The organism is Paraburkholderia madseniana, assembly GCF_009690905.1.
GTDB lineage: Bacteria > Pseudomonadota > Gammaproteobacteria > Burkholderiales > Burkholderiaceae > Paraburkholderia > Paraburkholderia madseniana.
Genome location: NZ_VOSW01000031.1, coordinates 1 through 56,602, shown reverse-complemented (window position 1 = coordinate 56,602; position 56,602 = coordinate 1). Strand labels below are relative to the sequence as shown.

56 protein-coding genes, 1 pseudogene and 1 riboswitch (1 of these 58 cut by a window edge) are annotated in these 56,602 nt (G+C 63.4%); of the genes and pseudogenes, 14 read left to right on the top strand and 43 right to left on the bottom strand.

What is annotated here, in order from left to right; all coding sequences use genetic code 11:
- The 24 genes from FSO04_RS17935 to FSO04_RS17820 form a co-directional block, all read right to left on the bottom strand.
- Positions 1-318, bottom strand: the 5' portion of a protein-coding gene (locus FSO04_RS17935; protein ID WP_054036629.1) for a phosphoribosyl-ATP diphosphatase. 75 nt of this gene lie to the left of the window's left edge; only the first 318 of its 393 coding nucleotides appear in the window; the start codon lies at positions 316-318; its stop codon lies off the left edge, out of view.
- Positions 315-725, bottom strand: a complete 411-nt coding sequence (hisI, locus tag FSO04_RS17930) for a phosphoribosyl-AMP cyclohydrolase (protein WP_171926364.1) — start codon at positions 723-725, stop codon at positions 315-317. The genes FSO04_RS17935 and hisI overlap by 4 nt, the downstream gene beginning before the upstream one ends.
- Before the next feature lies 1 nt (position 726).
- Entirely contained in the window at positions 727-1,500 is a 774-nt protein-coding gene (gene hisF, locus FSO04_RS17925) for an imidazole glycerol phosphate synthase subunit HisF (protein WP_154560992.1), read from the bottom strand.
- Between the two features lie 229 nt (positions 1,501-1,729).
- Positions 1,730-2,482, bottom strand: a complete 753-nt coding sequence (gene hisA, locus FSO04_RS17920; RefSeq protein ID WP_054036624.1) for a 1-(5-phosphoribosyl)-5-[(5-phosphoribosylamino)methylideneamino]imidazole-4-carboxamide isomerase — start codon at positions 2,480-2,482, stop codon at positions 1,730-1,732.
- Between the two features lie 223 nt (positions 2,483-2,705).
- On the bottom strand, positions 2,706-3,347 hold the full coding sequence (hisH, locus tag FSO04_RS17915) for an imidazole glycerol phosphate synthase subunit HisH (protein WP_154560990.1): 642 nt from the start codon (positions 3,345-3,347) through the stop codon (positions 2,706-2,708).
- A complete protein-coding gene (locus FSO04_RS17910; protein ID WP_154560988.1) occupies positions 3,344-3,964 on the bottom strand; it encodes a MarC family protein in 621 nt (206 codons plus the stop codon). Before FSO04_RS17910 ends, hisH begins: the two co-directional genes overlap by 4 nt.
- Positions 3,965-4,023: 59 nt before the next feature.
- The gene (hisB, locus tag FSO04_RS17905) at positions 4,024-4,611 is read right to left on the bottom strand and encodes an imidazoleglycerol-phosphate dehydratase HisB (protein ID WP_054036619.1); all 588 of its coding nucleotides are present in this window, start codon (positions 4,609-4,611) and stop codon (positions 4,024-4,026) included.
- A gap of 114 nt (positions 4,612-4,725) precedes the next feature.
- Complete coding sequence (hisC, locus tag FSO04_RS17900; protein ID WP_154560986.1) at positions 4,726-5,796, bottom strand: histidinol-phosphate transaminase; 1,071 nt, start codon at positions 5,794-5,796, stop codon at positions 4,726-4,728.
- A gap of 181 nt (positions 5,797-5,977) precedes the next feature.
- Positions 5,978-7,300: a histidinol dehydrogenase gene (gene hisD / locus FSO04_RS17895; RefSeq protein WP_154560984.1), complete on the bottom strand. Its 1,323-nt coding sequence runs from the start codon at positions 7,298-7,300 to the stop codon at positions 5,978-5,980.
- 60 nt (positions 7,301-7,360) lie between these two features.
- A complete protein-coding gene (gene hisG / locus FSO04_RS17890; RefSeq protein WP_093643445.1) occupies positions 7,361-8,056 on the bottom strand; it encodes an ATP phosphoribosyltransferase in 696 nt (231 codons plus the stop codon).
- Positions 8,053-9,408 carry a UDP-N-acetylglucosamine 1-carboxyvinyltransferase gene (murA, locus tag FSO04_RS17885; RefSeq protein WP_372342735.1) on the bottom strand — a complete coding sequence of 452 codons (1,356 nt, stop codon included), beginning with the start codon at positions 9,406-9,408 and terminating at the stop codon, positions 8,053-8,055. The genes hisG and murA overlap by 4 nt, the downstream gene beginning before the upstream one ends.
- An 18-nt stretch (positions 9,409-9,426) precedes the next feature.
- Positions 9,427-9,666, bottom strand: coding sequence for a BolA family protein (locus FSO04_RS17880; RefSeq protein WP_054036615.1), 240 nt, complete (start codon positions 9,664-9,666; stop codon positions 9,427-9,429).
- Between the two features lie 15 nt (positions 9,667-9,681).
- Positions 9,682-10,437, bottom strand: coding sequence for an ABC transporter permease (locus FSO04_RS17875; RefSeq protein WP_093643443.1), 756 nt, complete (start codon positions 10,435-10,437; stop codon positions 9,682-9,684).
- Complete coding sequence (locus FSO04_RS17870) at positions 10,434-11,366, bottom strand: ABC transporter ATP-binding protein (protein WP_154560982.1); 933 nt, start codon at positions 11,364-11,366, stop codon at positions 10,434-10,436. The genes FSO04_RS17875 and FSO04_RS17870 overlap by 4 nt, the downstream gene beginning before the upstream one ends.
- A 214-nt stretch (positions 11,367-11,580) precedes the next feature.
- On the bottom strand, positions 11,581-11,886 hold the full coding sequence (locus FSO04_RS17865) for an STAS domain-containing protein (RefSeq protein ID WP_097390546.1): 306 nt from the start codon (positions 11,884-11,886) through the stop codon (positions 11,581-11,583).
- Complete coding sequence (locus tag FSO04_RS17860; protein ID WP_154560980.1) at positions 11,883-12,515, bottom strand: MlaC/ttg2D family ABC transporter substrate-binding protein; 633 nt, start codon at positions 12,513-12,515, stop codon at positions 11,883-11,885. The genes FSO04_RS17865 and FSO04_RS17860 overlap by 4 nt, the downstream gene beginning before the upstream one ends.
- A 118-nt stretch (positions 12,516-12,633) precedes the next feature.
- Complete coding sequence (locus FSO04_RS17855) at positions 12,634-13,671, bottom strand: MlaA family lipoprotein (RefSeq protein ID WP_154560978.1); 1,038 nt, start codon at positions 13,669-13,671, stop codon at positions 12,634-12,636.
- 11 nt (positions 13,672-13,682) lie between these two features.
- Positions 13,683-14,246 (bottom strand): outer membrane lipid asymmetry maintenance protein MlaD, encoded by a 564-nt coding sequence (mlaD, locus tag FSO04_RS17850; protein WP_154560976.1) that lies wholly within the window; start codon positions 14,244-14,246, stop codon positions 13,683-13,685.
- Between the two features lie 91 nt (positions 14,247-14,337).
- Positions 14,338-15,105, bottom strand: a complete 768-nt coding sequence (gene mlaE / locus FSO04_RS17845; RefSeq protein WP_054036607.1) for a lipid asymmetry maintenance ABC transporter permease subunit MlaE — start codon at positions 15,103-15,105, stop codon at positions 14,338-14,340.
- Positions 15,102-15,923 (bottom strand): ABC transporter ATP-binding protein, encoded by an 822-nt coding sequence (locus tag FSO04_RS17840; RefSeq protein WP_168435726.1) that lies wholly within the window; start codon positions 15,921-15,923, stop codon positions 15,102-15,104. The genes mlaE and FSO04_RS17840 overlap by 4 nt, the downstream gene beginning before the upstream one ends.
- Before the next feature lie 94 nt (positions 15,924-16,017).
- The gene (gene thiE, locus FSO04_RS17835) at positions 16,018-17,121 is read right to left on the bottom strand and encodes a thiamine phosphate synthase (protein ID WP_154560974.1); all 1,104 of its coding nucleotides are present in this window, start codon (positions 17,119-17,121) and stop codon (positions 16,018-16,020) included.
- Positions 17,118-17,933 (bottom strand): thiazole synthase, encoded by an 816-nt coding sequence (locus FSO04_RS17830; protein ID WP_054036603.1) that lies wholly within the window; start codon positions 17,931-17,933, stop codon positions 17,118-17,120. The genes thiE and FSO04_RS17830 overlap by 4 nt, the downstream gene beginning before the upstream one ends.
- 39 nt (positions 17,934-17,972) lie before the next feature.
- Positions 17,973-18,170 carry a sulfur carrier protein ThiS gene (gene thiS / locus FSO04_RS17825; RefSeq protein ID WP_028199627.1) on the bottom strand — a complete coding sequence of 66 codons (198 nt, stop codon included), beginning with the start codon at positions 18,168-18,170 and terminating at the stop codon, positions 17,973-17,975.
- An 84-nt stretch (positions 18,171-18,254) separates the two neighbouring features.
- Positions 18,255-19,385, bottom strand: coding sequence for an FAD-dependent oxidoreductase (locus FSO04_RS17820; RefSeq protein ID WP_154560972.1), 1,131 nt, complete (start codon positions 19,383-19,385; stop codon positions 18,255-18,257).
- A 229-nt stretch (positions 19,386-19,614) separates the two neighbouring features.
- Positions 19,615-19,738: riboswitch (TPP riboswitch) on the bottom strand.
- A gap of 361 nt (positions 19,739-20,099) precedes the next feature.
- Between FSO04_RS17820 and FSO04_RS17815 the strand changes: the two genes are divergently transcribed.
- From FSO04_RS17815 to FSO04_RS17795, 5 genes are all read left to right on the top strand, one after another.
- Positions 20,100-21,851 (top strand): ABC transporter ATP-binding protein/permease, encoded by a 1,752-nt coding sequence (locus tag FSO04_RS17815; protein ID WP_154560970.1) that lies wholly within the window; start codon positions 20,100-20,102, stop codon positions 21,849-21,851.
- 59 nt (positions 21,852-21,910) lie between these two features.
- Entirely contained in the window at positions 21,911-22,684 is a 774-nt protein-coding gene (locus FSO04_RS17810; protein WP_154561058.1) for an SDR family NAD(P)-dependent oxidoreductase, read from the top strand.
- 166 nt (positions 22,685-22,850) lie between these two features.
- A complete protein-coding gene (locus tag FSO04_RS17805) occupies positions 22,851-23,312 on the top strand; it encodes a hypothetical protein (RefSeq protein WP_154560968.1) in 462 nt (153 codons plus the stop codon).
- Positions 23,313-23,402: 90 nt separating this feature from the next.
- Positions 23,403-24,044 (top strand): hypothetical protein, encoded by a 642-nt coding sequence (locus FSO04_RS17800; protein WP_154560966.1) that lies wholly within the window; start codon positions 23,403-23,405, stop codon positions 24,042-24,044.
- A gap of 92 nt (positions 24,045-24,136) precedes the next feature.
- A complete protein-coding gene (locus tag FSO04_RS17795) occupies positions 24,137-24,877 on the top strand; it encodes a response regulator (RefSeq protein WP_154560964.1) in 741 nt (246 codons plus the stop codon).
- 88 nt (positions 24,878-24,965) lie between these two features.
- On the opposite strand, the gene FSO04_RS17790 is transcribed toward FSO04_RS17795, so the two are convergent.
- From FSO04_RS17790 to FSO04_RS17775, 4 genes are all read right to left on the bottom strand, one after another.
- Entirely contained in the window at positions 24,966-25,637 is a 672-nt protein-coding gene (locus FSO04_RS17790) for a flagellar basal body L-ring protein FlgH (protein WP_154560962.1), read from the bottom strand.
- A gap of 127 nt (positions 25,638-25,764) precedes the next feature.
- Positions 25,765-26,478 carry a hypothetical protein gene (locus FSO04_RS17785; protein ID WP_154560960.1) on the bottom strand — a complete coding sequence of 238 codons (714 nt, stop codon included), beginning with the start codon at positions 26,476-26,478 and terminating at the stop codon, positions 25,765-25,767.
- A gap of 3 nt (positions 26,479-26,481) precedes the next feature.
- Positions 26,482-26,649, bottom strand: a complete 168-nt coding sequence (locus FSO04_RS17780) for a DUF6726 family protein (protein ID WP_323135781.1) — start codon at positions 26,647-26,649, stop codon at positions 26,482-26,484.
- A 45-nt stretch (positions 26,650-26,694) separates the two neighbouring features.
- Positions 26,695-26,877, bottom strand: coding sequence for a hypothetical protein (locus FSO04_RS17775; protein ID WP_154560956.1), 183 nt, complete (start codon positions 26,875-26,877; stop codon positions 26,695-26,697).
- A gap of 440 nt (positions 26,878-27,317) precedes the next feature.
- Between FSO04_RS17775 and FSO04_RS17770 the strand changes: the two genes are divergently transcribed.
- Positions 27,318-28,058, top strand: coding sequence for a response regulator (locus FSO04_RS17770; RefSeq protein ID WP_115781190.1), 741 nt, complete (start codon positions 27,318-27,320; stop codon positions 28,056-28,058).
- Complete coding sequence (locus FSO04_RS17765) at positions 28,055-29,326, top strand: ATP-binding protein (RefSeq protein ID WP_154560954.1); 1,272 nt, start codon at positions 28,055-28,057, stop codon at positions 29,324-29,326. The genes FSO04_RS17770 and FSO04_RS17765 overlap by 4 nt, the downstream gene beginning before the upstream one ends.
- A 206-nt stretch (positions 29,327-29,532) precedes the next feature.
- Here FSO04_RS17765 and FSO04_RS17760 read toward each other — a convergent pair whose 3' ends face one another.
- Positions 29,533-30,459 carry a tyrosine-protein phosphatase gene (locus FSO04_RS17760; RefSeq protein ID WP_154560952.1) on the bottom strand — a complete coding sequence of 309 codons (927 nt, stop codon included), beginning with the start codon at positions 30,457-30,459 and terminating at the stop codon, positions 29,533-29,535.
- Between the two features lie 243 nt (positions 30,460-30,702).
- Here FSO04_RS17760 and FSO04_RS17755 point away from each other — a divergent pair, with 243 nt between their 5' ends.
- Complete coding sequence (locus FSO04_RS17755) at positions 30,703-31,962, top strand: MFS transporter (RefSeq protein WP_154560950.1); 1,260 nt, start codon at positions 30,703-30,705, stop codon at positions 31,960-31,962.
- 18 nt (positions 31,963-31,980) lie between these two features.
- Positions 31,981-33,246 (top strand): D-amino acid dehydrogenase, encoded by a 1,266-nt coding sequence (locus FSO04_RS17750; protein ID WP_154560948.1) that lies wholly within the window; start codon positions 31,981-31,983, stop codon positions 33,244-33,246.
- A 123-nt stretch (positions 33,247-33,369) separates the two neighbouring features.
- Here FSO04_RS17750 and FSO04_RS17745 read toward each other — a convergent pair whose 3' ends face one another.
- From FSO04_RS17745 to FSO04_RS17735, 3 genes are all read right to left on the bottom strand, one after another.
- Positions 33,370-34,839 carry a glutamate synthase subunit beta gene (locus FSO04_RS17745; RefSeq protein ID WP_154560946.1) on the bottom strand — a complete coding sequence of 490 codons (1,470 nt, stop codon included), beginning with the start codon at positions 34,837-34,839 and terminating at the stop codon, positions 33,370-33,372.
- Positions 34,840-34,964: 125 nt separating this feature from the next.
- On the bottom strand, positions 34,965-39,668 hold the full coding sequence (locus tag FSO04_RS17740; RefSeq protein ID WP_154560944.1) for a glutamate synthase-related protein: 4,704 nt from the start codon (positions 39,666-39,668) through the stop codon (positions 34,965-34,967).
- A 297-nt stretch (positions 39,669-39,965) separates the two neighbouring features.
- Positions 39,966-40,673: a transposase gene (locus FSO04_RS17735; protein ID WP_054036587.1), complete on the bottom strand. Its 708-nt coding sequence runs from the start codon at positions 40,671-40,673 to the stop codon at positions 39,966-39,968.
- A 187-nt stretch (positions 40,674-40,860) separates the two neighbouring features.
- On the opposite strand from FSO04_RS17735, the gene FSO04_RS17730 reads away from it, so the two are divergent.
- Positions 40,861-41,583, top strand: a complete 723-nt coding sequence (locus FSO04_RS17730; RefSeq protein WP_154560942.1) for an OmpW/AlkL family protein — start codon at positions 40,861-40,863, stop codon at positions 41,581-41,583.
- 304 nt (positions 41,584-41,887) lie between these two features.
- On the top strand, positions 41,888-42,268 hold the full coding sequence (locus FSO04_RS17725; protein ID WP_154560940.1) for an ElaB/YgaM/YqjD family protein: 381 nt from the start codon (positions 41,888-41,890) through the stop codon (positions 42,266-42,268).
- 55 nt (positions 42,269-42,323) lie between these two features.
- Here FSO04_RS17725 and FSO04_RS17720 read toward each other — a convergent pair whose 3' ends face one another.
- From FSO04_RS17720 to pilM, 7 genes and pseudogenes are all read right to left on the bottom strand, one after another.
- A complete protein-coding gene (locus tag FSO04_RS17720) occupies positions 42,324-43,526 on the bottom strand; it encodes a deoxyguanosinetriphosphate triphosphohydrolase (protein WP_168435725.1) in 1,203 nt (400 codons plus the stop codon).
- Positions 43,527-43,603: 77 nt separating this feature from the next.
- Positions 43,604-44,689, bottom strand: a complete 1,086-nt coding sequence (gene aroB, locus FSO04_RS17715) for a 3-dehydroquinate synthase (RefSeq protein WP_154560938.1) — start codon at positions 44,687-44,689, stop codon at positions 43,604-43,606.
- Positions 44,689-45,240, bottom strand: coding sequence for a shikimate kinase (locus FSO04_RS17710; protein ID WP_154560936.1), 552 nt, complete (start codon positions 45,238-45,240; stop codon positions 44,689-44,691). Before FSO04_RS17710 ends, aroB begins: the two co-directional genes overlap by 1 nt.
- A 107-nt stretch (positions 45,241-45,347) precedes the next feature.
- On the bottom strand, positions 45,348-47,048 hold the full coding sequence (locus FSO04_RS17705) for a type IV pilus secretin PilQ (protein WP_154561056.1): 1,701 nt from the start codon (positions 47,046-47,048) through the stop codon (positions 45,348-45,350).
- A 92-nt stretch (positions 47,049-47,140) separates the two neighbouring features.
- Complete coding sequence (locus FSO04_RS17700) at positions 47,141-48,064, bottom strand: hypothetical protein (protein ID WP_154560934.1); 924 nt, start codon at positions 48,062-48,064, stop codon at positions 47,141-47,143.
- Positions 48,061-48,789, bottom strand: a complete 729-nt coding sequence (locus FSO04_RS17695; protein ID WP_414693436.1) for a fimbrial assembly protein — start codon at positions 48,787-48,789, stop codon at positions 48,061-48,063. The genes FSO04_RS17700 and FSO04_RS17695 overlap by 4 nt, the downstream gene beginning before the upstream one ends.
- Positions 48,786-49,746: pseudogene (pilM, locus tag FSO04_RS17690) on the bottom strand (type IV pilus biogenesis protein PilM). Before pilM ends, FSO04_RS17695 begins: the two are co-directional and overlap by 4 nt.
- A 253-nt stretch (positions 49,747-49,999) precedes the next feature.
- Between pilM and FSO04_RS17685 the strand changes: the two are divergent.
- Positions 50,000-52,399, top strand: coding sequence for a penicillin-binding protein 1A (locus FSO04_RS17685; RefSeq protein ID WP_154560932.1), 2,400 nt, complete (start codon positions 50,000-50,002; stop codon positions 52,397-52,399).
- A gap of 79 nt (positions 52,400-52,478) precedes the next feature.
- Here the strand turns inward: FSO04_RS17685 and cyaY are convergent, their stop codons facing one another.
- Positions 52,479-52,796: an iron donor protein CyaY gene (gene cyaY, locus FSO04_RS17680; RefSeq protein ID WP_054036574.1), complete on the bottom strand. Its 318-nt coding sequence runs from the start codon at positions 52,794-52,796 to the stop codon at positions 52,479-52,481.
- A 35-nt stretch (positions 52,797-52,831) separates the two neighbouring features.
- Here cyaY and lptM point away from each other — a divergent pair, with 35 nt between their 5' ends.
- Entirely contained in the window at positions 52,832-53,167 is a 336-nt protein-coding gene (lptM, locus tag FSO04_RS17675) for an LPS translocon maturation chaperone LptM (protein ID WP_154560930.1), read from the top strand.
- A 9-nt stretch (positions 53,168-53,176) separates the two neighbouring features.
- Positions 53,177-54,439 (top strand): diaminopimelate decarboxylase, encoded by a 1,263-nt coding sequence (gene lysA, locus FSO04_RS17670; protein ID WP_154560928.1) that lies wholly within the window; start codon positions 53,177-53,179, stop codon positions 54,437-54,439.
- 82 nt (positions 54,440-54,521) lie between these two features.
- On the opposite strand, the gene msrQ is transcribed toward lysA, so the two are convergent.
- From msrQ to ccsA, 3 genes are all read right to left on the bottom strand, one after another.
- Entirely contained in the window at positions 54,522-55,220 is a 699-nt protein-coding gene (gene msrQ / locus FSO04_RS17665) for a protein-methionine-sulfoxide reductase heme-binding subunit MsrQ (protein WP_154560926.1), read from the bottom strand.
- A 14-nt stretch (positions 55,221-55,234) separates the two neighbouring features.
- On the bottom strand, positions 55,235-56,230 hold the full coding sequence (msrP, locus tag FSO04_RS17660; RefSeq protein WP_154560924.1) for a protein-methionine-sulfoxide reductase catalytic subunit MsrP: 996 nt from the start codon (positions 56,228-56,230) through the stop codon (positions 55,235-55,237).
- A 199-nt stretch (positions 56,231-56,429) separates the two neighbouring features.
- Positions 56,430-56,602: cytochrome c biogenesis protein CcsA (gene ccsA / locus FSO04_RS17655; protein WP_166618199.1), on the bottom strand; the 173-nt coding region annotated here is incomplete at its 5' end.

Sequence of the window (56,602 nt, the reverse complement as noted above, 5' to 3'; positions counted from 1 at the left end):
CTCAAGTTCGGCAAGTACGTCAGCCGGGCTCAGGTCGAAATGCGACAGCATCACGAGGCAGTGAAACCAGAGGTCCGCCACTTCGCCGACCAGCGCTTTCGGCGCGCCGCCGTGACGGGTGTCTTTGGCGGCCAGCACGACTTCGGTGGCCTCTTCGCCGATCTTCTTGAGAATCGCGTCATCGCCTTTGTGGAAGAGGCGCGACACGTACGAGACGTCCGGATCGCCGCCCTTGCGGCTGTCGATGATGGCCGCGAGGCGCAGCAGCGTGTCCTTGGTAGACGAAGCCGATTCGGTGGATTGCGTGGATTGCGTCATTTGTAGATGTGTTCGGGATCTTTCAACACGGGATCGACGGCGACCCAGTCGCCATCTTCAACCGTGCCTTCGAATTTCTGGAAAAAGCACGAGTGGCGGCCGGTGTGGCACGCAATGCCCGACACCTGCTCGACCTTCAGCAGCACGACGTCTTCGTCGCAATCGAGCCGCACTTCATGCACATGCTGCACGTGGCCGGACTCTTCACCCTTGAACCACAAGCGCTGGCGCGAGCGCGAAAAATACACCGCGCGGCCGGTTTCGACGGTTTTCGCCAAAGCTTCGCGGTTCATCCACGCGAACATCAGCACGTCGTTGGTCGATGCTTCCTGCGCGATCACCGGCACGAGGCCGTTCGCGTCCCACCTGACCTTGTCGAGCCACTCTACTGCTGAGGGATTCACCACGTCACAACCTCACCGAAATGCCTTGATCGGCCATGAAGCGCTTGGCCTCGCCCACGGTGTGTTCGCCGTAGTGGAAGATGCTGGCGGCCAGCACTGCGTCCGCGTGGCCGCTCTTGATGCCGTCGGCCAGATGCTGCAGCGAGCCGACGCCGCCCGAGGCGATCACCGGAATCGACACCGCGTCGGACACCGCCCGCGTGAGCGCGAGATCGAAGCCGCTCTTGGTGCCATCGCGGTCCATGCTGGTCAGCAGGATTTCGCCCGCGCCCAGTTCGGCCATCTTGCGCGCCCATTCAACGGCTTCGAGGCCGGTGGCCTTGCGCCCACCGTGCGTGAAGACTTCCCAGCGCGGCGGCTCGCCGTCCGCGGAGACGCGCTTCGCGTCGATGGCGACGACGATGCATTGCGAGCCGTATTTGTCCGTCGCGTCGCGCACGAGTTGCGGATTCGCGACCGCCGACGAGTTCATGCTGATCTTGTCCGCGCCCGCGTTCAACAGCCGCCGCACGTCTTCGACAGCGCGCACGCCGCCGCCAACCGTCAGCGGAATGAACACCTGGGAGGCGACCGCTTCGATGATCGGCAGAATCAGATCGCGCTGGTCGGAGGTGGCGGTGATGTCGAGGAAGGTCAGTTCGTCGGCGCCCTGTTCGTCGTAACGGCGCGCGATTTCGACCGGGTCGCCCGCATCGCGCAGTTCGACGAAGTTGACGCCCTTGACCACGCGGCCAGCCGTGACGTCGAGACAGGGGATGATGCGTTTAGCTAGAGCCATAATCGTGCAATTCTGCCAATACCGCTGATGAGGCCGCTCGCCTGAATCCTCACGAGCGGCACTGTGCCGGCGCTGCTCGCCGCGTCGGGCCGCAAGCCGGAAATGTGCCGAAGACACCGGCAAGCGGCTTGACGCGCTTTCGGGACGCGCCGTTGCGTCCGCTTTTAAAGTCCGAAAGTCCGCTGCTGCGTCGATTCTGGGCTGACCGCGACGCTTCGAACCCAGAGCCTTAAGCGTCGTCCGATTCGCGCAGCCGGTCCGCGAGGGTTTGCGCAGCCGCGAAGTCCAGATCGCCCGAGTAAATCGCCCGGCCGCAGATCACGCCTTCGATGCCTTCGTCCTCGACTTCGCACAGCGACTCGATGTCCGCGAGGTTCGACAAACCGCCGCTCGCGATCACCGGAATCTTCACCGCGCGGGCGAGACGCACCGTGGCTTCGATGTTGATGCCCTGGAGCATGCCGTCGCGGCCGATGTCGGTGTAGATGATCGACTCGCAGCCGTAATCCTCGAACTTGCGCGCCAGATCGGCCACTTCATGGCCGGTCAGCTTGCTCCAGCCGTCTGTCGCGACCTTGCCGTCTTTCGCATCCAGACCGACGATGATGTGGCCGCCGAAAGCCGTGCACGCATCCTGCAGGAAGCCGGGATTCTTCACCGCAGCCGTGCCGATGATGACGTACGACAAACCGTCGTCCAGATAGCGCTCGATCGTGTTCAGATCGCGGATGCCGCCGCCCAGCTGGACGGGAATCTCGCCACCCACTTCCTCGATGATCGCGCGAATCGCGTCTTCGTTTTTCGGCTTGCCGGCGAACGCGCCATTCAGGTCGACGAGGTGCAGACGGCGGGCGCCGCGATCGACCCAATGCCGGGCCATCGCCGCCGGTTCCTCGGAAAATATCGTCGCCTGGTCCATATCGCCCTGTTTGAGGCGTACACAGTGACCATCTTTCAGGTCGATGGCGGGAATCAGCAGCATAGCAATCGGGTGTTGTCTGGGAGGTGGTTGAAGGTCGGCGGCAGCGGCTGACAAGCCAGCCCGCCATAACGCCGTTTCGCTAGTTTAGTACAACTCTTTCGACGCCCTTGCGGAGCGCCGTATTGGAACGCACGGAGCGGAATCGTCTTGCTGCGGTTGTGGCGCACCGCCAACACCCCGCTTATGGCGGAACGGCGTTGGGCAACAGGATGAAGAAAGGCGCTCACGGGTTCCAGTGCACGAAGTTGCGATACACGCGCAGCCCCGCTTCGGCGCTCTTTTCCGGGTGGAATTGGGTCGCGAAGATGTTATCCCGCGCCACCGCCGAGGTAAAGGGCACACCGTACACCGTTTCGCCCGAGGTATGGGCGGCGTTGTCCGGCACGACGTAGTAGCTGTGCACGAAGTAGAAGAACGCGTTATCGGCGACGCCGTCCCACAACGGATGCGGCTGCGCCTGGCGCACGCGGTTCCAGCCCATTTGCGGGACCTTGAAGCGCGAGCCGTCGTCCTGCACCTGACCTTCCAGGTCGAAGCGCAGCACCTTGCCGGGCAACAGACCCAGACCGGGCGTATTGCCCTCGGCGCTCCAGTCGAACAGCATCTGCTCGCCGACGCACACGCCCATCAGCGGCTTGCTGCGCGAGGCCTCGATGACCGCCTCCTGCAGGCCGGATTCGGCCAGACTGCGCATGCAGTCAGGCATGGCGCCCTGGCCGGGCAGCACCACGCGGTCGGCCGAGCGGATCGCTTCCGGCTGATCGACGATCGCCACGTCCGCCTCCGGCGCGGCTTTGCGTAGCGCCTGGGCAACCGAGCGCAGGTTGCCCATTCCGTAATCCACAATCGCTATCGAAGTTTTCATTTCAAGTTAGGCAGCAATGCCTTCAATCCATCGACGATGAATTCCACCGCCAGCGCCGATAACATCAAACCCATGAGCCGCGTACCGATGTTGATACCCGTGCGACCGACCCAACGGGCAATCGGTTCGGCGAGGCGCAACGAAAAAAAGCAGATCGCCGCCAGCACCGCACCGATCGCGACCAGGCTCAGCCGGTCGTACCAGTGCGCCGAGCCGGCCGCATAAATGATCGTGGTGCTGATCGCGCCCGGACCGGTCAACAGCGGGATCGCCAGCGGTACAACCGCGATGTTGTTCTTCTGCTCGGCCTCATCGCGCTCTTCCTCCGTCGAACGGCTGTTGCCGATCTGCGCGTTCAGCATGTTGATGGCCATCAGCAGCATGATGATCCCGCCGCCCACTTCGAGCGACCCGACCGAAATGCCGAAGAAGCTGATGATCTGCTGCCCGAGCAGCGTGGTCACCGCAATCACGCAGAACACCGAAATTGCCGCGATGCGGATGGTTCTGCGCCGCTCGACGTCGCTCTGAAGCGCCGTCAGGCTCATAAAGAACGGGATGGCGCCGACCGGGTTGATCAACGCCAGCAGCGAAATAAACGACTTCAGAATATCCATCGCACACCGGGTGCGGGCAAGCGCAGCCGGTCCTGGTCACGAGGCTGGTAAATGAGCGCTTAAAGGCTGCCCTTGGTCGACGGAATCTGTCCCGCCGCGCGTTCGTCCATCTCGACGGCCATACGCAATGCACGCCCGAAGGCCTTGAACACCGTTTCCATCTGATGATGGGCGTTCAGGCCACGCAGGTTGTCGATGTGCAGCGTGACGCCGGCGTGATTGACGAAGCCGCGGAAAAATTCGATGGAGAGATCGACGTCGAAGGTGCCGATGCGCGCGCGCGTAAACGGCACATGGAATTCGAGACCCGGGCGTCCGGAAAAATCGATCACGACGCGCGACAGCGCTTCGTCGAGCGGCACGTAAGAATGACCGTAGCGACGGATGCCCTTGCGGTCGCCAATTGCCTTCGCGACGGCCTGGCCGAGCGTGATGCCGACGTCTTCAACCGTGTGGTGGTCGTCGATTTCGAGGTCGCCATGCGCTTCGATGTCGAGATCGAACAACCCGTGGCGTGCGATCTGGTCGAGCATGTGATCAAGAAACGGCACACCGGTGGCCAGCTTCTGCTGACCGGTGCCGTCCAGATTGATCTTCACACGGATCTGCGTTTCGCTTGTGTTGCGAACGACTTCCGCAAGGCGCATGGTAATTCCTCGAATCTAGCTAGAAAGCGATAGTAGTGTGGGATGGGAACACGGCGGACCGCGCGCACTTTTCGCAGTAGGGGAAAGCGCTCACGCGGCCATTCAGCTCGCCGTTCAATGCAGCACGAGTTTCAGTCCAGCGATCAATTGGGCGTTTTCTTCCGGTGAACCCACGGTCAAACGCACGCAATTGACCAGCAATGGATGCATTTTACTCACGTTTTTGATCAAAACCCGTGCTGCCAGCAGCGTTTCGAACATAACGGATGCGTCAGGCACCCGCACCAGCAGGAAGTTGCCGGCGCTCGGAAACACTTCGGCGCCCGGTAATTGGGCGACGGCTTGCGCGAGTTTCGTCCGTTCTTCACGCAGTTGCTCGGCTTGGGCGTCGAGCACGTCGACGTGGTCGAGCAGGAAATCGGCGGCGGCCTGCGTCAGCACGTTGGTGTTGTAGGGCGGCCGCACCTTGTCGAATTCGGTGAGCCAGGCGGGCTTGCCGACCAGATAACCCAGGCGGATGCCGGCCAGACCGAGCTTGGACACCGTACGCATCACGACGACGTTGTCGAAGGCATCGGCGCGCGGCAGCCAGCTTTGCTGCGCGAACGGCTGATAAGCCTCGTCGATCACCACCAGGCTTTTGTTCGCCGCGGCGATGATGCGCTCCATATCCGCGCCGTCGTACAGCGTGCCGGTCGGGTTGTTCGGGTAGGCCAGATAGATGACCGCCGGTTCATGCTCGGCGATCGCCGCCAGCATCGCTTCGGTGTCGAGCGTGAAATCGTGCTTCAGCGGCACGCCGATGAATTCCAGATTCGCCAGCTTCGCGGACATCTGATACATGACGAAACCCGGCATCGGCGCGAGCACCTTGGCGCCCGGCTTCGCGCACGCCACCGACACCATGCTGATGATTTCATCCGAGCCGTTGCCGAGCAGCACGTCGCAACCCGCGGGCACACCCATCACGCGCTTGATCTTTTCGATCAGCGCTTCCGGGCGCGGCGCCGGGTAACGGTTCAGCGCAACGCCGGCCAGATGCTCGCCGAGATGGGCGGCGAGCACCGGAGGCAGCGAAAACGGATTTTCCATCGCATCGAGCTTGATATAGCCCGTGGCGTCCGGAACCGGATAGCTCGTCATCGCGAGCACGTCGCGGCGGATGATGTCTTGAGGTGTCGTCATAAGTCAGTGGACCGGGCCGCGCGGGAGACGCCGGCGGGTATCGGCGGCTTGCGGACTGCCCCAGGTTGGTCTGTATTGTCGTTATTTAACGGGAAACCGCGCGAAATCCGTCGGCAGGGTTCGCGGACATCGGTTCGATGCCCGCCTGCTCCGTACTCCGGCTCGTCGCGGTCAGCCGCGCTTAGCCGTTCTGCCGCATCCGGTATTCGGCGCTGCGGGCATGCGCCTGCAGGCCTTCGCCGTAAGCGAGTTCGGCGGCGATCTCGCCAAGCGTCTGCGCGCCTTCCGCACTGACCTCGATCACGCTCGAACGCTTGAAGAAATCGTAGACGCCCAGCGGTGACGAGAACCGTGCGGTACGCGACGTAGGCAGCACGTGATTCGGCCCCGCGCAGTAGTCGCCGAGGCTTTCACTGGTGTAGCGGCCGAGGAAGATCGCGCCGGCATGGCGGATCAGTTGGCCCCATTGATGCGGTTCCAGCGCGGAGATTTCGAGGTGTTCCGGCGCGATGTCATTGGCGATCGCGCAGGCTTCGGCCATATCGCGCACCTTGATCAACGCACCGCGGCCTTCGAGCGAAGCGCGGATCACGTCCTGGCGCGGCATGCTCGGCAGCAGTTCGTTGATCGCATCGCGTACGCGGGCGATGAATGCATCGTCCGGACACAGCAGGATGGATTGCGCGAGTTCGTCGTGCTCGGCTTGCGAGAACAGGTCCATCGCGATCCAGCGCGGGTCCGTCGTGCCGTCGCACAGCACGAGAATTTCCGACGGCCCGGCGATCATGTCAATGCCGACCGTGCCGAACACCCGGCGCTTGGCCGACGCGACATACGCGTTGCCGGGGCCGCAGATCTTGTCGACCGCGGGCACCGTTTCCGTGCCGTATGCCAGTGCGCCCACCGCCTGCGCGCCGCCGATCGTGAACACACGATCCACGCCGCCCAGCAAGGCGGCCGCCAGCACCAGCGGATTCTTCACGCCGTCCGGCGTGGGCACAACCATGACGATTTCGCGCACACCGGCCACGCGCGCCGGAATCGCGTTCATCAGCACCGACGACGGATACGCCGCCTTGCCGCCCGGCACGTAAATACCCGCGCGATCCAGCGGCGTGACCTTCTGCCCGAGCACGGTGCCGTCGGCTTCCGTGTACTGCCAGCTATGGCTGCCGCACTCGATCTTCTGCTTCTCGTGGTAACCGCGCACGCGCGCCGCCGCCGCTTCGAGCGCTGCGCGACGCTTCGGCTCGAGGCCTTCGAGCGCCGCCTCCAGTTCGGACATCGGCAACTCGAGCGCCGCGACGCTCTTCGCCTCGACGCGGTCGAAGCGGCTCGTGTACTCGAGCACCGCGGCGTCGCCGCGTGCCTTCACGTCGTTCAGAATCTGCGCGACCGAGCGCTCGATTGCTTCGTCTTCGCTCGCCTCGAACGCGAGTACCGCATGCAGCGACTTCTGGAAGTCGGGAGCGCTGGAATCGAGTTTGCGAATCTTGATAGACATACGGGTATCCGTTTCGGTAAGGCGCGCTAAAGCGTGGTCAAACGAGCGTAGTCAAACTTTTCAGGCCGCAGCGCCGGCCTTCGACGCGCGTTCGAACGCGTCGAGGATCGGCCGCAGCGCCGCGCGCTTGAGCTTCAGCGCTGCCTGGTTCACAACGAGGCGCGACGAAATCTGCATGATCTCTTCCACCTCGACAAGATTGTTGGCGCGCAAGGTATTGCCGGAACTCACCAGGTCGACGATCGCATCGGCGAGGCCGACCAGCGGCGCCAGCTCCATCGAACCGTACAGCTTGATCAGATCGACGTGCACGCCCTTGGCGGCAAAATGCTCACGTGCGGTTTCCACATATTTGGTCGCCACGCGCAGACGTGCGCCCTGGCGCACCGCGTTCGCGTAGTCGAAACCGGCCGCCACTGCGACCGACATCCGGCAACGCGCGATATCCAGATCGACCGGCTGATACAGTCCGCTGCCGCCGTGCTCGAGCAGCACGTCCTTGCCGGCCACGCCGAAGTCGGCTGCGCCGTATTCGACGTAGGTCGGCACGTCCGTGGCGCGCACGATGATCACGCGCACATTCGCATCCGTAGTGGGCAGAATCAGCTTGCGTGAGGTTTCCGGATCTTCGGCGACTTCAATGCCGGCTGCGGCGAGCAGCGGCAGCGTCTCTTCGAAGATACGCCCTTTCGACAAAGCCAGCGTGAGCGGTGCGCTCACAGCCGGCGACGACGACGTTTGCGGCATCGAACTCATGCCTGGCTCCCCGAGATACGGCGCACCTTGGCGCCGATGGCGTTGAGCTTGGTTTCCATCCGGTCGTAACCGCGATCCAGGTGATAGATACGGTCGATCAGCGTTTCGCCTTCGGCACGCAGCGCGGCGATCACGAGGCTCGCCGACGCACGCAGGTCGGTCGCCATCACCTTCGCGCCGGACAGCTTCTCGACGCCGGTCACGAGCGCGGTGTTGCCGTCGATCGTGATGTTCGCGCCGAGGCGGTTCAACTCCTGCACGTGCATGTAGCGGTTCTCGAAGATCGTCTCGACGACTTGCGAGGTGCCGTCCGCGAGCGTGTTGAGCGCCATGAACTGCGCCTGCATGTCGGTCGGGAACGCCGGATATTCGGACGTGCGGAAGCTCACCGCGCTCGGACGCTTGTCCATGCGCACACGCATCCAGTCGTCGCCCTCTTCGATCGCGACGCCGGCTTCGCGCAGCTTCTCGGTGACCGCTTCCAGAATCAGCGGACGCACCTTACGCAATGTGACATCGCCACCGGCAGCCGCGACCGCGCACAGGAACGTGCCGGCTTCGATACGATCCGGAATCACCGTGTGCTTTGCGCCATGCAGCTTGTCGACGCCCTGGATCACCAGACGGTCGGTGCCGATACCTTCGATCTTTGCGCCCATCTCGACCAGCAGATGCGCGAGGTCACCCACTTCCGGCTCACGCGCGGCGTTCTCGATGACCGTTTCGCCCTCGGCCAGCACCGCTGCCATCAGCAGGTTTTCGGTGCCCGTCACGGTGATCATGTCGGTCACGATGCGCGCGCCCTTCAGACGCTTCGCACGCGCTTCGATGAAGCCGTGCTCGATCGTGATCTCGGCGCCCATGGCCTGCAGACCCTTGATGTGCTGATCCACCGGACGCGCGCCGATTGCGCAGCCGCCCGGCAGCGACACGCGAGCGTGACCGAAGCGCGCGACCAGCGGGCCGAGCACGAGGATCGACGCACGCATGGTCTTCACCATTTCGTACGGCGCGACGAGGTTATCGACCTTCGACGCATCCAGCGACACGCAGCCCTCGCCGCTCTCGATCTGCACGCCCATCTGGCCGAGCAGCTTGAGCATCGTGCGCACGTCCTGCAAGTCGGGCACGTTCTCCAGATGCACCGGCTCCGCGCTCAGCAGACTCGCGCACAGAATCGGCAACGCCGCGTTCTTGGCACCTGAGACGACGACTTCACCCGACAGCGGGTAGCCACCTTCAATGACGAGTTTATCCATGCCTGTCAGTTCCTGATTGACCCGGACTTCAGCCGGGCCCGCTTTGACTGTGTTCGACGCGCCGCTACCGGCGTCGCGCCCTTCTTGAGTAATTCGCACTAAATTTCCAGATTACGCGTTCTGCCATTCGGCGGGCGTCAGCGTCTTCATGCTGAGCGCGTGGATTTCTTCGCGCATGCGGTCGCCGAGCGCCGCATACACGAGTTGATGGCGCTGGATCAGACGCTTGCCTTCGAAGCTCTCGGCAACGATGGTCGCAAAGAAATGCTGACCGTCGCCTTCGACTTCGAGATGCTGGCAAGCGAGCCCAGCCGCGATGTATTGCTTGACCTGTTCGGGAGTCGGCAACATGAGGGATGCTCCTGATCAGTGGCGCAGTTTGTAGCCGGAGGCGAGCATGCGCATCGCCACCACGGCCAGCACCACAAAGAAACCGGCAACGATCGCAAGGCTCACGAGCGGATTGATATCCGACATCCCGAAGAAACCGTAGCGAAAGCCGTCGATCATGTAGAAAAAGGGATTGAGCCGCGACACTTCGCGCCACACCGGTGGCAGCGTATGCGTCGAGTAGAACACGCCCGAGAGGAACGTGAGCGGCATAATCAGAAAGTTTTGAAATGCAGCAAGCTGATCGAACTTTTCAGCCCAGATGCCGGCGATCAAACCGAGTGTGCCCAGAATCGCCGCGCCGAAAATCGCGAACGCGATGATGTAAAGCGGCGCGCTAAAGCTGACCGGCACGAACCAGATCGTCACGATGAACACGCCGAAGCCGACCGCCAATCCGCGCGCCACGGCGGCGAGCACATACGCGCCGAACATCTCGTAGTGCGACAACGGCGGCAGCAATACGAACACCAGGTTGCCCGTGATTTTCGACTGGATCAGCGAGGACGAGCTATTCGCAAATGCGTTCTGCAGCACGCTCATCATCACGAGACCGGGAATCAGAAAGCTCGTGTACTCGACGCCCGGATAGACCTGAACGTGACCGCGCAACGCGTGGCCGAAAATCGTCAGATACAGCAGCGCGGTGATGACCGGCGCCAGCACGGTCTGGAACGACACCTTCCAGAAACGCAGGATTTCCTTGTAAAACAGCGTGCGAAAGCCGCTCATGCCAGCCCCTCGATCACTTCCGGACCGTTCATCACCTGAACGAACACATCTTCGAGGTCGGCTTTGCGGACCTCGATTTCTTCGAATGCGCAGCCCGCTGCGCGACACTGCGCGAGAATCCGCTCGACGTCGTCATAGCTCGCGAGCCGCAGCAGATGCTGCCGGCCATTGCCGTTACCCGCGCCGCTTTCCACTTCGAGCGGACGCAACTCGGCCGGCAACACACCTTGCGTAAAACGCAGGAACAGCTGCATGCCCGCAAAGCGCTGCAGCAGCGTGCTGGTGCGCTCGAGCGCGACGACCTCGCCGCGCCGCAACATCGCGATGCGGTCGCACAGCGATTCGGCTTCTTCCAGATAGTGCGTGGTCAGCACGATCGTGTGACCTTCGCGATTCAGGCGCGAGATGAATTTCCACAAGGTTTGACGCAACTCGACGTCGACGCCCGCGGTCGGCTCATCCAGCACGATCACCGGCGGCCGGTGCACCAGCGCCTGCGCCACGAGTACGCGGCGCTTCATGCCGCCCGACAGCGCGCGCATATTGGCGTCAGCTTTCTCGGTGAGGTCGAGATTGGCCATGATCTCGTCGATCCACGCGTCGTTGTTGCGCAGCCCGTAGTAGCCGGACTGGATGCGCAAGGTTTCGCGCACCGTGAAGAAGGGATCGAACACGAGCTCCTGCGGCACCACGCCGAGCGCGCGGCGCGCGTCGCGAAAATCGCTGACTACGTCATGGCCGCGCACCGCAATGCTGCCTTCATCGGCGCGCGCGAGACCCGCGAGTATGCTGATGAGCGTTGTCTTGCCCGCGCCGTTCGGACCGAGCAGTCCGAAGAACTCGCCTTCTTCCACCGTGAGGCTGACGCCCTTGAGCGCCTGCAAATCCTTGTAGCGCTTCTTGACGTTACGAATTTCTATGGCTGACATGACTGTGGGCCGCGTGCGTCGCGGCGCCTAAAGGAGCCCCGAGGGGGCGCAAAAGTGCTGGAAGGGACGAAATTGGGGCCGGTTATATGCCCCGAAAAACGTTTGATTATAGGGCAAAAATCGGCAGCCCCGGCTCGGCCGGGGCGATTGGAAGTGACGCTAGGGGAGCGTCAATGTCGCGCGCGCTGCAAGCAGCATGGGACCGGAGTAACCGCTAAAGCGCTAACTCCGGTCGACATAACAGGGTATCGACGCCGTAGGCTTGTGCGAGGCTGGCGAGACCAGCCGGCAGATTGACGATCTCGAACGCGATGCCGCGCGCCTGGGCGGCACGCTCCCACGCGAGCAGGACGGCAAGCGCGGACGAGTCGAATTGCGCGAGCGGCGCGCAATCCACGCCGGTCGCGCCCGCTGCGATGCGCTGCAAACCCGCCTCGAGCGCGGCTTTCGCGCTCTCGTGGGTCAGCGTCGCGCCGCTTTCGAAGCGGCTTGCGACGACGGCGTTCAGCACTTCGCTCACGACTGCTTGCCCGCGGCCAGTTGCTGATTGCGCTGCGTGAGGAACTGGATCAGTCCGTCCACGCCCTTCTGCTGGATCTGTTCGCTGAACTGTTGCTGATACGCCTGGATCAGCCACGCGCCGAGCACGTTGATGTCATACACACGCCAGCCGTTCGGCGTCTTGTACAGACGATAGTCGAGTTCGATCGGCGAGCCGTTGTTCATCACCACCGAGCGCACCACCGTGTCGGTGTCGTCCGGGTTCATGCGGAACGGCTTGTACTGAATCTGCTGGTCGCGCACTTGTGCCAACGCGCCCGAATACGTGCGGATCAGCAGCATCTTGAACTGCTCGACGACGGCGTTTTGCTGCTCCGGCGTCGCGGTGCGCCAGTTGCGGCCCATCGCCAGTTGCGTGGTGCGGCGGAAATCGGTGTACGGCAGGATCTTTTCGTTGACGAGCTGAGTGATGTGGGTGATGTCGCCTTGCTGGATCGACTTGTCGGCGTGGATCGCATCGATCACCTGCTGGGTGACGGTCTTGACCAGGCCGTCCGGCGAATTGGAGTCCACCGTTTGCGCCGAGGCACCGGCACTGGCGAACGAAAACAGCGCTGCGAACAACGGAATCAGGAATAGTTTTTTCATATCGAACCTTGCTTGCCTTAAAAATAGTGCAACCGTTGGAGCCGACATTAACACGCGAGTTCAGCAGCAATCCATGCGCAAACTGCGAGAGTCGTATCGAGGTGTTACGGCCGCACGATCAACGCAATTTGAATGACGGGAAGTTGAAACGCGTCGGCGGAACCAGTTGGCCGGCCGGAATCTGCGTCGTTTCCGGACCGCCGTTCAGGTCGAGCGGCGGTGTTTCGGAGCCGCCGGAGGCGGCTTCAGGCGCAGCCGCCGTGCCGGTTGCGCCCGTGGTTGCGCCAGCCGCCGAAGCAGCTTGCGGCGGCGTTGCGGCGGCCGCACCGGACGCAGCCGATGCTTTCGCGGCAGCACCCTGCGTGCCTGCTGGCGCCGCAGCCGCACCGCTATCGACGTCGTCGTACTTCGGCAGCGGCGCTTCGTCGCCGTAGTTCGGCAGCGACTGCGACTGCTTGCCGTCCGACAACAAATACTGGCGGCGCTGCAGATACGCGTTACGCACGAACGAGTACTTATCCAGCGCGGCGCCTTCCAGTACATCGCTCGCGTTCAGCAGGTTCGCACGCGTATTGATCACGTTCACGCCGTACAGCGCCCACGTCAGGCCTGGCGGATTGATGTAGCTGAGCGGATTCACATAGTAGTTGCCGATCGAGCCGACCGCGTCGCGCACCGTGCTCGGACCGAACAGCGGCAGAACGAGGTAAGGACCCGGCGGCACGCCGTAGTGCCCGAGCGTCAGGCCGAGGTCGTTGTCATGCTTGGGCAGTTTAGCGAGCGTCGCCACGTCGAACAGACCGCCAACGCCGAACACCGTGTTGATCACGATCCGCATGATGTCTTCGACGCCATCGGTGATCTTCAACTGCAGCAGATTGTTCGCCGCGATGTAGACGTCGCCGATATTCGAGAAGAAGTTGGTGACGCTGTCGCGCACCGGCTGCGGCGTGATGAAGACGTAGCCCTTCGCGACCGGCTTCAGCGCGTACTGATCGAGCTTGTCGTTGACGGTGAAGATGGTGCGGTTCAAGCCCTCGAGCGGATCGCCCTTGGTCGGCGTCTGCACGGTCGAGCAGCCGGCGAGCGTAGCGGCCGCGAGCGCGAAGGTCGCTATCTGGACGGTGCGCACGCCTCGTTTGCGTAGGGTCTGCATTTTTATTCTCCTTATTGACCGGCCGCGCCAGAGGCGGGCAGAGTCGGCGCCGCCGACGCGGGTGCCGTGGCAGGGGCGGCCGCAGGTGTGGCCGAACCCGCGCCCGGCTTGGATGCGCCCGAGTCCGCGGCCTTGCTATACAGGAATTGTCCGATCAAGTTTTCCAGCACGATTGCCGATTGTGTCATCGAGATCGTGTCACCCGCTTTAAGCATCTCACTATCGCCACCGGGTTCGAGCCCGATGTATTGCTCGCCGAGCAGACCCGAGGTCAGGATCTTCGCCGACGTGTCTTTCGGAAACGGGTATTGCTTGTCGATATCGATCGTGACAACCGCCTGATACGCATTGCTGTCAAAGCCGATCGAGGCAACCCGGCCGACCGTCACGCCCGCGCTCTTCACCGGTGCGCGCGCCTTCAGTCCGCCGATATTGTCGAACTTGAGCTTGACCGGGTACGTTGCCTGAAACGACAACGAGCTCATGTTGCCGGCCTTCAGCGCGAGAAACAGCAACGCCACGAAACCCAACACCACGAACAGGCCGACCCAGAAGTCGAGAGCAGTCTTTTTCATCGTCATCCCAAAGTGAATCCGCCACGCTGCTCCCGCTCCCGTGACGCGCAAACCGAGGCGCGCCCGCCGAACGGAAACGTGCAGCGCAGTTTTAGCTGAACATCAGTGCGGTCAACAGAAAATCGAGGCCGAGCACCGCAAGCGACGCGTACACGACCGTCTTGGTCGTGGCGCGCGACACGCCTTCCGGCGTCGGCTTGGCTTCGTAGCCCTGAAACAGCGCCACAAAGGTCACCGCGAGGCCGAACACCACGCTCTTGATGACCCCGGCGCCCACGTCGCGCCAGACATCGACGCCGCCTTGCATCTGCGACCAGAACGCGCCGGCATCGACGCCGATCAGCAGCACACCCACCACATAACCGCCGAACACGCCGACCGCGCTGAAAATCGCGGCCAGAATCGGCATGGAAATAATGCCCGCCCACAAGCGCGGCGCGACGACGACCTTGACCGGGTCCACCGCCATCATTTCCATCGCGGTCAATTGCTCGCCCGCCTTCATCAAGCCGATTTCGGCCGTGAGCGACGTGCCGGCGCGGCCCGCGAACAGCAGCGCCGTGACCACCGGCCCGAGTTCGCGCACCAGCGAAAGCGCGACCAGCAGGCCCAACGCCTGTTCGGAACCGTAGCGGTTCAGCGTGTAATAACCCTGCAAGCCGAGCACGAAGCCGACGAACAGCCCCGACACGGCGATGATCACCAGCGAATAATTACCCACGAAGTGGATCTGCTTCGTGACAAGGCGCGGCCGGCGCAGCAATGGGAAAAACTCGAGCAGCAGCCGGAAGAAGAACCGCGTGGCGTAGCCGGCCGTGCCCAGCCCGTCGAGTACCGAGCGACCAAGCGCGCTGATCATGACTGACCTCCGCCAATGCCGAAGTCCGCCGCGAGTGGCGTCTTGCTGGGATAGTGGAATTTGAACGGGCCGTCCGGCGCGCCGTCGATGAACTGGCGCACCGTAGGATCGGTCGACGCGCGCAGCTCAGCCGGCGTGCCTTCGGCATGCACCCCGCCGTTGGCAAGGAAATAGACGTAATCGGCGATCGCGAACGATTCCGGCACGTCGTGCGTGACGAGGATCGACGTCGCGCCAAGTGCCTGATTCAACGCGCGAATCAGGTTCGCGGTGATGCCGAGCGAGATCGGATCGAGGCCGGCGAACGGCTCGTCGTACATCATCAGCTCGGGGTCGAGCGCAATCGCCCGGGCGAGCGCCACACGCCGCGCCATACCGCCCGAAATCTCCGAAGGCGCCAGGTCGCGCGCGCCGCGCAACCCGACCGCGTTGAGCTTCATCAACACGAGGTCGCGGATCAGTTCTTCGGGGAGGTCGGTGTGCTCGCGCAAGGCGAAGGCGACGTTTTCGAACACCGACATATCGGTGAACAACGCGCCAAACTGGAACAGCATGCCCATCTTGCGGCGCAGCGCGTAGAGGCCGTCGCGCGTCTGCTGGCCGATGTCCTGGCCATGAAACAGGATCTGGCCGCGCTGCGCGCGCACCAGACCGCCGATCAGACGCAGCACCGTTGTTTTGCCGCAACCCGAGCCGCCCATAACCGCAACGACCTGGCCGCGCTTGAAGCGCAGATTCAGGTTCGACAGGACGAGCCGGTCGCCATAACCGAAGTCGACGTCGCGCAGCTCGAGTAAGGTCTCAGGGGAGGAAGACACGAAACTGACAGTCCTTTTACACGGAAGGCCGAATTATAGGGCCATCATGGAAATGCTGCCGTGAGGTGCCCTGTCCCTTTACTGAACTTGACGATTATTGCGTAAACGCATGTTGCAGCGCAGAAACAGCGACAGCCGGGTCGGCGGCCTCGGTCACGGCGCGCACCACGGCCGCGCAACCCACGCCCGTCGCCAGCACGTCCGGCAGCACCTGCAGATCGATTCCGCCGATCGCCACCAGAGGCACGACGCCGTCGAGCAGGCGTACATACCGCACCAGACGCTTGAGGCCCTGCGGCGCGGTCGGCATGACCTTGGTGGTGGTCGGAAACACCGCGCCCAATGCAATGTAGCTTGGCCGGAAATGCAGTGCTTTCAGAATCTCGTAGAAACCGTGCGTCGACAGACCGAGGCGGATGCCAGCGGTGGCAAGTGCCGACAGATCGGCCGTATGCACGTCTTCCTGGCCGAGGTGGACGCCGTAGGCGCCCGCTTCCAGCGCGGCTTGCCAGTGATCGTTGATGAAAACCTGGGCATCGTGCTCACGGCCCGCGGCGACACAGCGGGCGATTTCGCGCTTCAGTTCGTCGGCAGGTTCGGCCGATTTGCGGCGCAACTGGACCGTTTTCACGCCAAAACCCACCACCCGTTCGACCCACTCCGCGGTCGGCAGCACCGGGTACAGCCCGAGCCTGTCGGGGCAACGCGCGAACGCTTGCGCCGGCGCGGCCGGCAGACCGGCGAGGCGTGGGAAGTGCGCGATATCGGCCGGAAATGCGTCCTCCGCTTTGGTTTCGTCGCCGTCGCGCCACGCCAGCGCCAAAACCAGCGCGTCGTGCGGATCAAAGCCGCAATCCAGAAACGCCGCCAGCGCGGGAATCCAGTCTTCCGCCAGATGGCCTTCCAGACTGTATTTCTCGCCGCCCAGATGCAACGTCGCCGCGTTCTCGGCGGCGACGATCACGCCTGCGCCCTGCACCTGCCAGCGCGCCACCTGCTCGCCATGCTGCTGCGCGTCGGCGACGATGATCAGGTCTCCGCCGTTCGGCTCGTCCGGCGCGGTCAGGCAGATGCGCCACGGCGCATGGGTCGGCGGCCACTCGCCCAAGCGGGCGCGGATCCGCTCGGCAGCTTCGGTGAGTTCGTCAGCGGGCGGCCAGAAGAGGTCGCGGCCAGTCAAAGGCAAAGTTTGCGTCATGCGGCGCTCCCGTCTTGATGCCAGAACGGCATGCCGACCACCGGCGTGCTCGCGTGCGCGCTTTCGCGTTCGGCCATCGGCCCCGCCAGAAAAGCCTGGCGGCCCGCTTCGACGCCCAGCGCGAAGGCGCGCGCCATTGCGTCGGGGTGCGTCGCCTGGGAAACGGCGGTGTTCAGCAGCACGCCGTCGAAGCCCCACTCCATCACTTGCGCCGCGTGCGACGGCACGCCGAGGCCGGCATCGACGATCAGCGGCACGTCGGGCAAGCGCTCGCGCAAGACGCGCAGGCCGTACGGATTGATCACGCCCTTGCCGGTGCCGATCGGCGCGCCCCACGGCATCAGCGCCTCGCAGCCCGCATCGAGCAGGCGGCGGCCGATCACGAGATCTTCGGTGCAATACGGCAGCACCTTGAAGCCGTCCTTGATCAGCTGCGTGGCCGCTTCGATCAGGCCGACCGGGTCGGGCTGCAGCGTGTAGTCGTCGCCGATCAGTTCGAGCTTGATCCACTCGGTTTCGAAGATTTCACGCGCCATATGCGCGGTCGTCACCGCCTCGCCGACGGTCAGGCAGCCGGCGGTATTGGGCAGCAGCGGGACGCCATGGCGTTTGAGCAGGTCGAAGAAACCGGCTTCGGCGCCGCCTTCGTTCATCTGCCGGCGCAGCGCGACGGTCACCATGCCGGGCTGCGCCGCGTCGATCGAATCGGACAGCGATTGCAGCGATGGATAGCGCGAGGTGCCGAGCAGCACACGGCTCGCGAAAGTCTGGCCGTAGAGCGTGAGCGCGTCGGCGGTTTGGGGGGCAGTCATTTGCATAATCCTGGTCTCCGGCAAGGCGTGGCGCGGGGCTTAACCGCCGGCCACGGGTTGCACGACATCGAGCTTGTCGCCCGGCTGCAGCGCGCGCGCCGCATGCTGGGTACGTGCGACGAAATCGCCGTTCAGCGCGACCGCGAATGGTGGACGCGCGCCGAACGCGGCAAGCGCATCGGCGACAGTCGCGCCTTCGGGCAACGACAACGGCTTTTGATTGATATGAATGTCCATGGTGTTCGAATACGGTTCAATCGAGTGGGGCAGCGGCGCGCGCTTGTTTATCCCGCGGCTATTTCGCCAGCAGGCGCGCAACGCTCATGCCGGCTCCCGCGTGGAGTCCAGTTGAAACAGCTCGCTCCAGCGCGCGGCACTTTGCCAGTCGGCGAAAGCATCGGCGTCGCCAATGCGGCCGTCGAGCAGCGCCGCGGCGAAGCGCACGGCTTCGTCGGCGACTTCGGGCACGATCATGTAGCCGTGCCGGTACAGGCCGTTCACGCGCAATGTCTGCGCGCCATCCCACAGCAAGGCCGGACGGTGGTCCGGCAAAGTCGGGCGGCACTGCGAATTCAGTTCGAGGATGCGTGCCTCGCCGAAGCCGGGATGCACGGAAAACGCAGCGCTCAGCAACTCGAGCGCCGAGCGCACGCTGACCGGCGACATGTCCTCGCCTTCCACTTCGGTGGCGCCAATCACGTAGAGATCGTCCTGCTTCGGCGCGATATACAGCGGGTAGCGCGGATGCAGCAGGCGCACCGGCCGCGTCAGCTTGATACCGGGCGCATGCACGCGTACAACTTCGCCGCGAATGCCGCGCAGCGTGGGCAGCACAGACTTCGCGCCCAACCCACGGCAGTCGATCGTAATGCGTGCGGACGGCAGCGCATGATCGTCGACCGGCGTGTTCCAGTGCGTTTCGACACCGCGCTGGGCGAGGCCCGCGGCGAGCGCGGTCAGCACCTGACGGTTATCCAGTTGGCCTTCGCGCGGCAGCAACCAGCCCTGGTTGAAGCGGCCCGCCAATGCGGGCTCGGCGGCGCCGACCTGAGCGCCCGCCAGCGTCACGAAGCCACCGTCGAGCAATTCAGCAGGCGCGTTCGAGCGCACCCGGCGTTCGAACAGTGGCGCTTCGGTGCGGTCGGCGTGATGCCATACGACGAGCGTGCCATTGCGCTGGAAGAACACTGGTTCGGGCAATTCGGCCAGCACTCGCGGCCAGGAATCGAGCGAACTCGCGCCGAGACGGGTGATCAGCAGTTCAGCACTGGCGGCTTCGGCCAGCGGCGCCAGCATGGCGGCGGCGACCCAGGCCGCCGCTTGCGTACCTGCAGCATCGCCGCGCTCATAGAGCGCCACGCGATGCCCTTCACCGGCGAGACGCCACGCGACGAGGCGCCCGCACAGCCCACCGCCGAGCACGGCGAAATCGGGTTGAGCAGAACGATTCATCGCGCGCACTCCGAGTCACAGCGGCAAGCAACGCTAAAGCAGCACGGCGCGCGAACACAACCGACGAAAGCGTGGCGAAGAGCAAAACACATGTCTGAAGAATAGGCGGTCATCGAGTCCTTTCCGTACGGCAAAGAAACGCACGTACCCAGGACGAAACCGGCGGGTGAGGCCGGCCGGGCAATAAGCACGTCCAATGACGGACGCCGCCCGGCGGGGAATGGAAGACTGGCTGCTTCCGGAAACTTCCCGCGCCGGTATTACCCGGATCGGGTGCAAAGGGTCTCTCTCAGCCTCGCCGCCGCTGCATGAAAATCACGCAGCCTGTGGGCAAAGCACCCCTGTTTCGTCGAAGGTCATTAGACCATAAAAGGCGCAGCGCCCGCAAACCAACGGCCTCTGCGGGCACACGCCGTTGATCCGTCACTATCTTTCGATTCATCAATACGGCCGACTGCAACGCTCTGGCACAATGCCAGGACCGGATGCCGCTGGCGCGCGGGTGACATGCTTCGCCGCCCGAGCGCCAGCGGCATCGAGGCGGGACCTCTGAGCGGAAATTAATTTTCACTTAAGGGCTTCGCGCCAGAATCGGGCGCTTACCCGGACGTGCGTTCGTCGAGCACGACGCCCGGGGCACGCACCGCAAACCCGCCGTGGGGCCGGCCCGACTGGGGCCCGCCCGGCACGGGCCAGCACTTCACCAGGATGCTCATGACACCGAATACCGCTTCCAGCCCCGCGCTGCCGCCGGACGATAAAGTCTCCGCATGGAGCCTGATCAAACCTTACTGGGTTTCCGAAGAACGAAAAACGGCGTGGGGGCTGCTCATCGCGATCATCGTTATGAATCTGCTCGTCGTGTGGATCAACGTGCGCCTGAACCGCTGGAGCGCCGACTTCTACAACGCGCTGCAGACCAAGAACGTCCACGACTTCCCGCATCTGCTGATGGTGTTCTCGGGGCTTGCGTTCGGCTTCATCATTCTGGCCGTGTACGGCCGCTATCTGCGCCAGATGCTCGGCTTCCGCTGGCGCCAGTGGCTGACCACGCGCTATCTCAACGAGTGGCTGCACGACAGCGCCTTCTACCGTATCGAACGCGACCGGCTCGCTGACAACCCCGACCAGCGGATCAGCGACGACCTGCAATCGTTCGCCACCACCACGCTCTCGCTGACGCTCGACCTGCTGTCCACGGTCGTCACGCTGGTGTCGTTCATCACGATCCTGTGGTCGCTGGCCGGTGCGCTGACCGTCTCGCTCGGCGGCATGCCGATACAGATTCCGGGCTACATGGTGTGGGCCGCGGCGCTGTACGCGGTGGTCGGCTCGCTGATCATCCAGAAGGTCGGCCATCCGCTCGTGTCGATCAATTACCAGGCGCAGAAAGTCGAGGCGGATTTCCGTTTCGGCCTGATCCGTCTGCGTGAAAACGCCGAGCAGATCGCCTTCTACGATGGTATGGAGACCGAGAAGAAGAACACCCAATCGCTGTTTGGCCGCATCCGCGACAACTGGTGGCAGGTGATGAAGTACACCAAGCGGCTCACCTTCGTGCTGAGCTTCTACGGCCAGATCGCGATCATCTTTCCGCTGGTGGTGGCAGCACCCCGTTACTTCGCGGGCGCTTTCACGTTCGGCGTGCTGATGCAGATTTCGAGCGCATTCGGTACCGTCAGCGATTCGTTTTCGTGGTTCATCAACAGTTACGGCACCCTGGTCGAATGGCGCGCTACCGTGAACCGGTTGCGTGAATTCAGCCGCGTCGTGCATGCGCCGCGTTTGAAGGAATCAGTGTCGCCCGCCACCGCGCATGGCGGCATCAACCTGCATTTTGTCGACGAAGACAAGCTCTCCACAGACGGCCTTCAGCTTGCGCTGCCGAACGGCAACCCGCTGTCGCGCATCCGCGATATCGCAATCACGCCGGGCTCGCGCTGGCTGGTTCGTGGTCCGTCCGGCTCGGGCAAGAGCACGCTGATGCGCGCGCTCGCAGGATTGTGGCCGTTCGGCGACGGCTCGATCGACGCACCAGTCAACGCGCGCATGATGTTCATCCCGCAGGTCAGCTACATGCCGATCGGCACACTGAAAGCCGCGCTCACCTATCCATCCTCTGCTGACACCTACACCGACGAAGAATGCCGCGAAGCGCTCGTCACCTGCCACCTGTCGGAATACGCCGACCGCCTGCAGGAATCGGGACACTGGACACGCGTTCTCTCGCCGGGCGAACAACAACGTCTCGCCGGCGCCCGTGTGCTGCTGCATAAGCCGGACTATCTGTTCCTCGACGAAGCAACCAGCGCGCTCGATTCGGAAAACGAAGCACGCCTCTATCACCTGTTCACCGAGCGACTGCCGCAGGCGGCGATCGTCAGTGTCGCGCATCGCGAATCGCTGGCGGCGTTCCATGGCGAAACGCTCGACGTCGAGCGCTCGGGCGAACCGATCGCCGCGTGAACAGCGTGAACAACGCGAGCGACATGAGCGGCACCGGTGACGCGAGCAGCACGACCGGCATGAGCGGTGCCGAACTCGATCGGCTCGTCCTGATCACCGGCGCGGGCTCCGGCATCGGCGCCGCACTGGCCCGGCGCATCGCCGCGCCGCGCACCGCGTTGATGCTGCACGCCCGCGGCGCCGACGACGAAGCGCGCCAGCGTCTTACACAAGTCGCCGCCGATTGCAGCGCGAACGGCGCGCGCTGCGCGACGGTGTTCGGCGATCTGGCCGAACGCGGCGCCGCGGAACACGTAATTCATCAAACGCTCGCGAACTTCGGCGCGCTTGATCAGTTGGTAGCGAACGCCGGCCACGCGCAACGGCAAACGCTCAACGCACTCGACGCTGACGTGTTCAGCGCCGCCTTCGCCGCCATGCCGGCCGCGTTCGCCGCGCTCGTCAAGCGTGCGACGCCCGCCCTGGAAACCTCGAAGCGAGGACGCGTGGTCGCGCTCAGTTCGTTCGTCGCGCATCGCTATCGCGTGGATGCGCCGTTCGCCGCAACGGCTGCGGCGAAAGCGGCGATCGAGTCACTGGCCAAAACCGCAGCCGCCGAACTTGCGCCGCATGGCGTGACGGTCAATTGCGTGGCGCCCGGCTATACCCGTAAAGATCGCGGCCCAAGTGCCGATAATGCATCGGTGTGGACTCGCGCCGCCGAAGCGACACCGCTCGGTCACGTCGCCGAGCCCGCGGATATCGCCGCGCTGATCGCCTTCCTGCTCTCCGACGAAGCGCGTCACATCACCGGCCAGGTGATCCATATCGACGGCGGCCTGACGCTCGGCTAGGCAGCACGCCGCAACATCCGGAAACACGCGAGAACAGTTCGAAAGCATTTGCGAAGCGGGCAAGCTGTTCCGCGCTTTGAAAATCCCCTGCAGCAGCGACGATAGTCGTGCGGGCTGTACCATGCGCCGCCCGCCACGCCCCTCACTGCTACTGGACTCTCCGCACATGTCATTCGATCACCGCTTCCATCCTTTGACCCAGCGCGCAGCGCTTGCGCTTGGCGCAGCCCTGCTGCTCACGAGCGCCGCGTACGCTGCGCAAGCCACCCAGCCCAATGAGCCGGCGGATGTTTGCCCCGCGCTCAAACACATCGTCGACGCACCCGATTTCAAGCAGTTGCACGCGCAACCTGCCGCGCAACTGCCGGGCGTATCGGCCGTGGACGACTGCCGCGCCAACACGCACGCCTACGATTGCCACTGGCGCGCACACTGGCAAGCCGACGGTGTCGTCAACGATCCGCTCGAAGAATTCGGCGCCGATATCGCTGCCTGCTTTCCCAACGTCGTGCACGACGTCAACACGCCGACGCGTCAGCATTTCATCGTGACCACCGAAGATCGGCGCGTGAACGTGACGGCCAGCGTGCAAGGGCAAAACGAACTGCGCCTGCGCGTCACGCGCTGAGCGTCGGCCGTTTTTGCCACGTTCCGCTGCTTTTCCGCTGAGACCCGTTGTCATTCGCCGCACTTCCTCACCGCCATCAGGCACCGCATCATGACCTCTATGCCGAGCTTGCGCGCTTACGCTTTCACGCGGGCCCCAATGGCCGCGTGGGTCATGTTGCGGCGGCCTTGTGCGTGGCTCGCCGCCTCGGCGACCCTCGCATTCGGTCTGAACGGCTGCGCGTGGACGCTGATCTCGGCGGCCGACGCCACCGGCTCCGTGATTCAGGCCGGCTACGCGATCGCGGCGAACTACTCGTCGCCGACCTTCGTCAACGGCCGGCCGGCGAACGTGCATAACGTCTGCATCGAAGTGAATCAGACTGTGACGGTCGGCGATTTCGTGCCGGCGCTGCAGCTTGCGCTCGACCGGCGCGGTATTCGTTCGGACGTCTACAATCCGGGCACCTCACCCGCCGGATGCGAAGCGCGCCTCGTCTACAACGCCGCGATCGACTACGGCCGCCGTTCGTTCAGCGACGAAACGATCCAGTATCTGTCGATCATCGATCTGACGCTGATCCAGCACGGGCGCATTCTCGTCACCGCGCGTTACCAGACCGGCGGCCTCAACACCGACCGCTTCTCTACCGCCTCGACCAAGCTCAATGGTCTGATCGACAAGATGGTGGTCGATCAGACCGATCTGGCCCGGCAGCCGATGCAGACCATCCAGACGTCGCTGGCAAACTAGGCGCACGGCCTGCTTGCTTTCTCTTACGCGAGAAAGGATTCGAAAGCGTTTCGCGCTTTGCGCCGCGCGCGTGGATCACTAAGATGACCTGGATGAACCAATCCATTCTGGTCGTCGACGACGACCCCGTCGTACGCGAGCTCGTCAGCGAATATCTGCTGGGGCGTGGCTTCAAGGTGTCCACGCTCGAACACGGCATGGCGCTGCAGCGCAGCTTGCAGGACGAGCGTCCCGCGCTGGTCGTGCTCGACATCATGATGCCGGAGCTCGACGGCATTAGCGCGTTGCGCGCATTGCGCGTCGCCGGCGACGATATTCCTGTGATCCTGCTGACCGCGCGCGCCGATCCGATCGACCGCGTGATCGGCCTCGAACTCGGCGCCGACGATTATCTCGGCAAGCCATTCGAACCGAGCGAGCTGGTCGCGCGGATTCGCACGGTCCTGCGCCGCCGCGGCACGATTGCACCGAGCGCGCCGGAGCAACGCGCGCCCTATCGTTTCGGTCGTTTCGAGGTGAATTTTCCGGCGCGCGAATTGCGCCGCGACGGTGAGCGGATTGCGCTGCGTTCGAGCGAATTCGCGATGCTCAAGGTGTTCGTCACGCACGCGATGAGCGTACTCACGCGCGCGCAGTTGCTGGAGAAACTGCACGGCAATAGCGAGGTGCATCGCAACCGCAGCCTTGACGTCTCGATCTGGCGTTTGCGGCGGCTGATCGAAGTGGATCCGTCCGAGCCTCGCTATGTGCAGACCGTCTGGGGACGCGGCTACGTGTTCGTGCCGGACGGTGAAATCGGCGCAGCGGAACGTAACGCGCCACCGCTTGCGTGATGTTTGCCTGGCGAGACCTCGGCGCCAGGCCTCGGACTTAGGTAAACCTACGCGGCGTGTCTCGCATCTCGCGCACACCGCGTCGACGCTAGAACGTCAGCACGCTCAGAAACATTCTCTGCAGCCAGCCCATCGTGGTGGAGTCGGACACCATCCCCACGCCGGCCTGCTCGATGCGCGCATTCGCGACCTTGCTCGACGCCACATAGTTGCCTGCTTCGATATCCTTCGGATTGACGATGCCCGACAGGCGCAAGCGGTCGCGGTTGCCGCTCATCGCGATCACCTTCTCGCCCGACACCACCAGATTACCGGTCGACATCGTCCCGATCACGGTCACGGCCAACGTGCCGGTCATGCCGCTGACGTCGGTGAGACTGCCCTGCCCCTTGTAGTCAGTACTGGCCGAGCCGATGTTGAACAGCCTCGCGAGCCGCGCGGCTGCGTTGGTCGACTGATCGGCTGCAGTCGCGGTGATGCTGCTCGAACGGCTCGCGGCAGCGGTCGCGCTGTTGTTGCCGCTGTACGATTCCGACAAGCGGATCGTCAGCACATCGCCGATATGCTGCGCACGCGGTGTTTCGTAGAGCAGCAAGGGCGCGCCGGCCTGATAGATCGCGCCCTGCGTATTGACGTTCAGCGGCGCCGACGCGAGCGGCGGCGACATCGGCGTTTCGACGATTGACGGCTGTTGGCCGCTCCCGCAAGCCGCGAGGCAGGCCGCCACGCCTAGCGCGACAGTGAGACGTAGCGCAGTCATGCATGCTCCTTGGCCGGGTCGGCCGGGTAAAAAACGGACTTTGCAGTCGTGGTGCCGATGCTTTGTTCAACGATGCAATCTGAGCCACGCATGCGCCCACAACCAGCGCGACAGGTGAGGCGGCACATCACCCCGCCTCGGCGCCGCTCGCCTGCCATTGCCGCACGACCGATTTCACCCATGCGTCCGAGCCTTTCAGCAGATAGGTGAGCGTGCCGTTGCGAGTGCCCGGCAGAAAACACAACGTGATCGAACTCACCGCGTTTTCCCACACGTAGACCGGCATCGCGCCCGACGACGACACGCTTTGCGTCACCAGACGCGGCGTGCCATAGCGGTCCGCGAGCGCGTCGCGCAGGTCTTCGGCGGTGATCTCGTCGATCACGAAGGAAATCTCGTACAGACGCAGCGCGCTCTGGCCGTCGACACGCGCAAAGCGCAGCACATGCTCCAATGCCGGCGCACCGTCGACGACGGCTTGCGACACCGCCCAGCCATCGTCCGCACGATGCGCCCAGCGGCAGGCGACCGTCAGACTCTCGCGCGATTTCAACCGCATGCCGAGCGCGCCCGCCTGCACGTCCGTCTCGCAGACGGGCACGCTGCCAATCGGCGTAGCACGCACGGTCGAACCCGCGCGGAACTCGTCGAGCGTGATGCCGAGCGCAATGCCGCGAAACGCGAACGGCGTGTCCTGCGAGCGCCGGCGTGCGTCAGCGGAAGCAGCCTTCGACGCGGCGCTGGCCGCATTCGCTTCGCGCGCGACGGGCTGCGCCTCAGCGAGCATCGAGAGCGCGCCGCCCAGCAGCGCCAGCGCGCAGGCAATCCGTTTGAGTCTCATGATTCAGTCGATGGCAGATGAACACATGTCGAACGGGGTAGCCGCGGCATGGCCGACGACCGGAACGATTTTCAGCGTGGCCGCTGTCAGCCGGCACGGCAGCGCGGCGACGGCGCAGCCGCCAAGTGGCAGCAGCGCCGCGCCGAGCGTCAACCACGCAGCGACACGGATGAAACAGTCAGGAATGCTCGGGGTCGACACACGGGCCTCGGTGCGTCAGGCAGTCGTGTTGACGTGATGCCCGACCAGCCCCGACGGCAGCGACGGGAGCGCCTCGCTGGCGGACTCCCGTGCTTGCGGCGTGGCCAGCGAGTTGTTTGGGGCTGCGGGTTTTTCCGCTGGCGGCGTGGGCGCGAGCGAAGAAAAGCGGGTTGAGCTGAGATTGCTATGAACGGTCATGATGAGCCTCGCGTGGCGCTAGGTTTCGATTTCACGCCGCCTGCCGTGGGCCCAAGGCGTTAGGCTGTTTTCGACATGCGGCGCAACGTACTGCACGACGAATCATCTCGCCGCGCACGCGGTGGCGATGCGCGAAGGAACGCGCGCTTTTCCGCGGTTCTTACGACCCGTTGCGACCCCTTGCCGTCAGTAGCAATTGCGCGCAGATTCTTTCCCCGGAGGAATTCCAGCGGTGCAAAATGACTTCCACGCCGCGCAGCGCATGGGCAAATGGGCCAACGCATTACGGACGCGTTGCCAGATGTGGCGGCAGTGAAATATGCCGTGAGCCTTTGTTGGCGGGCCTCACGCCCGGACCGGCGGGCACGGCGCGAGTTTGGGTAAGCATTGGTAAGAAAACAGTCGGCCGCACGCCGCGCGTGCCAGTCTAGAATTTCGCCATGAATCCACAGGTCCTTATCGTCGACGACGACCCGGTTGTGCGCGATCTGCTTTGCAAGTTTCTGCAGACGAACGGCTTCGACGCGTCAGTGCTGCACGACGGCACCCATTTGCAACGCCGGCTCGAACGTGAACGGCCGTCGGTCGTCGTGCTCGACATCATGATGCCGAACACCGACGGCTTACGCGCGCTCACTGCGCTGCGTGCCGCCGGCGACGACATTCCGGTGATCTTCGTGACGGCGCGCGGTACGGTGGCCGACCGCATCGTTGGGCTTTCGCTCGGCGCGGACGACTACCTGACCAAGCCGTTCGACCCACGCGAACTGCTCGCGCGCATCCATACGGTGCTCCGCCGCCGCGGGCCGTCCACTACGAGCGCGCCGGAAGCCCGCAAGCCGTATCGCTTCGGGCCGTTCGAACTCGACTTCGCCACCCGCTCGCTGTCACGCGACGACTCGAAGCTGCCGCTGCGCGACAGCGAGTTCGCCCTGCTAAAGATTTTCGTCAACAATCCGTACAAGGTGCTGTCGCGCGTGCTGATCCACGATCTCGTGCATCGCGACAATCTCGCCTTCCGCGACCGCAGCCTCGACGTGCCGATCTGGCGCCTGCGCCGCGTGATCGAAGACGACCCGTCCAATCCCTGCTATGTGCAGACGGTGCGCGGCAAAGGCTACGTATTCGTGCCCGACGCCGACGGCACGCCGTTCGCCGACGAGGCTGCCTCAAGCGCATGAGAAACCCGCTGAACACGCTGTTCGGCAGAATGGCGTTACTGTCGGCAGCGGTGTTGTTCGCGATTCAGGCCGGGTGGTTCGTGCTGGTGGTGATGCAGCCGCCGCGCCACGAAATCGACGGCTTCGCGCGCGGCATTCTGCTCGTGCTGCAGGCCATCAACGGCGAGCCGATGAAGGGCGCCGCGCTCGCGCCCGCCATGCGCGTGCACCTCGTGCCCACCTGGAACATGCCGTCGAGCGTCCATCTGCGCACGCCGGATCAGCGTCCACTGGTCGAACTGAGCCGGCACTTGCGCGAGAACCTGCCGCCCGGCACGCAAATCGCCGTCGACGACCTGCGCCCGCCGCAGCTATGGGTGCTGTTCCCCGGCAAATCGAACTGGGTTGTCGTGCCGGTGGACGTGCCGCCGCGCCCGCGCTTCGTGGTCGAATCCATCTCGATGCTGCTGGCCGCGCTGATTCTGTCGCTGTTCGCGGTCTGGCAGATGCAACGGCCGCTGTCGCGCGTGGCCGATGCCGCCCGCGCGTTCGGTTCAGGCGGCCGGCCGGAACCCGTGACCGTGCAGGGCCCGCGCGAACTGCGCGATCTGATCGGCTCCTTCAACGACATGATGCGGCGCCTGAACGAAGCCGGAGACGACCAGGCGGTGATGCTGGCCGGCGTCGCGCACGATCTGAAAGCGCCGCTCACGCGGCTCAAGTTGCGTGCGAGCGTACTGGTCGCGGAAAACGAGCGCGCCGGCCTGATCCGCGACGTCGACTCGCTGACCAACATCGTCCAGCAGTTTCTGGAGTTTGCGGGCCAGTCCGCCGACGCAGGGCCGCCGGTCGAAGTCGACGAATTCCTGCAGGAACAGTTTTCCGCCAGCGACAGCACCGAGACGCCGCTCTTCACGCTCGATCTGCGCGCCGGTTCGTCGTTCACGCTGCCGCGCACCTTGCTCGACCGGCTGGTCACGAACCTTGTCGACAACGCGCTCGAGCACGGCTCACCGCCGGTGGATATCGCCACGGCGCGCGATGAACGGCATTGGGTAATCAGCGTGCGCGACCACGGCCCAGGCATTCCCGACGACCGCATCGCCGCGGCGATGAAACCGTTCGTACGGCTCGACGCGGCACGCGGCGGCGAAGGTCATTGCGGCCTGGGTCTCGCGATTGTCGCGCGGCTCGCGCACGATCGCGGCGGACGCTGCCATGTGCGCAATCACGCGCAAGGCGGGCTGGAAGTACGGATCGAATTGCCGGTTGGAACGGCACATGCGTAAGGATGATCGAGAAGGGTGAAGCGGCGTTGAGCACGGGCACTTACACGCCCTTACTGGATGGGCTTTTGTGATGGTTGCGGCCTTATAGTCGCCCCCGGCAACCTCGATGCCGCCCTTCTCTGTCCGCCCGCTTATTTGGGGCGGACTTTTTTTTCGTCTATACCTGCCGGCGTAGTCCGCGCAACACCAGGCGCAGCGAGCGCGAGTCAGACGACGAGGCGGTCGTGCAACGTGTCGATCGTCGCTTGAGACAGGCCCAGGCCTTGTGTCAGATAGCTCGCCATCGTGCCGTAGCTCGCCTGCACCTGATCGAACCCCGCCTGCAGATAATTGTCCTGGACAGTGAACAAGGGCGACTCGATCGTGGCGACCGCGTCGCCGTCCTGCGCGCGTACCGTCGCGGTCTGCGCCGCAATCGACTGAGCCAGATAGACGTTGCTCAGCAGATAGTCCTGCATGATGACGTCGAGCGGCACGTTGGCAATGCTGAGCAGGAGAGCCGCGACCCAGCCGGCGCGATCTTTACCCGCATTGGAATGAAACAGTTGCGCGCCCGCGCCATTGGCGAGTCGCGTGAGGAGCTCGCCGTAGCCGACGCGCTGGGCGGCGCCGGTGACATAGGCGCGCGCCTGGGCTTCCATGAACGCGACGGCGGCGCCTGCCGTGTCGAACGTTGGGGCGACGAAGTCGCTGACACCCAGCACGTCGAGCGCTTGCGATGTCGCACCGGCGGGCAGGATATCCGCGGTACGCGCGGTTTCGCCGGGCGTGCGCAGATCGTAGACGGAAGCGATGCCCAGTTTGTCGAGCGCGGCCGTGTCGGCGGCGCTAAGGGTCAGCGCGTTCGCGCGATAAAAGGCGCCGCGGCGCATCTGCTTGCCGTCAACCGTGGGATAGCCGGCGGCCGCGCCTGCCACATCGCGGAAGTTACTCACCGAGGTGAGGCGTGGCGTTTCCGGCTGATCGGCGTCCAGATTTCCGCCCCCGCAAGCCGACAGCAGTGAACTGCTCATGCCGGAGAGCAGCAACACGCTTGCCGACGATTTCAGGAATGTGCGGCGCGACTGATAAGCCCGCAAAGGCGTGCTCGCGGAGTGGCGGGATGGCGAGCAGGTTTTTGCGGTTGCGTGCATTAAGGGTGACGAGCGCGGGCGTGAGGAGGACTTTCGCAGCTCGAGTGCTGCCGGCGCAGTTTAACGGCGGAAAATAATTTTTGGGTTACATGGTAGTAGTTCGTAAGGAACCGGAATGGAGTTTCTTATGCCGCCGCCATTTTTGACCACAACTGGCCGCACAACACCCCATCCCCTTAGAATACAAAAAACTCACGATCAAGCCGCCGGAAGGCGAAAACCGCCTGGAGACCACAAAAAAACATGCCCTCTCTCCAATGGTTCACCGAACTGACCCAGCGCGAACGCCGCACCCTCTACGCTGGCTTCGGCGGCTACGCAGTCGACGCGTTCGACTTCATGATCTACTCATTCCTTATCCCGACGCTGATCGCGACCTGGGGCATGACCAAAAGCGAAGCCGGCATGATCGCGACCAGTTCGCTGATTTCGTCGGCGATCGGCGGCTGGCTCGCCGGCATTCTGGCCGACCGTTACGGACGCGTCCGTGTCCTCCAGTGGACCATCGCCACCTTCGCGATTTTCACCTGCCTGTCAGGTTTCACCCATTCGTTCTGGCAACTTCTCACCACCCGAACGCTGCAAGGCATCGGCTTCGGCGGCGAATGGTCGGTCGTGACGATCATGATGGCCGAAACCATCCGTTCACCTCAGCATCGCGCGAAAGCCGTCGGCACCGTGCAGAGCAGTTGGTCGTTCGGTTGGGCCGCGGCGGCCATCATCTATTGGGCGTTCTTCGCGCTGCTGCCGGAACAGGTCGCCTGGCGCGCCTGCTTCTGGATCGGCCTGCTGCCCGCGCTGTGGATCTTCTACATTCGCCGCAATGTCAGCGATCCAGAAATCTTTCTCGAAACGCGCCGCGCTCGCGAAAGCGGCTTCGATACCTCGCATTTCCTGCAGATCTTCTCCTTCCCGCACCTCAAAACCACCCTGCTAGGCAGCGTGCTGTGCACCGGCATGCTCGGCGGCTATTACGCGATCAGCACCTGGCTGCCGACCTATCTGAAGACCGTGCGGCATCTGTCGGTCTTCAACACCAGCGGCTATCTGATCGTGCTGATCGTCGGCTCGTTCACCGGCTATATGGTCGGAGCGGTTCTGTGCGACAAGATCGGCCGGCGCGCGTCGTTCGTGCTGTTCGCAATCGGCTCGTTCGTGCTCGGCATGGTCTACACGATGCTGCCGATCACCGACGGCATGATGCTCGCGCTCGGCTTCCCGCTCGGCATCGTCGTGCAGGGGATTTTCGCGGGAGTCGGCGCGTATTTGTCGGAGCTCTATCCGAATGCGATCCGCGGCTCGGGGCAGGGCTTCTGCTACAACCTGGGCCGCGGTCTCGGCTCGTTCTTTCCGATCCTGGTGGGTACGCTGTCGCAAACCATGACGCTGGTTAAGGCGATGGGTATCGTCGCCGGTTCGGGCTATCTGCTGGTGATCGTCGCCGCGGTGTGTCTGCCGGAGACCAAGGGTAAAGTGCTTGGTGCGACCAGCCCCATCGCCTGAAAATCGCTGTACACAACCATGAAAACGATTGTTCTGGGCGGCGGCGTCATTGGCGTCGCCACCGCGTTTTATCTGCGCCAGCAAGGCTGCGACGTCGCCGTGATCGAGCGCGAGCCGGACGTCGCGCTCTCCACCAGCTTCGGCAACGCCGGCGTGATCGCGCCAGGCTATGTGACGCCGTGGGCCGCGCCCGGCATGCCGGCGAAGATCCTCAAGTATCTGTTCGAGCCGGCCTCACCGCTGATTTTCCGCCCCACCCTGGATCCGGCTCAATGGCGTTGGATCGCGCGCTGGCTGCGTGAATGCGACCTCGAACGTTTTCGCGTCAACAAGCAGCGCATGCAACGCATCGCTTATTACAGCCGCGAGTGCCTGCACGAATTCCGTGGCCGACATCCGTTCGACTATGGCCGCAGCCAGGGCTATCTGCAATTGTTCCGCAGCGAGTACGACGTCGAGCTCGCGCAACCGGCGCTGGCGGTACTGCGCGACGCGGGCATTGCGCATCGTGAAGTCAGCGCGGCGCAGTGCGTTGAGATCGAACCGGGTTTGCGCTGGGCGCGGCAAACGCCGCTCTCGGGTCTCTACCTCCCCGACGACGAAGCCGGCGATTGCGCCCGCTTCACCCGCGAATTGCGCGCGATCTGTGAGCGCAACGGCGTGCGCTTTTGCTTCGATACACGGGTGAGCTCGCTCGATGTGCGAGGCGGTACGGTTCGCGCGGTGCATGTCGACAGCGAACGCGGCAGCGAGACGTTGCAAGCGGATGCGGTAGTGGTGGCGCTGGGCGTCGACAGTGCAGCGCTGCTCGCGCCGCTCGGGGTGAAGGTGCCGCTCTACCCGGTCAAAGGCTACTCGGCGACGCTGCCGGTCACCGACGATGAAAAGGCCCCGCATGCGGCACTGATGGACGAGTCGCTGAAAACGGCGATCACGCGCTTCGGCAACAACCTGCGCGTGGCCGGCACCGCGGAGCTCGGCAATCGCCAGACGACCTTGCGCGAACAGGCCTTGCAGACGCTGATGAAAGTGCTCAGGGACTGGTTTCCGCACGCGGCCAATCCGACCTCCGCGCATTTCTGGGTGGGCCGCCGGCCGATGACACCCGATGGCACGCCGCTACTCGGCCCGTCCGGTGTGGAGAATCTGTGGCTGAATCTCGGGCACGGCTCGACGGGCTGGGCAATGTCGATGGGCTCGGGCCGGGTGGTCGCGGATTTGATTACGCAGCGCACGCCGGAGATCGATCTGGAAGGGCTGACGTTGGCGCGCTATCGGAAGTAGCAATTAAAAAGCCGGGTCACCCTCTCAGGTGCCCGGCTTTGTTTTTACGGCTTTGTCGTCTCCACCTCTTCCTGCAAGCAGTGGCCGGTTTCCGCGTTGAAGAGCGAAAACCAGCTGGAGACGTTAGCGCGGCAGTTCCGAATGACCCATCAGGAACGCATCGACCGAGCGTGCGCACTGACGGCCTTCGCGAATCGCCCACACTACGAGCGACTGGCCACGACGCATATCGCCCGCGGTGAAGACCTTGTCCACTGACGTGTAATACGCCTTGTCGCCTTCAGTCGACGCGCGCACGTTGCCACGGTTGTCCTTATCGACGCCGAACGCTTCGAGCACCGGCGACACCGGTTGCGTGAAGCCCATGGCCAGCAGCACCAGATCGGCCTTCATTTCGAATTCCGAGTTCGGCACTTCCTGCATCTTGCCGTCCTTCCATTCGACGCGCGCCGCGATCAGCTTCTCGACCTTGCCGTTCTTGCCTTCGAGGCGCTTGGTAGCAACAGCCCAATCGCGCGAGCAGCCCTCGTCATGCGACGACGACGTGCGCAGCTTGATCGGCCAGTACGGCCACACGAGCGGCTTGTTTTCCTCTTCCGGCGGTTGCGGCAGCAGTTCGAATTGCGTGACGCTCTTCGCGCCATGACGGTTCGACGTACCGACGCAGTCCGAACCCGTATCGCCGCCGCCGATCACGACCACATGCTTGCCCTTGGCGAGCAACTGGTTCGCGACTTTGTCGCCGGCATTGACCTTGTTCTGCTGCGGCAGGAATTCCATTGCGTAGTGGATGCCTTCCAGTTCACGGCCCGGCACTGGTAGATCGCGCGGCGTTTCCGAACCGCCGGCGATCACGACCGCGTCGAACTGTTCTTTCAGCTCGGCCGGTGTGATGGTTTCCTTCGCGGTGTTGCCGATGTGTTCCGGCAGCGAATCCGCCTTGCCGACGAACACGTTGGCGCGGAACGTCACGCCTTCGGCTTCCATCTGACGCATGCGGCGGTCGATCAGCCACTTCTCCAGCTTGAAGTCAGGAATGCCGTAACGCAGCAAGCCGCCGATCCGGTCGTTCTTTTCGAACACGGTGACATCGTGCCCCGCGCGCGCGAGTTGCTGCGCGGCGGCCAAACCGGCGGGGCCTGATCCGACCACGGCGACCTTCTTGCCGGTCTTGTGCTTCGGCGGCAGCGGCGCGACCCAACCTTCGGCCCACGCTTTGTCGATGATCGCGTGTTCGATCGACTTGATGCCCACCGGGTCGTCGTTGATGCCGAGCGTACATGCCGCTTCGCACGGCGCCGGGCAGATGCGGCCCGTGAACTCGGGGAAGTTGTTCGTCGAGTGCAGCACTTCGATCGCGTTCTTCCAGTCCTGATGGAACACCAGGTCGTTGAAGTCCGGGATGATGTTGTTCACCGGGCAGCCGTTGTTGCAGAACGGAATGCCGCAGTCCATGCAACGTGCGCCTTGAATCTTGGCTTCGTCGTCGGTCAGTGCCGCGACAAATTCCTTGTAGTGCTTCACACGCGTGAGCGGAGCTTCGTACGCCTCGTGGCGGCGCTCATACTCGAGAAAACCGGTTGCCTTGCCCATGTGGTTCTCTTCTCTATCTGTATCAGGTGAGGTGATCTACACCCGCCGCGTCGAACAATCGAATCGTCGAGCGCGGCGGGTACGGCTAAGTGTGACGTCTGCGGGTCGAGCCGCGGGCGGGTCAGTTAAGCGGCGAGTACTTCCTTGTTCGCCTTCTTCGCAGCCATTTCGCCCAGTGCGCGCTTGTATTCGGTCGGGAACACCTTCACGAACTGACGGCGCGACGCATCCCAGTTTTCCAGCAGCGCTTTCGCGCGCGGCGAACCCGTGAACTGGAAGTGACGTTCGATGAGACCCTTGAGCAGGGCTTCGTCGGTTGCGCCGCTGTGCCACAAGCCCTTGTCGACCGTGCGTTCCTGTTCAGCCTGTTGCAGAACCGGATCGAGCGCGACCATCGACTTGTTGCACTTGCCCGCGAACGTGCTGTCCGGGTCGTACACGTAAGCGATACCGCCCGACATACCGGCCGCGAAGTTACGGCCCGTTTCGCCGAGCACGATCACAGTGCCGCCCGTCATGTATTCGCAACCGTGGTCGCCCGTGCCTTCGACGACCGCAGTCGCACCGGAGTTACGCACGCAGAAACGCTCGCCGGCGACGCCGCGGAAGAACGCTTCGCCTTCGATCGCGCCGTACATCACCGTGTTGCCACAGATGATGTTTTCTTCGGACTTGCCGCGGAAATCGTTAGTCGGACGGATGATGATGCGGCCGCCCGAGAGGCCCTTGCCGACATAGTCGTTGCCGTCGCCAACCAGATCCAGCGTCACGCCTCTCGCGAGGAACGCGCCGAAACTCTGGCCTGCGGTGCCCTTCAACTGGATGTGAATCGTGTCGTCAGGCAAGCCGTCGTGGCCGTACTTCTTCGCGATCGTGCCGGACAGCATCGCGCCGACCGTACGGTTCACGTTGCGCACCGGCTGGATGAACGAGACGTGCTCGCCCTTCTCGATGGCGGCCTTGGCCTTCTCGATCAGCACGTGATCCAGTGCGCGGTCGAGACCGTGGTCCTGCACGTCGACGTGCTTGCGTGCCACGTCTGCCGACACCTGCGGCTGATAGAACACGCGCGAGAAGTCGAGACCCTTCGCCTTCCAGTGTTCGACGCCCTTCTTCATATCGAGCAACTCGGCGTGACCGATCAGGTCCTCGAACTTGCGGATGCCCAGTTGCGCCATGATTTCGCGCGCCTCTTCCGCAACGAAGAAGAAGAAGTTGACGACATGTTCCGGCTGGCCCTGGAACTTCGCACGCAGCACCGGATCTTGCGTCGCGACGCCGACCGGGCAGGTGTTCAGGTGGCACTTGCGCATCATGATGCAGCCTTCGACGACCAGCGGCGCCGTCGCGAAGCCGAATTCGTCCGCGCCGAGCAGCGCGCCGATCACGACGTCGCGGCCGGTCTTCATCTGACCGTCGGCCTGCACGCGGATACGGCCGCGAAGCTGGTTCAGCACCAGCGTCTGCTGCGTTTCCGCCAGACCCAGTTCCCACGGTGTACCGGCATGCTTCACCGACGACAGCGGCGATGCACCCGTACCGCCGTCATGACCGGCGATCACAACGTGATCGGCCTTCGCCTTGGCGACACCCGCTGCCACCGTACCGACGCCCGACTCCGACACCAGCTTTACCGACACGCTGGCGGCCGAGTTGGCGTTCTTCAGGTCGTGAATCAGTTGCGCCAGATCTTCGATCGAGTAGATGTCGTGGTGCGGCGGCGGCGAAATCAGGCCGACGCCCGGCACCGAGTAACGCAGCTTGCCGATGTATTCCGACACCTTGTGACCCGGCAACTGACCGCCTTCACCCGGCTTTGCGCCTTGCGCCATCTTGATCTGGATCTGATCGGCCGACGCGAGGTATTCCGCCGTCACGCCGAAACGGCCCGACGCCACCTGCTTGATCTTCGAGCGCAGCGAATCGCCGTCCTTCAGCGGAATGTCGACGATCACTTCATCGCCGATCACCGACTTCATGGTGTCGCCGTTCTTGATCGGAATGCCGCGCAGTTCGTTGCGATAACGGTTCACGTCCTCGCCGCCTTCGCCGGTGTTCGACTTGCCGCCGATGCGGTTCATCGCGACAGCCAGCGTGGCGTGGGCTTCGGTCGAGATCGAGCCCAGCGACATGGCGCCGGTGGCGAAACGCTTGACGATGTCCTTCGCCGATTCCACTTCGTCGAGCGGGATCGCCTTGGCCGGATCGAACTTAAATTCGAACAGGCCGCGGAACGTCATGTGGCGCTTGGTCTGATCGTTGATCAGATGCGCGTATTCCTTGTACGTCTGGTACGAATTGCTGCGCGCCGAGTGTTGGAGCTTGGCGATCGCATCCGGCGTCCACATGTGTTCTTCGCCGCGCACGCGATAGGCGTACTCGCCACCCGCGTCGAGCATGTTCGCGAGCACCGGGTTGTCGCCGAACGCGTCGCGATGCAGACGGATCGCTTCTTCCGCGACGTCGAACAGGCCGATCCCGCCGACCTTCGACGAGGTGCCGTTGAAGTACTTCGACACAAGGCCTTCAGCCAGACCCACAGCTTCGAAAATCTGCGCGCCGGTGTACGACATGTAGGTCGAAATGCCCATCTTCGACATGACCTTCTGCAGGCCCTTGCCGACCGCCTTCGTGAAGTTGTAGACCGCCTTTTCCGCCGACAGGTCACCCTTCAGGCCCGCTGCGAGCTGGCCGAGCGTTTCCATCGCGAGGTACGGGTGCACGGCTTCCGCGCCGTAGCCCGCGAGCAACGCGAAGTGGTGCGTTTCACGCGCCGAGCCGGTTTCCACGACGAGACCCGCGCTCGTGCGCAGACCGTGCTGGACGAGGTGCGTATGGATCGCGGCGGTGGCCAGCAGCGCCGGGATCGCCACATTGTCGCGGTCGGTCTTGCGGTCCGACACGATCAGCATGTTGTAGCCGGACTTGACCGCATCGACGGCTTCCGCGCACAGCGAAGCCAGACGCGCTTCGATGCCTTCCTTGCCCCAGGCCACCGGATAGCAGATGTTCAGTTCGTACGAGCTGAACTTGCCGCCCGTGTACTGATCGATCGCACGGATCTTGGCGATGTCCTTGAAGTCGAGCACCGGCTGCGACACTTCGAGACGCATCGGCGGGTTGATGTTGTTCGTGTCCAGCAGGTTCGGCTTCGGACCGACGAACGACACCAGCGACATCACCATGTTTTCACGGATCGGGTCGATCGGCGGGTTCGTGACTTGCGCGAACAACTGCTTGAAGTAGTGATAGAGCGTCTTGTTCTTGTTGGACATGACCGCCAGCGGCGAGTCGTTGCCCATCGAGCCGACGGCTTCTTCACCGGCTTGCGCCATCGGCGCCATCAGGAACTTGAGGTCTTCCTGCGTGTAGCCGAACGCCTGCTGGCGATCCAGCAAAGCAGCGGCTTCGCGGCGTTCCGTCGCGACGTCTTCGGCCTTCGGCTCGATTTCGTCGAGCTTGATTCGCACGGCGTCGATCCAGCTCTTGTACGGCTTGGCGTTGGCGAGGTTGTCCTTCAGTTCCTTGTCGTCGATGATGCGGCCGTGTTCCATGTCGATCAGGAACATCTTGCCCGGCTGCAGACGCCACTTCTTGACGATCTTCGACTCGGGGATAGGCAGCGTGCCCGCTTCCGACGCCATGATGACCAGGTCGTCGTCGGTGACGATGTAGCGCGCCGGACGCAGGCCGTTACGGTCGAGCGTGGCGCCGATCTGACGGCCGTCGGTGAAGGCGATCGCGGCGGGGCCGTCCCACGGCTCCATCATCGCGGCGTGGTATTCGTAGAACGCGCGGCGGTTGTCGTCCATCAGCGTGTGCTGTTCCCACGCTTCCGGGATCATCATCATCACGGCGTGGACGAGCGGGTAGCCGGCCATCACCAGCAGTTCGAGACAGTTGTCGAACGATGCCGTGTCGGATTGGCCCGGGTAGATCAGCGGCCACAGCTTGGGCAGATCGTCGCCGAGCACGTGCGACGCGATCGCGCCGGTACGGGCGTTCAGCCAGTTGACGTTGCCCTTCACCGTGTTGATTTCGCCGTTGTGGGCGATCATGCGGTACGGGTGAGCCAGTTCCCACGCCGGGAACGTGTTGGTCGAGAAGCGCTGGTGCACCAGCGCCAGCGCCGACACCGTGCGCTCGTCCTGCAGGTCGCGGTAATACACGCCGACCTGGCCAGCCAGCAGCAGCCCCTTGTAGACGACCGTGCGCGCCGAGCACGACGGCACGAAGTATTCCTTGCCGTGCTTGAGCTTGAGCGCCTGGATGCGGTGGCTCGCGGTCTTGCGGATCACGTACAGCTTCCGCTCGAGCGCGTCGGTCACCATGATGTCCTTGCCGCGGCCGATGAAGATCTGGCGGATCAGCGGCTCGCTCGCCTTGACGGTGGGCGAAATCGGCATGGTGTGGTCGACCGGCACGTCGCGCCAGCCCAGCACGACCTGGCCTTCGGCCTTCACCGTGCGTTCCAGCTCCTGTTCGCAGGCGAGACGCGATGCATGTTCCTTCGGCAGGAAGACCATGCCCACGCCGTACTCGCCGTTCGGCGGCAGCACGACGCCCTGCTTGGCCATTTCCTCACGATAGAAACCGTCCGGAATCTGGATCAGGATGCCCGCGCCGTCGCCCATCAGCGGATCGGCGCCGACGGCGCCCCGGTGGTCGAGGTTCTCGAGAATCTTCAGGCCCTGCTCGATGATCTCGTGGCTTTTCTTGCCCTTGATATGGGCGACGAAGCCGACGCCGCAGGCGTCATGTTCGTTTTGCGGGTCGTACAGACCTTGCGCGGCGGGAACCGGGTGAGTCGGTTGCTGGTGGTCGTTCATGGGGACACCGTCTGTGAGGGGCCGGACAGGCCGTTAAAACCGTTTTCTATTGCCGCAGTGCGCACCGCAACCGCGTCGGCGACTCAGTACGCTTGAATGCTACGCGTGCCAAAAAGTGCCGGAATTCGGAATATACGCGACGAATCAACGGAATAGCAAATAAAACATGGTGGTCGATCCCCAATTATCAACTTGGTGCATTGCGGCTATTTTTTATTGGTGCCATATCAAAAAGGTGCAGAAGAAAACGGCATGCGAAGATGCCGTTTCGGGTGCAGCCCTTTGATACGGAACGCTTTATTGCGTCTGCGGCGTTTCGCGGACCTTGCGCGGCCGCCCGCGCGGCAGCGGCGAAACGCGCCGGTTGGCGGCCCGCGCCGCCCATTCACGGTAGGTGTCGCTGCCCAGAACCCAGCCTTTCAGAGTGGCCTGCTGAAGCTGACTGGCTTCGCGTTCGTCGAGCGGTTGCTCGCACAACTCCCGGTAGGCGCGCTGTCGTTCGAACGGCGTATTGCCGAGCGACCAGTACAACGGATGGTCGGTAATCAGGCTGTCGAGCGTGAGGCCGATGTGATGGCGGTAGCTCGACCAGCGGTAGTCCTCGGGCGCGCTTACAAGCCCGGCGCGCACTGGCGACATCTCGACAACGCGGCTCGCCAGCAGGAAATACCGCTCCCCTTCGATTACCGTGGCACGGTAGCGGCCCTCCCACAGTGTGCCGCGACGCGCATAACGCCGGTTGAAGTGCGCAACGTAGCGGCGCCCCACCGCCTGCATTGCCTTCGGCAGGCTCGACTCCTCAGTGGGCGTGACGAGCAGTTGGACTGAGCCCGGCATCAACGCATACGCGTGGATGGACAAGTGATGGTCGCGTGAAGCCGCTTTTAAGCAGTCGATGAAAAGCTCGTAGTCCTGGTCGTCGACAAATGCGGGCTGCTGATCGAGTCCACGGAGGATGACGTGCTGCGGCTGGTCAGGGACATAGAGACGTGCAAGCCGTGCCATGCTGGAGTATCCAATAGTCGCGTTGGTATATACCCGAAGGTCCGAAAAGCCGCGTGGGCGCTGGGTTCGGCGCGGCGCGGCTTAACCAGAAACCGCCCGGCGCTTAGGGAGAAAGCTCTAACTGCCGCGTATGGTTTGTTTCAAACGTTGTGGTCATAATGAGCGGGCCTTTTTTGGAGGAGCACATATGAAATTAAAACAGGCCATAACGGGGATCGCGGCGCTCGCCTGCATGACGGCAGCTCACGCGCAATCGGCCGGCAGTTTTTACGCTACGACGGGGTGGTTCCATTTCGCCCCTCAAGACAGTAGCGATCCTTTGAAAGAAACAAGCGTCGGCGGGACACCCGTCAACATCTCAGTACCCGGCACAGGCGCTGGCATCGACAGCTCCGACACCCTCGGCTTAAGCCTAGGCTACTTTGTCACCGATCACATCTCCGCGGAAGCCGAAATTGGCATTCCGCCGAAATTCAACCTGCTAGGCACAGGCACCTTCGGGCAATTCGGTACGCTCGGCTCCGCGAAGCAATGGAGTCCTGCTCTCCTGTTCAAATACTACTTCAACGACGCCACCGCGGCGTTCCGACCGTATGCCGGGCTCGGCGTCACGTACGTCTGGTTCACGGACGCGAAGATCACCAACACTGCGTTTGAACAAGGCGTACTGCATGGTCCGACCTCGGTATCGACGGATCGTTCCTGGGCACCGGTGTTTAATCTCGGTTTCAACTATGCGTTCACCAAACACTGGTTCGCAGGCCTCTCCGTCTCATACATACCGCTCAGCGTAACCGCGAAACTGACCTCGAACGCTGCGACTCCGGTTGGCAACCTGACCGTGACGTCCGAGGCAAAAATCAGACTCAACCCGATCGTTACTTTCGCGAAGATAGGTTACGTCTTCTAGGGAGGCAGGCTGTGCCTGCATGGATCGAACCGTCGCGAACAGTCCGCACCTCGGCCAAACGCCGTCACACACGTGACGGCGTTTTTGATTCTATGCCTCTGTCACCTATTTTGGTAAATGCCGGATGCGTTGTAATTTTGACCACCGATCGACCTTTCCAGTGCAATTTCTGCCGCCAGCAACCGTCGGCACGTGTGTGATGACCTCGCTGGAACACCGCGCAGCCTTTGGCATCGAAGTTGCGTGACGCCATGTTTCGCATGAGTATGCGGAGACTTTTATCATCCTCATCGACGGAGCGACCATGACAACACTTCCGAACACGCGAGACGCCCTCGGCGAATCCTGGACCACCACGAGCCGCCGTGCGCGGCGTATTGCTCGCCGTAGCCGCCATGCGGCCGCAGATATCGCAGGTGAACTGCGCACGCTGATGTCGGAACTCGAATCCACCCTGGCGGACGGCACCCAGGCCGACGCGGTGGCGCTGCGCAGCAAACTGCACAAGCAGCTCGGCGCAGCACGCGAGCGCCTGAACGACACCCGTGAAGCCATGCGCGAACGCGCTGAAGTGGCGATTGCCGATGCCGACGACTACGTGCATGAAAACCCTTGGCAGACAATTGCAATCGTCGGCGGCGTTGCGCTGATTGCCGGCGCGCTGTTCGCGTCGCGGCTGCGGTAGGCGGGATGTAGCGACAAGCGGAGAGACGGGCCGCCGCCTGTCGGCGCGGGCCCGTTCAGTTGTCGTCGATCACGAACAGCCGCTGATACTCTTTCACCGCGTATCGATCCGTCATGCCCGCGATGTAATGGGCGATCAGGCGCGGTTGCTGCGACGCGTCCGTCGATTGATAACCGGGTGGCAATAGCCGCGAATCTTCGGTGAACGCATCGAACAGACCGGCCACCACTCGACGCGCCTTGTTGGCCATGCGCATCACGCGATAGTGGCGGTACAGGTTTTTGAACAGAAACCGCTTGAGCGCCGCCGCCTGCGCGGCGATCGCTTCACTATGCGCGACCAGCGGCGGTGCGGCGCGCACTGCGTCCAGCGAGACTGGCGCGTGCCTTGCAAGATTGAGCAAGGTCGTATCGATCAGGTCGACGATCAACGTATTGATGATGCGGCGCACCGTCTCGTGAATCAGCCGACGCCCTTCGATCTGCGGAAAGTCGCCGCGCGCCGCCACGTAGTGCGTCTGCCATAACTCGACTTCGGCAAGCTGCTCCACCGTGAGCAAGCCTGAGCGCAAGCCGTCGTCGACATCGTGGTTGTTATACGCAATCTCATCGGCGACATTGGCGATCTGCGCTTCGATGGAAGGCTGCCGCCCCTCCAGAAAGCGCTCGCCGAGCGCGCCGAGCCGCCGCGCGTTCTCACGCGAGCAGTGCTTGAGAATGCCCTCCCGCGTTTCGAAGCAGAGATTCAGGCCGTTGAACGCGCCGTAGTGCTCCTCCAGATCGTCGACCACCGCGAGGCTTTGCAGGTTGTGCTCGAAGCCGCCATGCTCGCGCATACATTCGTTCAGCGCATCCTGGCCCGCATGGCCGAACGGCGTATGACCGAGATCGTGCGCAAGCGAAATGGCTTCGACGAGGTCTTCATTGACGCGCAGGTTGCGAGCCACCGAACGGGCAATCTGCGCGACTTCCAGGCTATGCGTGAGTCGCGTGCGAAACAGATCGCCTTCGTGATTCACGAATACCTGAGTTTTGTATTCAAGCCGGCGGAACGCCGTCGAATGGACAATGCGGTCGCGATCGCGCTGGAATTCGGTGCGCGCGCTTGGCGCGGCTTCGGGATAGTGGCGGCCGCGCGACTGCGCGGAATGCGCTGCATACGGCGCGAGATGCGCTTCGAGTGCCTCCTGCGAAGGCACGCCGCTCACCGGCGTGCCTGCGGGGTCATGCTTTACATCGTCGCTGCGCCTGTCAGTCACCGGATTCTCCGAAACATGGGCGGCGCCTCGTGACGCTGGTGCGTGTTGCCTTGCTGCTAAGCCTCTGCCGAGTCGGTTTAGACGGCGGCGACCAGCGTGGCATGCACCTCGGCGTCGGGCGCCTGGGTGATCAGCGTCTCACCGAAACGCTTCAGCAGAATGAATTTGATCGCGCCGGCTTCCGCCTTCTTGTCGACCCGCATGAGGTCGACATAACGCGACTCGCCGAGCGCAGGCGCCCGGGTGGGTAGATGCGCGGCAACGATCACATCGACCAGACGCTTGCGCGCCGCTTCGTCGAGATAACCCATGCGCACGGACAGGTCCGCCGCCATCACCATCCCGCAGCCGACCGCCTCGCCGTGCAGCCATTCGCCGTAGCCGAGTCCGGCTTCGATCGCATGGCCGAACGTGTGGCCGAAATTGAGAATCGCGCGCAGCCCGCCTTCGCGCTCGTCCTGCGCCACGACCGAAGCCTTGATCTCACACGAGCGCTTGACCGCCCCGGCCAGCGCTTCGGGCTCGCAGCGATTGAGCGCCTCGATGTTCGCTTCGATCCAGCCGAAGAAACCGGCGTCGGCAATCGCGCCGGTCTTGATCACTTCGGCGACGCCCGCGGCCAGTTCGCGCGCCGGCAGCGTGCGCAGCGCGCCGATGTCGGCGATCACGGCCTGCGGCTGATAGAACGCGCCGATCATATTCTTGCCGAGCGGGTGGTTGATGCCCGTCTTGCCGCCCACCGACGAATCCACCTGCGATAACAACGTAGTCGGCACCTGGATGAACGGCACGCCGCGCATGTAGCAGGCCGCGGCAAACCCCGTCATGTCGCCGATCACGCCGCCGCCCAAGGCAATCAGCGTGGTCTTGCGATCGGCGCGCGAGCCCAGCAGCGCGTCGAAAATCAGGTTCAGGGTTTCGAGGTTCTTGTACGCTTCGCCGTCGGGCAAAACGACCGTGGAGACCTGCTTGCCGAGCGGCGCCAGCGCGGCGCGCAGCTTGTCGCCGTAAAGCGGGTCGACCGTGGTATTCGTGACGATCGTGACCGAACTGCCGGCGATATGCGGCGCGAACAACGCGGTCTGGCCGATCAGATCGGCACCGATATGGATGGGGTAGGCGCGCTCGCCCAGTTCGACATTGACGGTAATCATACGGTCCATTATGACGCAGGATGTTTGGCGACGCCGGCCATCTCGAGCTGCATCAGAACCATGTTGACGAGTCCGTTGACCGAAGGCCGGCCAGTTTCGATCACGAAGTGCGCGCATTCCCGGTATAGCGGATCGCGTACTTCGTAGAGCGCTTCGAGGCGCGCTTTGGGGTCTTCAGTCTGCAAAAGCGGGCGATTCTTGTCGCGCCGGGTGCGCAGCCACAGATCGTGCGGATTGGCGCGCAAATAGATCACCACGCCCCGATTTTGCAGCGCTTCGCGGTTTTCCGGCCGCAGCACCGCGCCGCCGCCTGTGGCCAGCACGATATTTTCGCGCCCGGTCAGGTCGGAAATCACGTGCGCTTCGCGATCGCGAAAGCCCGCTTCGCCTTCCAGTTCGAAGATCACCGGGATGCGCGCGCCCGTACGCGCCTCGATTTCATGGTCGGAATCGAAGAACGGGCGATCGAGACGGCGCGCAATGGCCCGGCCCACGGTGGTTTTGCCTGCCCCCATGAGCCCTACAAAAAATACATTGGCGTGTGCGTCCCGCGCTTGCAACGGTGTCCCTCTGGCTAATCCGGTATGGTTCGTGCCGCAGCTTACTGGCAAAGCGGCTGCCTTGTCGAGCCTGCAGGCCGCCGCTGGAGAGCGGCGGCAGCGTGCCCCTAATTTGTCTGAACGACGCGCGGCGTGATGAAAACTGCCAGTTCACTGCGCTGGTCCCGATGGGCCCGATGGCGGAAAAGCGCGCCTAAAACCGGTATTTTGCCCAGGACCGGCACCCGCGTCACATCGTCCCGGTTGTCGGTCGCGTAAATTCCGCCGATCGACACCGTACCACCATCTTCGACTTCGACGCGCGTTTGCACGTGTTTGGTATTGATCGCGGGCCCGGCGTCGGTCTGCTCGCCGACGCTGTCCTTGGCGACGTCGAGGTCCAGCACCACTCTGCCGTCCGGCATGATTTGCGGCTCGACCTCCAGTTTGAGCGTGGCGCGGCGAAACTGCACGCCCGACACGCCCTGCCCCACTTTCGCCTGATAGGGCAATTCGGTGCCTTGCTCGACGACCGCTTTCATCCGGTCCGCCGTCACGACCCGGGGGCTCGAGACGATTTCGCCGCGCCCTTCGGCCTCCAGCGCGCTCAGCTCGATGTTCAGGAGCCGCGTCGCCCCGGCTGCGAACAAGGTCAGCCCGGCGGTGGCGGCGTCGAAACCGGAAATCGGCCGCGCCGACAGATCGTACACGGTGCCGTCCTTGCCGCCCGTCAAGCCTCTGGCGGTGCCGTCGGCGTTGGCGGCCGCCATGGAGAGCCGCACGCCGAGATTGCGCGAAAAACCATGCTCACCCTCGACGATACGCGCTTCGATCAATACCTGACGGGTTGGCCGGTCGACGGACGCAAGCAACGCCGTGATTTGCGCGAGGCGTCCTTCGAGATCGGTGACGAACAACAGGTTGGTGCGCGGATCGGCAGTCGCGGCACCGCGTTTGGACAGCACGCGCTGGTTTCCGGCACCGGTCAGCAAGCGCCGCACGTCTTCGGCCCGAGCGTAGTGCAGCTCGAACGTGCGGCTTGCGAGCGGCTCAAGGTCAGCGGCTCTCGCGTGCGCTTCGAAACGCTGCCGTTCGCGCGCAGCCAGATCCGCGATCGGCGCGACCCAGATCACGTTGCCGTGGCGCTCCATGGCGAGCCCGTTGACGTCGAGCAAGGTATCGAACGCGGTGCGCCACGGCACCTTGTCGAGTCGCAGGGATACGGCGCCACGCACTCTCTCGCTCGCGACGATGTTCAGGCCGGTGAACTGGGCGAACGCGTTAAGCACCGCGCCGAGTTCCGCGCGCTGGAAGTTAAGCGAAATCGGTTTGTCGTCGGCGGCGAGTTTGGCGTCTGCCGGCGTTTTCGGTGCGTCGCTCAGGCGCGCAAGCGGAGGCAGCGGCACAGGCGGCCCCTCGAGCGCCGAGGTTCCAGTGGCGTCGTTGTACGCCGACGCCGCGGATTGCCTCCGTAGCGGCACTGAACCGTCTGCGTCGCCGGCCAGGTCGTCGGCGCGTCCGATGTCAGCGGTTGCCGCCGCTCGGGATACGCCAGAGTCAGCGACGGAGTCGTCCACGGAATTGTCGCGGAACGGGTTGGGTACTTCGGCAGCGGTGCCGCGTGGTAACGGCGGCACGTCGTATCGAGCATCGGGCGGCGCAATGGCGTCGTCGAGCGGCATGTATGCGGGCAGCGGCGGCAACGGTGGGGTTGAGGCGTGCGCGATGCCGAGGCTTATCGCCATGCATGCGACCAGGCCGCGAAGCAGGCCGCAAAGCGAATTGTGAATCGAGCTGCGAGCCACGTTGCGAACCGGGCCCCCACACATCCTTCCAGGCAAGCCGCGACACACGCCAGAACCAAACCACACACGAACGCCGACACGCGACTCTGCGCGACCGAACGGCTTCATCAGCCTCATCAGGATGTCTCCGTCAGTGCCAGCGTGCGTGTCGCGCCGCCATTGGCCAGCGTGATGCTAAGCGCGTCGAGCCGCGTGACGCGCTCGGTACCGAGTTGCTGCCCGGACACGACCGTGGTCGCGCCATCCGGCGTATCGAGCAAGGCGAGTCCGCGTGTGCGATCGTGCAGCAAGCCGACCAGGCGCAATTGCGAAGCATCAGGCGGCGGCTCACCGGATGCGAGCATCTGTGGAAGCGAGAACGGATCGAAGAACACGATGTTTTCTTCGTCATCCGAATCTAGGCTTTCGTCGGCAAACGCGTCCGCGGTCGCAGTCGAAGGCAGCGGCCTCAGCGCGCTGAATACGTGCAGCGTTGCCCTCACCGCTAACGAATCGGCATCGCGCTTGACCGTCACGTCGACGGGCACGATCAGCACCGGCAGATCCGATAGGCCGCGCAGAAATGCCATCAGGTGGACGAAATCGGTGTGCGCGGTGAGCTGTACAGGGCGCATGCTTTCGGCACCTGAGCCGCTAGCGGCGCCCGGTTCCACCGAGAGCAACGAAACGCTATTTTGCGCCGCGAGTTCGGATACGATCCGCACGTCGTCCGCGGAGGTCCATGACGCAGGCAGTTGTGCGCCCGGCATGGCGGCAACTTCCCGACGCAGCGCGGGCAATTGCGTCAGCGCACGGTGCGCGTCCGTGAGATGCCGCGTGGCCGCCTCCAATGCCGTACGGCTCGCCTCGACCCCGCCGAGATCGGCCACAACCCAGCCATGCGTGCCAAGTCCGAACACCACTGCAGCGATCAGCAATGCGACCGCCCAACGGCGCCGGCGACTCCAGGCAGCGAGCGGCACACGTGCGCGCTTCATCCACTGGGAAAAAGCGGGCCGCGCGCTTGCCGCGCCGCCGAACCCGACAAAAGTCGTACTCATTTCGTATCTCCTGATTGTTCAGATTTCATCTGACGTTGCGCGGCCAGACCCGACGTATAGGCCGTTTTCTTCGGCGGGTCGCCCCAGCGCAGATGCGCTCCGAATTCGATCGGGCCGGTCACGCTGGCCGCCGCCACCGAACTGCTGCGTGGCGCCGAGCGACGCAGATCGCTCACCTCGGCGCCCTTCACGCCGCGGATCGCACTCAAGCGTTTGAGCCACTCGGCCGATGCGATATGTCCGCGCGAGGTCGCGAGCAACTCCGTCTCATGCTCGCGCTGCCGCATCTGCTGCAACACCACGCCGTCACCTGGTTCAAAACTCAACGCATCCAGCAAATCGCGCAAATGCGTAAGCGGCTCGGACAGGTTCATCGCACGCGCCGCGCCTTTGCGCTGTTCGTCCTGCACCCGCAGCAATCTGGCGTGCTCGGCGAGCGGTTCGGCCAGTTGCGCAAGCGATTGTTCGATCGTCGCGCGCTGCGCATCCAGCCGCGCCCTTTCGAATGCCTGCCATTCGACTAACGCGAACACGGCCGCAAAGCCGGCGAGCGCGGCGGCAAACCATTCGAGCAAACGCCGCCGGCGCGCGAGACGAGCGTTGCGTTGCCTGTACGGCAGCAGATTGAAGCCGCCGAGCCACGGCCGTGCTAAGCGCGCGCCACGCGTAGAGGCCCGCGTGTCCGGGCCCGCCGGATCCAAATGAGGCTGCAGACCGCGCATCATTCGAGTACTCCGCGCAGCGCAAGTCCGAATGCGACCGCGGCGGCAGGCTCGTGCAACAGCGGATCGTGCAGTTGACGCGCACGCCCACCCAACGCCGCACACTCGAACGGCAGCACAGTGCAGCCCAACACGTCGGCGATATCCGCAATCGAGAAACCCACGCTGTCGAGCAGATCGACCTCGCCGCTCAACAACGCACAATCGAGTACCGGGCCGTGGACGAGATCACGCAACGCGTCGGCGAGATCGGCGTGTTCGGGCGCCGGGTAGCGCATTTCGCCGACCAGGCAGTCGTCGACGATGCGCCAGCCATACACGCCGTCCGTGCCGATCCAGAGCGCGACATAGGGCTCGTGCGGATCGAGTTCGTGACTCGCCGCGTAGCGCATTGCACGCAAAGCCGCGTGCGGCTCGCCATCGATCGCGGTGAGCGAGATGCCGGCGGTCGCTGCGCATTCGATACGCGCTTCGAGATGCTGGCGCGCGGTTGCGGCGATCGTCACCGAACGGATCGGCGAACGCGTTTCGTCGACGAACCAGTCGACAGCCAACGCATGCCGCTCGAGGCCTGCGATGCGCTCGACTTCGTTCATCACCGCCGGCTCGAGTTCGGCGAGTTCATGCCCGCCGTCTCCCACGCAACCGGCGAGCGCGGCTAGCCGTGTGAGCGGCACGGTAGTGGTCAACGTGGCCGAGGCAGGCAGCGCCATCGCGCAGCGCAATGCATGCGTCGCGCAACGCACGCGCCACCGCATGCCGGTCGGCGATCTCTGTGCCGGCCATTGCGCCTGCGCCGAGCGGCACAGTGCTCGCATGTTCGATATGCAGCGCGGCACGTGCGCGCGAATGCTGACTCACCACGACCAGCCGCACGGACTGCGAACCCACATCGATTCCCGCAGCAAAACGCTGCGCACCGAGTTGCACACCTTGAAGCCACGAACTTTTGAACGTCATCACGCCCTCCCTCAGACTCACGCGACGAACCATTCGAACGCGAGTAGCGAGGGAGGATTGTGCTTAGCCGCGTCGCCGCGCGACACTCAGCCGAATGGCTAACGTTGCGCGACGCGCGCGCTCTCTGCCATCAAAGCGGCTACAGTGAAGTCATTCCCGCGCGGTGTGCAGACTTGTCAAGAACTGTCAGTAAGCATGCCGAAAGCTGAAAAGCGAGGCGGCTATAATCGCGGGACTGTTTTTTGGTGCCCATATGCAATCCACGTCTCCTACGTCTCCGCCGCCCGCGCCGCAGAAGCGCAAACGCCCCTTGTGGCTCAAGCTCATCATCGGCTTTGTGGGTCTGATCGTTGCAGGCATCCTGTGCGTGCTGCTGGTGCTCGGTTATGCGCTGGTGGTAGCAACGCCGAACCTGCCGTCGCTCGATGCGCTGACCGACTACCGGCCAAAGGTGCCATTGCGCATCTATACGGCTGACCACGTGCTGATCGGCGAATTCGGTGAAGAGCGGCGCGACATCGTCCATATCCAGGACGTGCCCGATAGCCTGAAGAAAGCCGTGCTGGCAATCGAAGACGCGCGCTTCTACGATCACGGCGGCGTCGACCTCACAGGCATCGCGCGAGCCGGCTTCGTCGCACTGACCAACGGCCACGCCACGCAAGGCGCCAGCACGATCACCATGCAGGTGGCGCGCAACTTCTTCCTGTCGAGTGAAAAGACCTACACGCGCAAGATCTACGAGATGCTGCTCGCGTACAAGATCGAGTCGAAGCTGTCGAAAGATCAGATTCTCGAGGTGTACATGAATCAGATCTATCTCGGGCAGCGCGCGTACGGCTTCGCGAGCGCGGCGCGGGTGTACTTCGGGAAAGATCTGAAGGACCTGACCCTGGCGGAATCCGCCATGTTGGCGGGTTTGCCGAAGGCGCCGTCCGCGTATAACCCGGTGGTCAATCCGAAGCGCGCGAAGATCCGCCAGGAGTACATCCTGCAGCGCATGTACGAACTGCACTACATCACTCAGGAACAATACGACGAGGCAAGCAGGCAGCCGCTGATCGTCAAGGGCGCGGGCAAGGAATTCAGCGTGCACGCGGAGTACGTCGCGGAAATGGTGCGGCAGATGATGTACGCGCAGTATCGCGAAGAGGCGTACACGCGCGGCCTGAACGTCGTGACCACCATCGACTCGGCCGATCAGGACGTCGCTTACCGGGCGCTACGCAAAGGTCTGATGGACTACGAACGGCGCCACGGCTATCGCGGGCCCGAAGCCTTCATCGATTTGCCGTCCGATGCGGACGACCGCGAACAGGCCATCGACGACGCGTTGCTCGAACATCCCGACAACGGTGAAATCATCGCCGCGGTGGTTACGGCGGCGAACCCGAAGCAGGTGCAGGCCACCTTCATCGACGGCAACGTCGCGACCATTCAGGGCGACGGCCTGCGCTTCGCGCAGTTCGCGCTCGGCACGCGCGCGCAGCCGAATCAACGCGTGCGGCCCGGCGCGATCATTCGCGTCGTGAAGGATGACGACGGCAACTGGTCGATCACGCAGTTGCCGCAAGTGGAAGGCGCGTTCGTTTCAGTGATCCCGCAAGACGGAGCGATTCGCGCGCTGGTCGGCGGTTTCGACTTCAACAAGAACAAGTTCAACCACGTGACACAAGCGTGGCGTCAGCCGGGTTCGAGCTTCAAGCCGTTCATCTATTCGGCCTCGCTCGAAAAGGGGCTCGGGCCGGCTACGGTGATCAACGATGCGCCGCTGTTTTTCAGCGCTGCTGAGACAGGCGGCCAGGCGTGGGAACCGAAGAACTACGGCGGCGGTTTCGATGGTCCGATGACCATGCGCACCGCGCTGCAGAAGTCGAAGAACCTCGTGTCGATTCGCATCCTGAACCACATCGGCACCAAGTACGCGCAGCAATACATCACGCGTTTCGGCTTCGACGCGGATCGTCACCCGGCTTATCTGCCGATGGCGCTCGGCGCGGGACTCGTTACCCCCTTGCAGATGGCTGGCGCATTCTCGGTGTTTGCTAACGGCGGCTATCGCATCAACCCGTATCTGATCGCGGAAGTCACCGATCAGCGCGGCATCGTCGTGGCGCACGCGCAACCGCTGGTCGCCGAGCAAAGCGCGCCGCACGCGATCGAACCGCGCAATGCGTATGTGATGAACAGCCTGCTGCAAAGCGTCGCGCAACGGGGCACGGGCGCGAAGAGCAACGTGCTGAAGCGTACCGACCTCGGCGGCAAGACCGGCACGACCAACGATTCGCGCGATGCGTGGTTCGCCGGCTATCAGCACACGCTCACGGCCATTGCGTGGATTGGCTACGACAACCCGCGCAGCCTCGGCGACAAGGAAACGGGCGGCGGCCTCGCGTTGCCGGTGTGGATCGAATACATGGCACGCGCGCTCAAGGGCGTGCCGGACTACAAGATGCCGATGCCCGACGGTGTGACCGAGCTCGGCTCAGAACTGTATTTCGACGACTTCACGCCGGGCCACGGTTTCGTCTCGACGGTCGGTATCAGCCAGGCAGCGCTGGATGCCGAGGCGAGCGGCGCGTCCGCGGCCGCGCCCGAGCAAGTCGGCGAACAGGAAAAGCAGGACATCATGAATCTGTTCCGCGGGCACTAAAGACGCGCTCAGAAGAGGCGGCAACGTCCGCCAGAAAAAAACCGCCGCGCTCGATGCGCGGCGGTTTTTATCAAGCGCTTTACGCTTCGAAGTGAACCGGCTCGCCGGCCTGCTGCGTCGCGTACTCCGACAGCGCAGCAAAAAACTCCGTGCCGCTGCGCGTGTCGCGCCATTCACCGTCGATGAAACGGAAGTGGAAACCACCCGCTTTCGCGGCGATCCAGATCTCGCTCATCGGCGGCTGCAGGTTGACGATGATCTTCGTGCGGTTCTCGAATTCGAGGGTCAGGACGTTGCCGCTGCGCTCGAGTTCGATGTCGGCTTCCGTGTCGTCGAGCGCGCGTTCGATGGCGGCTAGCGCGGCTTCCGCGCGGGTCAGGTAATCACTATCGGACATGCTAAACTCCATCGATTATTTATTCAGGGACAGTCATGCGAGTCGTATCTCGGATGCGCGCGGCGGCGCCCGGCCGCGCGATTGTAGCGGGTTTAGCCATTCTCGCAGGTTGTGCACTTGCCGGCTGCGGGCAACGCGGTTCGCTCTATTTGCCCACCGTGCCGCCGCTACCGGCCAAGCCGATCGATCGCACGCAACCGCCGTCGCCGGATGAAGTGAAATCGGGTGTGGGAACCCCCTCCCCGATGGGTGACGTACCGGATACTTCTGGCGCACCGCTCTCGTTGTCGCCGGAAAGCGAACTCGCCGCACCTCCCGCATCTGCTGCGACGCCAGCGCAGCCTGCTTCCGCCGTCACTCCCGCTCAATAAGACTTTCGCATGACTCGATCCGCATTTGACTACGTCGACGGCGTGTTGCACGCCGAGGGCGTGTCCGCCGCCTCACTCGCCGAACAGTTCGGCACGCCGCTGTACGTCTATTCGCGCGCTGCACTCACCGAAGCGTGGAATGCCTACGCAGGCGCTTGCGCCGGCCGCCGTGCGACCGTGCACGTCGCCGTCAAGGCCAATAGCAATCTCGCGGTGCTGAACGTATTCGCGCGCCTTGGCGCGGGCTTCGACATCGTGTCGGGCGGTGAGCTGGCGCGCGTGCTGGCCGCTGGCGGCAAAGCGGAAAACACCGTGTTTTCCGGCGTCGGCAAGCATGCGGACGAGATGCGTCAGGCGCTCGCGGCCGGCGTCAAGTGCTTCAACGTCGAATCGATTCCCGAGCTCGACCGCCTGAATGCGGTGGCGGCGGAACTGGGCAAAAAGGCCCCCGTCTCGCTGCGCGTGAATCCTGACGTCGACGCGAAAACGCATCCATATATTTCCACCGGCCTGAAGTCGAACAAATTCGGTGTCGCGTTCGAAGATGCACGCGCTACGTATCGCGCCGCCGCGGCAATGACGCATCTCGACGTGGTCGGCATCGACTGCCATATCGGCTCGCAGATCACTGAAGTCGCGCCGTATCTGGACGCGGTCGACAAGGTTCTCGAGCTGGTCGAACAGATCGAACAGGACGGCGTGAAGATTCGCCACATCGACGTAGGTGGTGGTCTCGGCATCACATATGACGACGAAACCCCGCCGGAAATCGGCGACTTCGTGCGCACCGTGCTGGATCGCATCGAAGCGCGCGGTCATGGGCATCGTGAAGTGTATTTCGAGCCGGGCCGTTCGCTGGTCGGCAATGCGGGTGTACTGCTCACACGCGTCGAGTTTCTGAAGCCTGGCGCGGAAAAGAACTTCGCCATCGTCGACGCGGCGATGACCGATCTTGCGCGCCCGGCGATGTACGAGGCGTATCACGCGATCGAGGCTGTCGTTAAGCGCGACGTGCCCGCCCACGTGTACGACGTGGTCGGCCCGGTTTGCGAAAGCGGCGATTGGCTGGGTCGTGAGCGTCTGCTGGCAGTCGAACCGGGCGATCTGTTGGCGATTCGCTCGGCTGGCGCCTATGGCTTTGTGATGAGCTCGAACTACAACACCCGTCCGCGTGCGGCCGAGGTGATGGTTGATGGTACACAGGTGCATGTCGTCCGTGCACGTGAAGAGGTGATGCAGTTGTTTGCGGGCGAGACGATCTTGCCGGCGTAAACGTCAGAGCTTGGACTCATCCATGAAAAAGGCGATGCCACTGCGGCATCGCCTTTTCTTATTTGCGCGCCGCACCTGATGGTCAGCGTGTCTTTACCCTCCGCTCGCGCAGCCATACGAGCAAACGCCACCCCAGCAACGCGACCATGATTGCGCCGTAGATCTTCGGCAAGATCAGGTCGTGCTTGCCCGCCTTCATCCACCAGAAGTGCAGGATCGCGAGCCCGCCGATCGCATAGATCGCGCGATGCAATGTCTGCCAGCGGCGTCCAAGTTTGCGCACCATCGCGCGCGGCGATGTAACGGCCAACGCGATCAGCAGCACGAACGCCGCGAAACCCACAGTGATGAAAGGCCGCTTGCCGATGTCCTTGAGAATCGCGGCAACGTCGAACCACTTGTCGAACCACAGGTACGTGGTGAAGTGGAGCGTCGCGTAGAAGAATGCATACAGACCTAGCATCCGGCGGAACCTTGCCAATGCAGTGATGCCGGTCAGTCGACGCAACGGCGTCACCGCCAGCGTGATGCAAAGAAAGACGAGCGTCCACAGGCCCGTCGAGCGCGTGATGAACTCGATCGGATTCGCGCCTAGCCGATCGGTCACGCCGAACAGCACGATGCGCGCGAGCGGATACCACGCCGCAATGAACACCACGATCTTCGCGGGCACGACCCAGCGCGCACCGGTGGCGGGCCGCTTTGTCGTCGCTGACGCCGGCCCTTTGGCACGCAGCGTTGTGCGTGAGGTCTCGGTAACGGGTTGAGTATCGGAAACCATAATCGCGCCGTCGCCTAGAAGTTCTTCTTCAGGTCCATGCCCTGATACAGCGACGCGACCTGATCGCCGTAGCCGTTGAACATCAACGTCTTGCGCTTGGGCGTGAAGAAACCATCTTCACCGATGCGCCGCTCGGTGGCCTGACTCCAGCGCGGGTGATCGACGTTCGGATTTACGTTCGAATAGAAACCGTATTCGTTCGAAGCATACGTGTTCCAGCTTGTCGGCGGCTGCTTGTCGAGAAAGCGGATCTTCACCAGCGACTTCGCGCTTTTGAAGCCGTACTTCCACGGCACCACCACACGGATCGGCGCGCCGTTCTGATTCGGCAACACCTGACCGTAGAGACCCATCGTCAGGAACGTCAGCGGGTTCATTGCTTCGTCCATTCGCAGACCTTCGGTGTATGGCCAGTCGAGTACCGGCGTCGACAGCCCGGGCATTTGCGACGGATCGGCGAGCGTGATGAATTGCACGTACTTCGCGTTGCCGGTCGGCTGCACTCGCTTGATCAACTCCGAGAGCGGCACGCCGATCCACGGTATCACCATCGACCAGCCTTCGACACAACGTAACCGGTACACGCGTTCTTCGAGCGGCGCGAGCTTCAGCAATTCGTCGATGTCGTACACCTTCGGATTCTTGATTTCGCCCTCGACGCTCACCTTCCACGGGTGCGGACGCAACGTACCGGCGTTGTGCGCGGGATCCGCCTTGTCGGTACCGAACTCATAGTAGTTGTTGTACGTGGTGATGTCCTTGTACGGCGTGATCTTGTCGAGCGCGACGAACTTCGGGTTGGTCTTCGCCATGAGCTTCTGCGCCTTCGGATCCGGCGACGAATACGCGGCCAGCGCTTCGCCGTTCACACCGATCAGACTGCCGAGCGCCAGCGCACCCGCGGCCTGTAATACGCGCCGCCGGTTCTCGAAGACATGCTGAGGCGTGATTTCACTGCGTGCGATGTCATCGCCGACGAGTTGAGTTCTGTCGTTTCGCTTGATCCACATCGTGCTGCTCCTTGCCGGCCCATCGGGTTGTCTATCTTACGGGGCCATATTGATGAATCGGCTCGTTTAGCCACTCGCCCAGCCATCCTTGGGTGCTGATCTAACAAACACACTGGATGCAGCGAATATTCCGCCGGACGTAAAAAAACCGCCGGTGCGAAGCACTCGGCGGTTTTTAGTCGGCTCAGAACGGCCGATCTTACAGCTTGCCGTAGCTATGCAGCCCCGACAGGAACATGTTGACACCGAGGAAGGCGAAGGTCGTCACCAGCAGGCCAGTCAGTGCCCACCATGCCGCCACCGCGCCGCGCAGGCCCTTCATCAGGCGCATATGCAGCCAGGCCGCGTAGTTCAGCCACACGATCAGCGCCC

Excerpts from the sequence above, each read along its gene's own strand:
- hisF (WP_154560992.1), bottom strand. The coding sequence starts at position 1,500 with ATGGCTCTAGCTAAACGCATCATCCCCTGTCTCGACGTCACGGCTGGC.
- hisA (WP_054036624.1), bottom strand. The coding sequence starts at position 2,482 with ATGCTGCTGATTCCCGCCATCGACCTGAAAGATGGTCACTGTGTACGC.
- hisH (WP_154560990.1), bottom strand. The coding sequence starts at position 3,347 with ATGAAAACTTCGATAGCGATTGTGGATTACGGAATGGGCAACCTGCGC.
- FSO04_RS17910 (WP_154560988.1), bottom strand. The coding sequence starts at position 3,964 with ATGGATATTCTGAAGTCGTTTATTTCGCTGCTGGCGTTGATCAACCCG.
- hisB (WP_054036619.1), bottom strand. The coding sequence starts at position 4,611 with ATGCGCCTTGCGGAAGTCGTTCGCAACACAAGCGAAACGCAGATCCGT.
- hisC (WP_154560986.1), bottom strand. The coding sequence starts at position 5,796 with ATGACGACACCTCAAGACATCATCCGCCGCGACGTGCTCGCGATGACG.
- hisD (WP_154560984.1), bottom strand. The coding sequence starts at position 7,300 with ATGTCTATCAAGATTCGCAAACTCGATTCCAGCGCTCCCGACTTCCAG.
- hisG (WP_093643445.1), bottom strand. The coding sequence starts at position 8,056 with ATGAGTTCGATGCCGCAAACGTCGTCGTCGCCGGCTGTGAGCGCACCG.
- FSO04_RS17880 (WP_054036615.1), bottom strand. The coding sequence starts at position 9,666 with ATGTTGCCGACTCCCGAACAGGTCAAGCAATACATCGCGGCTGGGCTC.
- FSO04_RS17875 (WP_093643443.1), bottom strand. The coding sequence starts at position 10,437 with ATGAGCGGCTTTCGCACGCTGTTTTACAAGGAAATCCTGCGTTTCTGG.
- FSO04_RS17870 (WP_154560982.1), bottom strand. The coding sequence starts at position 11,366 with ATGTCAGCCATAGAAATTCGTAACGTCAAGAAGCGCTACAAGGATTTG.
- FSO04_RS17860 (WP_154560980.1), bottom strand. The coding sequence starts at position 12,515 with ATGAAAAAACTATTCCTGATTCCGTTGTTCGCAGCGCTGTTTTCGTTC.
- FSO04_RS17855 (WP_154560978.1), bottom strand. The coding sequence starts at position 13,671 with ATGCAGACCCTACGCAAACGAGGCGTGCGCACCGTCCAGATAGCGACC.
- mlaD (WP_154560976.1), bottom strand. The coding sequence starts at position 14,246 with ATGAAAAAGACTGCTCTCGACTTCTGGGTCGGCCTGTTCGTGGTGTTG.
- mlaE (WP_054036607.1), bottom strand. The coding sequence starts at position 15,105 with ATGATCAGCGCGCTTGGTCGCTCGGTACTCGACGGGCTGGGCACGGCC.
- thiE (WP_154560974.1), bottom strand. The coding sequence starts at position 17,121 with ATGACGCAAACTTTGCCTTTGACTGGCCGCGACCTCTTCTGGCCGCCC.
- FSO04_RS17830 (WP_054036603.1), bottom strand. The coding sequence starts at position 17,933 with ATGACTGCCCCCCAAACCGCCGACGCGCTCACGCTCTACGGCCAGACT.
- thiS (WP_028199627.1), bottom strand. The coding sequence starts at position 18,170 with ATGGACATTCATATCAATCAAAAGCCGTTGTCGTTGCCCGAAGGCGCG.
- FSO04_RS17820 (WP_154560972.1), bottom strand. The coding sequence starts at position 19,385 with ATGAATCGTTCTGCTCAACCCGATTTCGCCGTGCTCGGCGGTGGGCTG.
- FSO04_RS17815 (WP_154560970.1), top strand. The coding sequence starts at position 20,100 with ATGACACCGAATACCGCTTCCAGCCCCGCGCTGCCGCCGGACGATAAA.
- FSO04_RS17810 (WP_154561058.1), top strand. The coding sequence starts at position 21,911 with ATGAGCGGTGCCGAACTCGATCGGCTCGTCCTGATCACCGGCGCGGGC.
- FSO04_RS17805 (WP_154560968.1), top strand. The coding sequence starts at position 22,851 with ATGTCATTCGATCACCGCTTCCATCCTTTGACCCAGCGCGCAGCGCTT.
- FSO04_RS17800 (WP_154560966.1), top strand. The coding sequence starts at position 23,403 with ATGACCTCTATGCCGAGCTTGCGCGCTTACGCTTTCACGCGGGCCCCA.
- FSO04_RS17795 (WP_154560964.1), top strand. The coding sequence starts at position 24,137 with ATGAACCAATCCATTCTGGTCGTCGACGACGACCCCGTCGTACGCGAG.
- FSO04_RS17790 (WP_154560962.1), bottom strand. The coding sequence starts at position 25,637 with ATGACTGCGCTACGTCTCACTGTCGCGCTAGGCGTGGCGGCCTGCCTC.
- FSO04_RS17785 (WP_154560960.1), bottom strand. The coding sequence starts at position 26,478 with ATGAGACTCAAACGGATTGCCTGCGCGCTGGCGCTGCTGGGCGGCGCG.
- FSO04_RS17775 (WP_154560956.1), bottom strand. The coding sequence starts at position 26,877 with ATGACCGTTCATAGCAATCTCAGCTCAACCCGCTTTTCTTCGCTCGCG.
- FSO04_RS17770 (WP_115781190.1), top strand. The coding sequence starts at position 27,318 with ATGAATCCACAGGTCCTTATCGTCGACGACGACCCGGTTGTGCGCGAT.
- FSO04_RS17765 (WP_154560954.1), top strand. The coding sequence starts at position 28,055 with ATGAGAAACCCGCTGAACACGCTGTTCGGCAGAATGGCGTTACTGTCG.
- FSO04_RS17760 (WP_154560952.1), bottom strand. The coding sequence starts at position 30,459 with ATGCACGCAACCGCAAAAACCTGCTCGCCATCCCGCCACTCCGCGAGC.
- FSO04_RS17755 (WP_154560950.1), top strand. The coding sequence starts at position 30,703 with ATGCCCTCTCTCCAATGGTTCACCGAACTGACCCAGCGCGAACGCCGC.
- FSO04_RS17750 (WP_154560948.1), top strand. The coding sequence starts at position 31,981 with ATGAAAACGATTGTTCTGGGCGGCGGCGTCATTGGCGTCGCCACCGCG.
- FSO04_RS17745 (WP_154560946.1), bottom strand. The coding sequence starts at position 34,839 with ATGGGCAAGGCAACCGGTTTTCTCGAGTATGAGCGCCGCCACGAGGCG.
- FSO04_RS17740 (WP_154560944.1), bottom strand. The coding sequence starts at position 39,668 with ATGAACGACCACCAGCAACCGACTCACCCGGTTCCCGCCGCGCAAGGT.
- FSO04_RS17735 (WP_054036587.1), bottom strand. The coding sequence starts at position 40,673 with ATGGCACGGCTTGCACGTCTCTATGTCCCTGACCAGCCGCAGCACGTC.
- FSO04_RS17730 (WP_154560942.1), top strand. The coding sequence starts at position 40,861 with ATGAAATTAAAACAGGCCATAACGGGGATCGCGGCGCTCGCCTGCATG.
- FSO04_RS17725 (WP_154560940.1), top strand. The coding sequence starts at position 41,888 with ATGACAACACTTCCGAACACGCGAGACGCCCTCGGCGAATCCTGGACC.
- aroB (WP_154560938.1), bottom strand. The coding sequence starts at position 44,689 with ATGGACCGTATGATTACCGTCAATGTCGAACTGGGCGAGCGCGCCTAC.
- FSO04_RS17705 (WP_154561056.1), bottom strand. The coding sequence starts at position 47,048 with ATGTGTGGGGGCCCGGTTCGCAACGTGGCTCGCAGCTCGATTCACAAT.
- FSO04_RS17700 (WP_154560934.1), bottom strand. The coding sequence starts at position 48,064 with ATGAGTACGACTTTTGTCGGGTTCGGCGGCGCGGCAAGCGCGCGGCCC.
- FSO04_RS17695 (WP_414693436.1), bottom strand. The coding sequence starts at position 48,789 with ATGATGCGCGGTCTGCAGCCTCATTTGGATCCGGCGGGCCCGGACACG.
- FSO04_RS17685 (WP_154560932.1), top strand. The coding sequence starts at position 50,000 with ATGCAATCCACGTCTCCTACGTCTCCGCCGCCCGCGCCGCAGAAGCGC.
- cyaY (WP_054036574.1), bottom strand. The coding sequence starts at position 52,796 with ATGTCCGATAGTGATTACCTGACCCGCGCGGAAGCCGCGCTAGCCGCC.
- lptM (WP_154560930.1), top strand. The coding sequence starts at position 52,832 with ATGCGAGTCGTATCTCGGATGCGCGCGGCGGCGCCCGGCCGCGCGATT.
- lysA (WP_154560928.1), top strand. The coding sequence starts at position 53,177 with ATGACTCGATCCGCATTTGACTACGTCGACGGCGTGTTGCACGCCGAG.
- msrQ (WP_154560926.1), bottom strand. The coding sequence starts at position 55,220 with ATGGTTTCCGATACTCAACCCGTTACCGAGACCTCACGCACAACGCTG.
- msrP (WP_154560924.1), bottom strand. The coding sequence starts at position 56,230 with ATGTGGATCAAGCGAAACGACAGAACTCAACTCGTCGGCGATGACATC.